Annotated in this window: 57 protein-coding genes, 2 pseudogenes and 2 other annotated features (1 of these 61 only partly in view); of the genes and pseudogenes, 42 read left to right on the forward strand and 17 right to left on the reverse strand. The window is 36.1% G+C overall.

From position 1 onward, the window contains the following. Nucleotides 1–62: 62 nt before the first annotated feature. Nucleotides 63–301, forward strand: a binding site (T-box leader). A gap of 36 nt (nucleotides 302–337) precedes the next feature. After that, nucleotides 338–576 (forward strand) — a binding site (T-box leader). Nucleotides 577–639: 63 nt separating this feature from the next. The 5 genes from RV17_RS06505 to nhaC all read left to right on the forward strand — a co-directional run bounded on the left by RV17_RS06505 (nucleotide 640) and on the right by nhaC (nucleotide 6,294). Beyond that, nucleotides 640–1,713 carry a methionine ABC transporter ATP-binding protein gene (locus RV17_RS06505; protein ID WP_067485239.1) on the forward strand — a complete coding sequence of 358 codons (1,074 nt, stop codon included), beginning with the start codon at nucleotides 640–642 and terminating at the stop codon, nucleotides 1,711–1,713. A 1-nt stretch (nucleotide 1,714) separates the two neighbouring features. Next, complete coding sequence (locus tag RV17_RS06510; RefSeq protein WP_067485236.1) at nucleotides 1,715–2,395, forward strand: methionine ABC transporter permease; 681 nt, start codon at nucleotides 1,715–1,717, stop codon at nucleotides 2,393–2,395. Between the two features lie 15 nt (nucleotides 2,396–2,410). After that, the gene (locus RV17_RS06515) at nucleotides 2,411–3,253 is read left to right on the forward strand and encodes a MetQ/NlpA family ABC transporter substrate-binding protein (RefSeq protein ID WP_067485232.1); all 843 of its coding nucleotides are present in this window, start codon (nucleotides 2,411–2,413) and stop codon (nucleotides 3,251–3,253) included. 29 nt (nucleotides 3,254–3,282) lie between these two features. Next, the gene (locus tag RV17_RS06520) at nucleotides 3,283–4,506 is read left to right on the forward strand and encodes a M20 family metallopeptidase (RefSeq protein ID WP_067485229.1); all 1,224 of its coding nucleotides are present in this window, start codon (nucleotides 3,283–3,285) and stop codon (nucleotides 4,504–4,506) included. 384 nt (nucleotides 4,507–4,890) lie between these two features. Next, a complete protein-coding gene (gene nhaC, locus RV17_RS06525; protein WP_071868791.1) occupies nucleotides 4,891–6,294 on the forward strand; it encodes a Na+/H+ antiporter NhaC in 1,404 nt (467 codons plus the stop codon). 610 nt (nucleotides 6,295–6,904) lie between these two features. Here the strand turns inward: nhaC and RV17_RS06530 are convergent. Continuing rightward, the gene (locus RV17_RS06530; protein ID WP_071868792.1) at nucleotides 6,905–8,245 is read right to left on the reverse strand and encodes an amino acid permease; all 1,341 of its coding nucleotides are present in this window, start codon (nucleotides 8,243–8,245) and stop codon (nucleotides 6,905–6,907) included. A gap of 258 nt (nucleotides 8,246–8,503) precedes the next feature. On the opposite strand from RV17_RS06530, the gene RV17_RS06535 reads away from it, so the two are divergent. Continuing rightward, nucleotides 8,504–9,415, forward strand: a complete 912-nt coding sequence (locus tag RV17_RS06535) for a WaaS/CpsH family glycosyltransferase (protein WP_071868793.1) — start codon at nucleotides 8,504–8,506, stop codon at nucleotides 9,413–9,415. 52 nt (nucleotides 9,416–9,467) lie between these two features. On the opposite strand, the gene RV17_RS06540 is transcribed toward RV17_RS06535, so the two are convergent. Further along, complete coding sequence (locus tag RV17_RS06540) at nucleotides 9,468–10,409, reverse strand: 2-dehydropantoate 2-reductase (RefSeq protein WP_071868794.1); 942 nt, start codon at nucleotides 10,407–10,409, stop codon at nucleotides 9,468–9,470. 157 nt (nucleotides 10,410–10,566) lie between these two features. On the opposite strand from RV17_RS06540, the gene RV17_RS06545 reads away from it, so the two are divergent. The 9 genes from RV17_RS06545 to RV17_RS13660 all read left to right on the forward strand — a co-directional run bounded on the left by RV17_RS06545 (nucleotide 10,567) and on the right by RV17_RS13660 (nucleotide 21,395). After that, on the forward strand, nucleotides 10,567–11,685 hold the full coding sequence (locus RV17_RS06545; RefSeq protein WP_071868795.1) for a glycerate kinase family protein: 1,119 nt from the start codon (nucleotides 10,567–10,569) through the stop codon (nucleotides 11,683–11,685). A gap of 254 nt (nucleotides 11,686–11,939) precedes the next feature. Further along, entirely contained in the window at nucleotides 11,940–13,445 is a 1,506-nt protein-coding gene (locus tag RV17_RS06550; RefSeq protein ID WP_071868796.1) for an Lsa family ABC-F type ribosomal protection protein, read from the forward strand. Between the two features lie 98 nt (nucleotides 13,446–13,543). Continuing rightward, complete coding sequence (locus RV17_RS06555) at nucleotides 13,544–14,071, forward strand: histidine phosphatase family protein (protein WP_067485209.1); 528 nt, start codon at nucleotides 13,544–13,546, stop codon at nucleotides 14,069–14,071. A 159-nt stretch (nucleotides 14,072–14,230) separates the two neighbouring features. After that, on the forward strand, nucleotides 14,231–15,307 hold the full coding sequence (locus RV17_RS06560; RefSeq protein WP_071868797.1) for a DUF871 domain-containing protein: 1,077 nt from the start codon (nucleotides 14,231–14,233) through the stop codon (nucleotides 15,305–15,307). Continuing rightward, nucleotides 15,294–16,190 (forward strand): N-acetylmuramic acid 6-phosphate etherase, encoded by an 897-nt coding sequence (murQ, locus tag RV17_RS06565; protein ID WP_067485204.1) that lies wholly within the window; start codon nucleotides 15,294–15,296, stop codon nucleotides 16,188–16,190. The genes RV17_RS06560 and murQ overlap by 14 nt, the downstream gene beginning before the upstream one ends. A 13-nt stretch (nucleotides 16,191–16,203) precedes the next feature. Beyond that, nucleotides 16,204–18,156, forward strand: coding sequence for a glucose PTS transporter subunit IIA (locus RV17_RS06570; RefSeq protein WP_071868798.1), 1,953 nt, complete (start codon nucleotides 16,204–16,206; stop codon nucleotides 18,154–18,156). A 796-nt stretch (nucleotides 18,157–18,952) separates the two neighbouring features. Further along, nucleotides 18,953–20,569, forward strand: coding sequence for a glycosyltransferase family 39 protein (locus RV17_RS06580; protein ID WP_071868800.1), 1,617 nt, complete (start codon nucleotides 18,953–18,955; stop codon nucleotides 20,567–20,569). Beyond that, nucleotides 20,550–21,092, forward strand: coding sequence for a DUF5677 domain-containing protein (locus tag RV17_RS13655; RefSeq protein WP_249024350.1), 543 nt, complete (start codon nucleotides 20,550–20,552; stop codon nucleotides 21,090–21,092). Before RV17_RS06580 ends, RV17_RS13655 begins: the two co-directional genes overlap by 20 nt. A 33-nt stretch (nucleotides 21,093–21,125) precedes the next feature. Next, the gene (locus RV17_RS13660; RefSeq protein WP_249024351.1) at nucleotides 21,126–21,395 is read left to right on the forward strand and encodes a hypothetical protein; all 270 of its coding nucleotides are present in this window, start codon (nucleotides 21,126–21,128) and stop codon (nucleotides 21,393–21,395) included. Between the two features lie 235 nt (nucleotides 21,396–21,630). Here RV17_RS13660 and RV17_RS13245 read toward each other — a convergent pair whose 3' ends face one another. Beyond that, entirely contained in the window at nucleotides 21,631–21,726 is a 96-nt protein-coding gene (locus RV17_RS13245; RefSeq protein WP_140444174.1) for a type I toxin-antitoxin system Fst family toxin, read from the reverse strand. Nucleotides 21,727–21,889: 163 nt separating this feature from the next. Here RV17_RS13245 and RV17_RS06590 point away from each other — a divergent pair, with 163 nt between their 5' ends. Continuing rightward, nucleotides 21,890–22,360 carry a hypothetical protein gene (locus RV17_RS06590; protein WP_249024352.1) on the forward strand — a complete coding sequence of 157 codons (471 nt, stop codon included), beginning with the start codon at nucleotides 21,890–21,892 and terminating at the stop codon, nucleotides 22,358–22,360. Between the two features lie 71 nt (nucleotides 22,361–22,431). Here RV17_RS06590 and RV17_RS06595 read toward each other — a convergent pair. Further along, nucleotides 22,432–22,665 (reverse strand): annotated as a pseudogene (locus RV17_RS06595) (helix-turn-helix domain-containing protein); the annotation flags it as partial. Nucleotides 22,666–22,865: 200 nt separating this feature from the next. Between RV17_RS06595 and RV17_RS13750 the strand changes: the two are divergent. After that, a complete protein-coding gene (locus RV17_RS13750; protein ID WP_256869209.1) occupies nucleotides 22,866–22,997 on the forward strand; it encodes a hypothetical protein in 132 nt (43 codons plus the stop codon). 460 nt (nucleotides 22,998–23,457) lie between these two features. Here the strand turns inward: RV17_RS13750 and RV17_RS06600 are convergent, their stop codons facing one another. Next, nucleotides 23,458–23,898 carry a helix-turn-helix domain-containing protein gene (locus tag RV17_RS06600; protein WP_071868801.1) on the reverse strand — a complete coding sequence of 147 codons (441 nt, stop codon included), beginning with the start codon at nucleotides 23,896–23,898 and terminating at the stop codon, nucleotides 23,458–23,460. A gap of 127 nt (nucleotides 23,899–24,025) precedes the next feature. Between RV17_RS06600 and RV17_RS06605 the strand changes: the two genes are divergently transcribed. Together RV17_RS06605 and RV17_RS06610 are read left to right on the forward strand one after the other, a co-directional pair. Next, on the forward strand, nucleotides 24,026–24,505 hold the full coding sequence (locus RV17_RS06605; RefSeq protein ID WP_071868802.1) for a hypothetical protein: 480 nt from the start codon (nucleotides 24,026–24,028) through the stop codon (nucleotides 24,503–24,505). Between the two features lie 341 nt (nucleotides 24,506–24,846). Beyond that, nucleotides 24,847–26,476: pseudogene (locus tag RV17_RS06610) on the forward strand (IS1182 family transposase). A 122-nt stretch (nucleotides 26,477–26,598) separates the two neighbouring features. Here RV17_RS06610 and nrdI read toward each other — a convergent pair. Beyond that, entirely contained in the window at nucleotides 26,599–27,054 is a 456-nt protein-coding gene (gene nrdI / locus RV17_RS06615; protein WP_071868803.1) for a class Ib ribonucleoside-diphosphate reductase assembly flavoprotein NrdI, read from the reverse strand. 208 nt (nucleotides 27,055–27,262) lie between these two features. Here nrdI and RV17_RS06620 point away from each other — a divergent pair, with 208 nt between their 5' ends. Beyond that, on the forward strand, nucleotides 27,263–28,690 hold the full coding sequence (locus RV17_RS06620) for a basic amino acid/polyamine antiporter (RefSeq protein ID WP_067485169.1): 1,428 nt from the start codon (nucleotides 27,263–27,265) through the stop codon (nucleotides 28,688–28,690). Between the two features lie 166 nt (nucleotides 28,691–28,856). Here the strand turns inward: RV17_RS06620 and RV17_RS06625 are convergent, their stop codons facing one another. Then, nucleotides 28,857–29,573 (reverse strand): GNAT family N-acetyltransferase, encoded by a 717-nt coding sequence (locus RV17_RS06625; RefSeq protein WP_071868804.1) that lies wholly within the window; start codon nucleotides 29,571–29,573, stop codon nucleotides 28,857–28,859. A gap of 174 nt (nucleotides 29,574–29,747) precedes the next feature. Further along, the gene (locus RV17_RS06630; RefSeq protein ID WP_067485163.1) at nucleotides 29,748–30,068 is read right to left on the reverse strand and encodes a DMT family transporter; all 321 of its coding nucleotides are present in this window, start codon (nucleotides 30,066–30,068) and stop codon (nucleotides 29,748–29,750) included. A gap of 283 nt (nucleotides 30,069–30,351) precedes the next feature. Between RV17_RS06630 and RV17_RS06635 the strand changes: the two genes are divergently transcribed. From RV17_RS06635 to RV17_RS13250, 6 genes are all read left to right on the forward strand, one after another. After that, nucleotides 30,352–31,140, forward strand: coding sequence for a TraX family protein (locus RV17_RS06635; protein WP_157729245.1), 789 nt, complete (start codon nucleotides 30,352–30,354; stop codon nucleotides 31,138–31,140). A gap of 176 nt (nucleotides 31,141–31,316) precedes the next feature. Next, the gene (locus RV17_RS06640) at nucleotides 31,317–32,006 is read left to right on the forward strand and encodes a DUF969 domain-containing protein (protein ID WP_067485156.1); all 690 of its coding nucleotides are present in this window, start codon (nucleotides 31,317–31,319) and stop codon (nucleotides 32,004–32,006) included. Between the two features lies 1 nt (nucleotide 32,007). Next, a complete protein-coding gene (locus RV17_RS06645) occupies nucleotides 32,008–32,952 on the forward strand; it encodes a DUF979 domain-containing protein (protein ID WP_067485154.1) in 945 nt (314 codons plus the stop codon). Between the two features lie 16 nt (nucleotides 32,953–32,968). Continuing rightward, nucleotides 32,969–33,613, forward strand: coding sequence for a pyroglutamyl-peptidase I (gene pcp, locus RV17_RS06650; protein WP_067485150.1), 645 nt, complete (start codon nucleotides 32,969–32,971; stop codon nucleotides 33,611–33,613). 78 nt (nucleotides 33,614–33,691) lie between these two features. Beyond that, a complete protein-coding gene (locus RV17_RS06655) occupies nucleotides 33,692–34,987 on the forward strand; it encodes a hypothetical protein (RefSeq protein ID WP_071868806.1) in 1,296 nt (431 codons plus the stop codon). A gap of 137 nt (nucleotides 34,988–35,124) precedes the next feature. Then, a complete protein-coding gene (locus tag RV17_RS13250; protein WP_143139929.1) occupies nucleotides 35,125–35,946 on the forward strand; it encodes a hypothetical protein in 822 nt (273 codons plus the stop codon). Here the strand turns inward: RV17_RS13250 and pnuC are convergent. Continuing rightward, a complete protein-coding gene (pnuC, locus tag RV17_RS06660; protein ID WP_067485144.1) occupies nucleotides 35,858–36,607 on the reverse strand; it encodes a nicotinamide riboside transporter PnuC in 750 nt (249 codons plus the stop codon). The two genes, RV17_RS13250 and pnuC, sit on opposite strands and share 89 nt — an antisense overlap. A 217-nt stretch (nucleotides 36,608–36,824) precedes the next feature. Beyond that, nucleotides 36,825–37,895, reverse strand: a complete 1,071-nt coding sequence (locus tag RV17_RS06665; protein ID WP_071868807.1) for an endonuclease/exonuclease/phosphatase family protein — start codon at nucleotides 37,893–37,895, stop codon at nucleotides 36,825–36,827. A gap of 141 nt (nucleotides 37,896–38,036) precedes the next feature. Between RV17_RS06665 and gloA2 the strand changes: the two genes are divergently transcribed. The 4 genes from gloA2 to RV17_RS06685 all read left to right on the forward strand — a co-directional run bounded on the left by gloA2 (nucleotide 38,037) and on the right by RV17_RS06685 (nucleotide 39,917). Continuing rightward, nucleotides 38,037–38,417, forward strand: a complete 381-nt coding sequence (gloA2, locus tag RV17_RS06670) for an SMU1112c/YaeR family gloxylase I-like metalloprotein (RefSeq protein ID WP_071868808.1) — start codon at nucleotides 38,037–38,039, stop codon at nucleotides 38,415–38,417. A 94-nt stretch (nucleotides 38,418–38,511) separates the two neighbouring features. Further along, a complete protein-coding gene (locus RV17_RS06675) occupies nucleotides 38,512–39,030 on the forward strand; it encodes a PepSY domain-containing protein (RefSeq protein ID WP_067485136.1) in 519 nt (172 codons plus the stop codon). An 83-nt stretch (nucleotides 39,031–39,113) separates the two neighbouring features. After that, nucleotides 39,114–39,293 (forward strand): hypothetical protein, encoded by a 180-nt coding sequence (locus tag RV17_RS06680; RefSeq protein ID WP_067485133.1) that lies wholly within the window; start codon nucleotides 39,114–39,116, stop codon nucleotides 39,291–39,293. A 60-nt stretch (nucleotides 39,294–39,353) separates the two neighbouring features. After that, nucleotides 39,354–39,917 (forward strand): GNAT family N-acetyltransferase, encoded by a 564-nt coding sequence (locus RV17_RS06685; protein WP_067485131.1) that lies wholly within the window; start codon nucleotides 39,354–39,356, stop codon nucleotides 39,915–39,917. 273 nt (nucleotides 39,918–40,190) lie between these two features. Here RV17_RS06685 and RV17_RS06690 read toward each other — a convergent pair whose 3' ends face one another. Together RV17_RS06690 and RV17_RS06695 are read right to left on the reverse strand one after the other, a co-directional pair. After that, a complete protein-coding gene (locus RV17_RS06690; RefSeq protein ID WP_071868809.1) occupies nucleotides 40,191–41,060 on the reverse strand; it encodes an SDR family oxidoreductase in 870 nt (289 codons plus the stop codon). Continuing rightward, nucleotides 41,060–41,425, reverse strand: coding sequence for a MarR family winged helix-turn-helix transcriptional regulator (locus RV17_RS06695; RefSeq protein ID WP_311801585.1), 366 nt, complete (start codon nucleotides 41,423–41,425; stop codon nucleotides 41,060–41,062). Before RV17_RS06695 ends, RV17_RS06690 begins: the two co-directional genes overlap by 1 nt. A gap of 375 nt (nucleotides 41,426–41,800) precedes the next feature. Between RV17_RS06695 and RV17_RS06700 the strand changes: the two genes are divergently transcribed. The 3 genes from RV17_RS06700 to tnpA all read left to right on the forward strand — a co-directional run bounded on the left by RV17_RS06700 (nucleotide 41,801) and on the right by tnpA (nucleotide 43,772). Continuing rightward, nucleotides 41,801–42,397, forward strand: a complete 597-nt coding sequence (locus RV17_RS06700; RefSeq protein WP_071868810.1) for a hypothetical protein — start codon at nucleotides 41,801–41,803, stop codon at nucleotides 42,395–42,397. Between the two features lie 145 nt (nucleotides 42,398–42,542). Next, nucleotides 42,543–43,070 (forward strand): DUF6568 family protein, encoded by a 528-nt coding sequence (locus RV17_RS06705; protein ID WP_143139930.1) that lies wholly within the window; start codon nucleotides 42,543–42,545, stop codon nucleotides 43,068–43,070. A 246-nt stretch (nucleotides 43,071–43,316) separates the two neighbouring features. After that, a complete protein-coding gene (gene tnpA / locus RV17_RS06710; protein WP_071868812.1) occupies nucleotides 43,317–43,772 on the forward strand; it encodes an IS200/IS605 family transposase in 456 nt (151 codons plus the stop codon). Between the two features lie 105 nt (nucleotides 43,773–43,877). On the opposite strand, the gene RV17_RS06715 is transcribed toward tnpA, so the two are convergent. Together RV17_RS06715 and RV17_RS06720 are read right to left on the reverse strand one after the other, a co-directional pair. Next, nucleotides 43,878–44,393: an LURP-one-related/scramblase family protein gene (locus RV17_RS06715; protein ID WP_067485120.1), complete on the reverse strand. Its 516-nt coding sequence runs from the start codon at nucleotides 44,391–44,393 to the stop codon at nucleotides 43,878–43,880. 26 nt (nucleotides 44,394–44,419) lie between these two features. Next, complete coding sequence (locus RV17_RS06720) at nucleotides 44,420–45,292, reverse strand: Cof-type HAD-IIB family hydrolase (RefSeq protein ID WP_067485117.1); 873 nt, start codon at nucleotides 45,290–45,292, stop codon at nucleotides 44,420–44,422. A gap of 125 nt (nucleotides 45,293–45,417) precedes the next feature. Between RV17_RS06720 and RV17_RS06725 the strand changes: the two genes are divergently transcribed. From RV17_RS06725 to RV17_RS06740, 4 genes are all read left to right on the forward strand, one after another. Next, nucleotides 45,418–46,098 carry a uracil-DNA glycosylase gene (locus RV17_RS06725; protein WP_067485113.1) on the forward strand — a complete coding sequence of 227 codons (681 nt, stop codon included), beginning with the start codon at nucleotides 45,418–45,420 and terminating at the stop codon, nucleotides 46,096–46,098. A gap of 151 nt (nucleotides 46,099–46,249) precedes the next feature. Next, nucleotides 46,250–47,230: a phosphate acetyltransferase gene (pta, locus tag RV17_RS06730; protein WP_071868813.1), complete on the forward strand. Its 981-nt coding sequence runs from the start codon at nucleotides 46,250–46,252 to the stop codon at nucleotides 47,228–47,230. 321 nt (nucleotides 47,231–47,551) lie between these two features. Continuing rightward, nucleotides 47,552–48,025 (forward strand): tRNA (adenosine(37)-N6)-threonylcarbamoyltransferase complex ATPase subunit type 1 TsaE, encoded by a 474-nt coding sequence (gene tsaE / locus RV17_RS06735; RefSeq protein WP_067485401.1) that lies wholly within the window; start codon nucleotides 47,552–47,554, stop codon nucleotides 48,023–48,025. Further along, the gene (locus RV17_RS06740) at nucleotides 48,018–48,542 is read left to right on the forward strand and encodes a GNAT family N-acetyltransferase (protein ID WP_067485403.1); all 525 of its coding nucleotides are present in this window, start codon (nucleotides 48,018–48,020) and stop codon (nucleotides 48,540–48,542) included. The genes tsaE and RV17_RS06740 overlap by 8 nt, the downstream gene beginning before the upstream one ends. A 598-nt stretch (nucleotides 48,543–49,140) precedes the next feature. On the opposite strand, the gene RV17_RS06745 is transcribed toward RV17_RS06740, so the two are convergent. Then, nucleotides 49,141–49,674 (reverse strand): 3'-5' exonuclease, encoded by a 534-nt coding sequence (locus RV17_RS06745; protein ID WP_071868831.1) that lies wholly within the window; start codon nucleotides 49,672–49,674, stop codon nucleotides 49,141–49,143. An 81-nt stretch (nucleotides 49,675–49,755) separates the two neighbouring features. Continuing rightward, on the reverse strand, nucleotides 49,756–50,511 hold the full coding sequence (locus tag RV17_RS06750; protein ID WP_071868814.1) for an exodeoxyribonuclease III: 756 nt from the start codon (nucleotides 50,509–50,511) through the stop codon (nucleotides 49,756–49,758). A 119-nt stretch (nucleotides 50,512–50,630) separates the two neighbouring features. Between RV17_RS06750 and RV17_RS06755 the strand changes: the two genes are divergently transcribed. The 3 genes from RV17_RS06755 to RV17_RS06765 all read left to right on the forward strand — a co-directional run bounded on the left by RV17_RS06755 (nucleotide 50,631) and on the right by RV17_RS06765 (nucleotide 54,461). Beyond that, the gene (locus RV17_RS06755) at nucleotides 50,631–51,551 is read left to right on the forward strand and encodes a Gfo/Idh/MocA family protein (RefSeq protein WP_067481518.1); all 921 of its coding nucleotides are present in this window, start codon (nucleotides 50,631–50,633) and stop codon (nucleotides 51,549–51,551) included. A gap of 72 nt (nucleotides 51,552–51,623) precedes the next feature. Continuing rightward, nucleotides 51,624–52,550 (forward strand): UDP-N-acetylmuramate dehydrogenase, encoded by a 927-nt coding sequence (murB, locus tag RV17_RS06760; RefSeq protein ID WP_067481519.1) that lies wholly within the window; start codon nucleotides 51,624–51,626, stop codon nucleotides 52,548–52,550. 396 nt (nucleotides 52,551–52,946) lie between these two features. Next, nucleotides 52,947–54,461, forward strand: a complete 1,515-nt coding sequence (locus RV17_RS06765) for a flavocytochrome c (protein ID WP_067481520.1) — start codon at nucleotides 52,947–52,949, stop codon at nucleotides 54,459–54,461. Nucleotides 54,462–54,999: 538 nt separating this feature from the next. Here the strand turns inward: RV17_RS06765 and RV17_RS06770 are convergent. Further along, complete coding sequence (locus tag RV17_RS06770; protein WP_071868815.1) at nucleotides 55,000–55,716, reverse strand: GntR family transcriptional regulator; 717 nt, start codon at nucleotides 55,714–55,716, stop codon at nucleotides 55,000–55,002. A gap of 158 nt (nucleotides 55,717–55,874) precedes the next feature. On the opposite strand from RV17_RS06770, the gene RV17_RS06775 reads away from it, so the two are divergent. Further along, nucleotides 55,875–57,218 (forward strand): PTS sugar transporter subunit IIC, encoded by a 1,344-nt coding sequence (locus tag RV17_RS06775; protein WP_067481531.1) that lies wholly within the window; start codon nucleotides 55,875–55,877, stop codon nucleotides 57,216–57,218. A gap of 36 nt (nucleotides 57,219–57,254) precedes the next feature. Then, on the forward strand, nucleotides 57,255–57,671 hold the start of the coding sequence (locus RV17_RS06780) for a glycoside hydrolase family 38 N-terminal domain-containing protein (RefSeq protein WP_071868816.1). The gene runs 2,220 nt beyond the window's last position; 417 of the gene's 2,637 nt are visible here — the first part of the coding sequence; its start codon is at nucleotides 57,255–57,257; its stop codon lies beyond the right edge, outside the window.

Consider the following 57,671-nt stretch of genomic DNA (forward strand, 5'->3'; position numbering starts at 1 on the left):
GAATAAATTTTATGCTTGACTTTCATTTGTTCATCCTGTAAATTAATCGTCAACAACCAAATAATTTTTCGATGAAAAGGAAAGTAAACTTGGAGACTGCGTAGAGAGACTCTGGCTGGTGAAAAGAGTTCAGTATAAGAAAAGTTGAAAATGGCCTTGGAGAAAAATTTGTCGATAAGTAGGCAAATTCGGATTCGTTCGACCGTTAAAACGAACACCAATCTCTCATTACAGATGAGACGTTGGGCTGAGGGAAGGAAACTTCCGAATAAAGGTGGTAACACGATACGTCGTCCTTTTACTAGCATTTGCTAGTAAAAGGACTTTTTTTTATATATTTTTCGCGATGAAATGGTAAGTACATTGGTAAAGTCTTTAACAGAGAGCTTCGAAATGCTGAGAAGAAGTAAGATTAAACTTTTGGAAAATGGCCATTGAGCGATTCACCCCGAGCAATTTGTAAGGCGGTGACGGCTGCGTCCGATAGCACGCTAGAGTATGTTTGTACTTGAAGAGGAATTGTGCGTGAGTACAGTTCGAACATGAGGTGGTAACACGCAAAAAGGCGTCCTCAAGTAAATGACACTAGTCGTTTGCTTGAGGATGCTTTTTTTTAGTATCGATAAGGGAGGAGAAAGAATGATTGATTTACGAAATATATCTGTCACCTTTCAACAAAAGGGGCAGGAGATTCGCGCAGTAGATTCTGTGAATCTAACGATTGATGAGGGAGATGTTTTTGGAATTGTTGGTTATTCTGGAGCCGGGAAAAGTACATTGGTTCGAGTAATCAATTTACTTCAACCACCAAGTGATGGTGAAGTTTGGATCAACGATGTGGAACTAACCAAGCTCTCACCAAAAAAGTTACGTGAAAAAAGAAGAAAGATCGGAATGATTTTTCAACATTTTAATTTGATGAACAGTCGGTCAATTTTTGATAACGTTGATTTTTCATTGAAATACACAGGGAAATCTAAACAGGAACGTCAACAAAAAGTGACTGAATTATTGGATTTGGTAGGTCTTTCAGATAAAGCTAATGCGTATCCAAATCAATTATCCGGCGGGCAAAAACAACGCGTGGCAATTGCCCGAGCTTTAGCCAATGATCCTGAAATTTTATTATGTGATGAGGCAACTAGCGCTTTGGATCCAAAAACGACGCTTCAAATTTTAGCTTTATTGAAACAACTAAATCAAAAATTAGGCTTGACCATCGTGCTGATTACTCATGAAATGCAAGTAGTCAAAGAAGTTTGCAACAAAGTAGCGGTGATGGAGGAGGGAAAAATTATTGAACAAGGAAGTAGTATTCAGATATTTAGTCGTCCGAAACAAGCATTAACAAAAGATTTTATCCGAACAGCAACACATATCGATCAGGCGCTAGAAACAATTACTGCTTATCCGGATTTTGCTGAGCAAACCAATGATAAATGGCTAGTGGAACTGTCTTACGTTGGAGAGCAAACCAATGAGCCACTAATCGCCCAACTTTACAGTAAATATCAAGTAACGACCAACATTCTTTACGGAAACATTGAATTGCTTCAAGATGTCCCGCTGGGGAGTTTGATTGTGACTTTGGCGGGTGAATTAAATCAACGACAAAAAGCTTTAGACTTTTTATTTGAACAAGGTGTGACAGTTCAAGTATTGAAGAAGAGTGAACGTAATGAACAAATAAAAGTGATTGAAGGGGGAAGATAACATGACCAAATTCCTAGAAACATATTTACCAAATGCTTCTGCGATTCCTGATGAATTTATTGAAGCAACGAAGCAGACGCTATATATGTCATTTTGGACGGCATTAATTTCTGGAATTATTGGAATTGCGCTTGGTGTGATTCTAGTTGTGACTCGCCCAAATGGATTATTAGCACATCGGTTATTCTATGAAATTTTAGATAAAGCAATCAATATTATTCGTTCGATACCGTTTATTATTTTATTGTCGCTTTTAGCACTTACTACTCGCTTTTTTGTTGGGACGACAATCGGTGCCAAAGCAGCATTAGTTCCACTGATTGTAGGCGTCGTACCATTTTTTGCTAGGCAAATTGAAAATGCATTGTTAGAAGTTGATCCTGGAGTAATCGAAGCAGCAGAATCAATGGGAACGAGCCCATTTGGAATTATCGTACGAGTTTATTTATTAGAAGGATTACCAGGAATTGTCAGAGTATCTGCTTTGACGATTATCAATGTAATTGGTTTGACCACGATGGCAGGCGCGGTCGGTGCCGGAGGATTAGGAAATTTAGCTATTTCTCGAGGGTACAATCGATTCCAAACAGATGTCACGATTGTTGCGACCTTATTGATTTTACTTTTGGTATTTTTAAGTCAATTTATTAGTAATCAAATTATAAAAAAAATTAGTCATTAATTGGGGGAAAAAGAGATGAAAAAAATTATTCGTTTAGTAGCAGTTGCACTTATTGCCGTGGTTTGGTTAGCAGGATGTAGTAAAGGATCAGCTGAAACCACTGATAAATCAAAAGAAACAACCGTTAAACTAGGTGTGATTGGTGAAGATACAGATGTTTGGGATGATGTGAAAGATCGCTTGAAAAAAGAAAATATCAATTTGGAATATATTAAATTTACCGACTACAACCAACCAAATGCGGCATTAGCAGATGGCTCAGTCGATTTGAATGCTTTTCAACATCAGTTCTTTTTAGATAACTACAATGAAGAACATGGAACAGATTTAGTTTCCATTGGAAATACAGTCAATGCGCCATTAGGTATTTACTCAAATTCACTCAAAAAAATAACAGAGCTGAAAGATGGTGCAAAGGTTGCCATTCCTAATGATGTGACTAATGGTGGCCGTGCCTTATTGTTATTACAAACGGCTGGCTTAATCAAAGTAGATGACTCAAAAGGACCAGCACCAACTGTTTCGGATATTACTGAAAACAAGAAAAATCTAGTGATTTCTGAATTGGATGCTTCACAAACAGCACGTGCATTATCTGATGTAGATATTTCCGTCATTAATAGTGGTGTCGCAGTCGATGCAGGATTTAATCCAACGAGCGATGCAATTTTCTTAGAACCTGTCGATGAAAATGCTCGTCCTTATGTCAATATCATTGTTGCAAGAAAAGAAGATGAAAAAAATAAAACATATCAAAAAATTGTCGACGCATATCAAACAGAAGATACAGCTAAAGTAATCGAAAAAACATCAAAAGGTTCAAGCGTTCCTGCATGGGAAACATTTGGACGTAAATAAATCAGCCAAAACTAAGGGAGGAATTTTTTATGAGTACAACACAAACGACAACATCTGTAAAAGAATTTATTGCTGAAAGATTGCCAGAATATCAAGAGTTAGCATTAACGATCCACGATCATCCAGAAGTCAGTAACTATGAATTTTTCTCCTCAGAGGCATTGATTAAACAGCTGGAAAAAGAAGGGTTTACTGTTGAAAAAGAAGTTGCGGGTCATCGAACAGGTTTTGACGCTCGTTATGCTTCAGGAAAACCTGGTCCAACCCTCGTTTTTTTAGCCGAGTTTGACGCATTACCGGGCATTGGGCACGCATGTGGGCACAATTTATTTGGAACGTATTCAGTATTAGCGGCTAGCGCAGTGAAGGAATGGACCAATGAATTTGGTGGGGAGATTCGAGTCTATGGTACGCCTGGTGAAGAAGGTGGTGAAAATGGCTCAGCGAAGGGAAGTTTTGTTCGCGAAGGATTTTTTGAAGACGTGGATGCAGCACTTTGCGTTCATCCAGCCTATCGTTATGGAAAAACCACAGAATCTTTAGCAAATGATCCAGTAGATATCAAATTTTATGGAGTTGCCTCCCATGCTGCAGGAGCACCGGAAAAAGGAATCAATGCACTTGAAGCATTAATTCAAGTGTTCAATGGGATTAACGGATTACGCTTGCATTTACCAAAGGATGTCAATATCCATGGTATTATTACCGACGGTGGAGTTGCTGCTAATGTCATCCCTGAATATGCGGCTGGACGTTTCTACTTGCGGGCAGCTAACCGTGAAACGTTGGACGAAGTATCTCAAAAAGTTGAAAACATTGTGAAAGGTGCGGCACTCAGTACAGGTACCTCTTATGAATTTGGGTTGTTCCAAAATGCAGTCGATGATGTGGTTGTCACCCCAGCGTTTGATGAACTCTTTTTTGAACATCTTCAAGAACTTGGTATTCCAGACGAAGAAATTGAAACTCAACAGCGTACAAGTCTAGGTTCATCTGATGTTGGAAATGTTAGTCAGGTAATCCCGACGATTCAACCAACTGTCTCCATCTCTGATACGTATATTGCAGGTCATTCGACTGAATTCAAAGCAGCAGCAAGAAGCGAAAAGGGACTAGCATCAATTGCGATTGCAGCAGAGCTTTTGGCAAAAACAGCACTTGATTTGCTTCAACAACCAGAAACATTAACCACAATCAAAAAAGAGCATCAAGAACAGCTTGCTAAGAAGAAAGAACAGGGATCTTCTTTCTAAAATGTTATCTTTTATTTTGAGCACAGAAAAATAAATCAGATTTTTTTGTTGACAAATATTTCTTGAGGATGTAAGCTTCATGAAAGTCATCTTTTCAACAGTAGTAGCAGAGGTGTTTTGTTCAGAAAGTCGGTGGTTGCTGCGAACCGATCAAGCCATGCTAACGAATTACATGAAAAGTTCAAAAAATAAAATATGTTATTTAAAGTGAAAAACAGATCTGTTTTTAATTAAGGTGGTACCGCGGAGCAATTCGTCCTTAGTTGAAAACGGGTCTTTTTATTTTTAGCCAGAGGGGGAAGCCAAAATGAATTGTGGCGGGATGATTCGATATTATTTCTTTTTTAGTACCTAATATTTTTAACTAAAAAAGGAGATATTATCATGGAGAAAAAAGCAAATCCGAGTTTTGTAGAAGCAACATTAGTATTAGCAGTCGTCGTATTGAGCATTGCAGTTGGGGTAGTGGGATTGAAAATCTCACCAAATATTGCTATTTTAGCAGCTATCGGGATGGTTATGGTTTACGCTGTTGTAAAGAAATACCCTTCTGAATGGTTGCATGAGGGAATTATTAATGGAATCAAACCAGGAATTATTCCAATTTTTATTTTTATTTTAGTTGGTTCATTGATCGCAGTTTGGATTCAAGCGGGAATTATCCCAACCTTGATGGTGATTGGGTTTGATTTGATTAGTGTCCAATGGTTTGTCCCATCTGTCTTTGTTGTTTGTGCGGTTGTAGGGAGTGCAGTTGGTAGTGCTTTTACAGTTATGTCAACAATTGGTATTGCCTTTTTCGGTATCGGAACAACGTTAGGTTTAAGTCCAGCTTTGGTAGTGGGTGCCATTGTTTCTGGTTCTGTCTTTGGAGATAAGATGTCTCCGTTGTCAGAGTCAACGAACTTGGCAGCAGCGATTGTCGATGCAGATTTATTTAAACATATCAAACATATGATGTGGTCAACTGTTCCGGCATTCGTACTTTCGTTTTTCTTATTCATGTTCTTAGGCCACACGGATAAAGGTGCAAGTCTTTCAGCTATCCGTGAAGTCACAAATACGTTAGAAGCCAATTTTACAATTTCATTTTGGTCATTGATTCCACTTGTTTTGATGTTAGTATGTGCATGGAGAAAGGTACCAGCCATCTTAACTATTTTATTGAATATTGCTGTAGCAGTCGGAATGATTTTTATTCAAAACCCGCAGACGTCTGTGAACCAATTAGCTTCTGTAATTGAATCAGGATTTGTGGCAAATACTGGAAATGAACAAATTGATGCGTTACTAAGTCGTGGAGGAATCGAAAGTATGATGCCGACCGTTGCATTGATTATCTTGACTTTATCACTAGGTGGTTTGCTAATTGAGTTTGGGTTGATTTCAACTGTGATGGATGTTGTTTCTAAGCGGATGACCAGCACACCGAAGTTAATTTTTACAACATTGTTAACAAGTATCGGGGTCAACGTTTTCATTGGTGAACAATTCTTGTCAGTCATTTTGCCAGGAAATGCATTTAAAGACACGTTCAAAAAGGCTGGACTTGATCCAACTGTTCTAGGACGAACATTGGAAGATGGTGGTACAGTTATTAACTACTTAGTTCCTTGGGGGATTGCTGGTAGTTTCGTAGCAAGTACATTTGGTGTTCCAACATTAACGTACTTACCATTTGTTTTCTTTAGTTTGTTATCACCAGTCTTTTCAATGGTGAGTGCTTTCACTGGTTTAGGTATTTCAAAAATTGAATCAGAAGATGAATCAGAATTAGTTTCTGAATAATAGCGGCGTATTTAAAAACAGGAAAAATATGCTGTAAAAATAAGATTAGAGGGTAAAATCAAACATCATTGATTTTACCCTCTAATTGTCTAGTAAGGTTGTGGCGCAAAACGTTCAGCTCCGAAAAAATAATGAGCAACTGATAAAAATAGCATTTCATATTTTAGACAGTTGTAAGTTATTTCGAGGAGTTGTTTTGGGAACACCGTGGATAAGGTTGTGGCTCCAAGCGTTCAGCTCCGAAAAAATAATGAGCAACTGATAAAAATAGCATTTCATATTTTAGACAGTTGTAAGTTATTTCGAGGAGTTGCTTTGGGAACACCGTGGATAAGGTTGTGGCTCCAAGCGTTCAGCTCCGAAAAAATAATGAGCAACTGATAAAAATAGCATTTCATATTTTAGACAGTTGTAAGTTATTTCGAGGAGTTGCTTTGGGAACACCGTGGATAAGGTTGTGACGCAAAACGCCTAGTTCCGACAAGATAGCAATCATTAAAATAGTTTTCCATGTTTTGAAATGGATGCAAGCTCTATTGAGGAATTGCTTCTTGAACACTAGTAATTAGAAAAAAGAGAGGTGACAAAATTTTGTCACCTTTCTTTTTTGCTAGGACTGATCAGATAAGGCGAAGGGTTCTTTGGGTTTTCGATAACTAAAGAAGATAATTAGGTAAAGTAAAGCAGTCAATAAAGTAACACCAAGTATATTGGTCATTAAAATACCAATGAAAATTAAAGACAATGCAATTAGCGCAAATAGGTTGAGACTTTTATCGAACAAAGTACCTTTCTTTAGTGAAAGAACAAAAGCAGCAGAAACAATCATCAACCAAATAACTAATACGGTATAAGAAAGTGAACCTGCTAGATAACCAAATAACTCATCACCGACAAAGTAAGAAAGGATGACACCAAGGTAAAGAACACTGGTGCAAAAGAAAACTGAGCGTTGAGGTACTTGATGTTTATTTAGGACTGCAAAGGTTTTTGCAGCTCCTTTCTTATCTTTCAATCGGAAAAACAGCGTGCGCGAAGCAGCATAGACACCTGAATTGATGGAAGAAAACAAAGCTAGAACAATGACAAAATTGACAATATCCGCAGCAAATGGAATATTCATTTTTTCAAAAACCATTACGAAAGGACTCACGTTACTGTTAGCCAGTGTGTTCCAAGGGAAAATAATCAAAAGTAAAAACAAAGGAATAATATAGAAGGAAACGATTCGTCCCATCACACCTTTGACTGCTTTAGGAATAGCTTTTTTAGGATCATCTGCTTCACTAACTGTAATCGCAATCAGTTCAGAACCACCGTAAGAATAAATTACGACTAACAAAGAATTAATGATTCCTTTCATTCCATGCGGTGCAAAGCCACCATGATTTGTCATTTGTTGTAAGGTGGGAAAAACGCCATGGCCAAACATCTGTTGTCCAACTAAATAAAGACCAAAAAGAATAAGTGCAATAATTACACTGATTTTAGCAAAAGCTAACCAATATTCTGTCTCAGCAAAAAGTCTCACGGAATAGAGATTAATCAGTGTTGTGAGGACTGCTAAAATCAACACGAAGATCCACGCAGGGATATTAGGAAACCAAAGCTGTAAAAAAGATGCAGCTGCTACAGCTTCTGCAATAATGTTGATCATCCATAATGACCAGTAAACCCAATCAATAAAGTCAGCAGAGTGGGCACCAAGATAAGGGCGGATCAATCCAGAAAGGCCATGCTGGTTCTCACCATCTAAAACAAGTTTTCCTAATCCAGTCATAACAATAAATAAAACGATGCCACCAATAGCAAATGCTAATAAGACGGAGGGACCTGCGATACTAATTGCTTCACCACTCCCTTTAAATAAACCTGCACCAATCGCGCCACCTAATGCTAGCATCGTAATGTGACGCGAACTCATTTGTTTTTTTAGTTTTGTATTTTCCATAAGCAACCTCTTTTCTGTACGTGTTTCATGAATAAAAAATAACGTTGCTTAATAATACCAAATATTCTGACAATTTCAACTATTCTAAAAAATTTTTTGGATACTTTAATCAAATCGTCATAAAATTGAAAGATAAAAACGAAAAGAATGGATAAAAAGAGAGACTAATTTTATTCATTCAGAGCATAATATTCGCTTTTTTATTTCTATAAGAGCTATGATTAGGAAAATTCTTTATGGGAAAGTGAGGAGAATGAAATGGCTGATACTCATGAAATTTTACTCGTCGCAAAAGATAAAAACTTATATTTTTTTCCTTTCATTGACTCATTCGAAGTGATTTCTGGAAAAGACTTATTTGATGAACAGTTTTTACGAATGAATGCTGCAAAGTTTCGCCAATATCAACTGATTATTTTTTTGGATTTTGGATTTGAAGTGGCGATGGCTGCTCAAGTTCGTTCGTTGACTCAGGCAAAAATAGTTGTTTTCTTTTGGAATCACTTTAAAAAAGAACATTATGAATTATTGGAACAAGTACAAAAGGATTCAGCGATTGATGAAGTTTATCATTTTGATGCGTTGGAAGCACATGAGTTAGGTTTGAAGCACAATAGCTCCTTCTATTCTACAAATGTCCAACTACCCAAGGAACAAATCACAACAGATTTATTTTTTGGTGCGACTGATAATGGACGAAAGAATCTTGCTGAACAGTACCGAGCAGATTTTTCAGCAAGAGGTGTAACGACTAATTATTTTATTTTACCATTGAGAGGTAACGAACAAGTTGGCTATTTAAGTTACTCGGAATATTTGAGATTAGTGGCAAAAAGCCGGGGGATTTTAGAGTTGCTTCGTGCAGGACAACAGGGCGTAACATTGCGGACATTTGAATCCATGTACTTCCAGAAGAAATTGGTGACTGGAAACGATGTGATTTTTGATTATCAATGTTACCATCCAGATAATATCTTTTTATTGTCGCAACGATCTTTGGATGAATTACCCGAATTTCTTAACCAGCCCTATCAGTCAGTTTCGCCAGAAATTCTTGATTTCTTTGATGCGCCAAACTGGGCTAAGCGCTTCTTGGCTACTGATGAACTACTTTTTGAGCGTTATGAGTACCGGGCAGCTTTGCTGGAAAGGTTGAAGAAGAGAGGGTAATTAAATAAATACACTAAAAAGAGCGTAAGCCGTTTAGGTTACGCTCTTTTTTCTATTTTGCCCCCAAAAGGCCTTCTTTTGCATGAACGAGTTGCGTTAAGAAAGCACAATAAGGTGTTTGAATACCATATTTTTGTCCTTTGCGCCAAACAGCACCATTTATATAATCAATTTCAGTCAAACGATGATTTTTGATTAAGTCTTGATACATTGAAGGGTAATGAAGACCGATATTTGCAGGATCATAAGTTGCTGCAATGTGCTCGTTGACTTCTGGTTGGTCAAGCTGAATCCCTTCTTCAGCAGCAACAGCAGCAAATTCTGCAACAATTGTTTCAACAATCTCATTTGCGACGGGTTGTTCCCCAAAGCCAGCGATGTTGCAGTCTAAAATCGTACATAAGCCATTTAGTGTACCGTTGACACAAGCTTTGCGCCAAATCGAATAACGAACATTTCGACTATAGACCGGATTTAGGTTTGCTTCGTCAAAAACACGAACGACTTCATGCGCAAAAGTTTCGCCCTCAGGTTCAAGATTTTCTAATTCGATTTCACCATTTCCCAATAAGGTTACTTTCCCTGGTCCATCCAAACCGGCAGTCCACATTGTGATACCAAATAAAATGTTTTTCTTAGGAACATATTTTTCTAACACATCTTCATGTCCTAAACCATTCAATAAACAAAGAACATGGGTCTTTTCAGTAATAATTGATTGGATTGCGTGGAACATGTCGTCTAATTGATTTGCTTTAGTTAATGCAACGATCAAATCAACTTGTGTTTGACTTTCAATCAATTCTTCAGGTGAATAAATAGGAATTTTGGCAACAACTTCTTCTCCATTGAAGTCTGCAACCAAGCCATGTTCTCGAATAGCTTCAATATGTTCGGGCCAACGATCAATCAAAATCACGTCATTCCCACTTTGATGAAGCATTAGTCCGATTCGGCTACCCATTGCGCCTGCACCAGCGATAGCAATTTTCATGTCAGTTCTCTCCTTTAAAATTCGTTTCTTAAAACCGTTCTATTCTAGTATATAGAAAAAAAGCAAAAATTAGGATTGTTTTGTTTGATAAAAACGAAGAAAAGTGTCTAACTGAAAGAAAGAGAATCTAAAAAAAGTATGTCAGGAGGCGAAGTAAATGAATATTTTGGTTGCAATTGATTCCTTTAAGGGAAGCGCGACTTCATTTGAATTAAATCAAGCGGTTGCTCGTGGCTGGCAAGCCGTTCATTCAACTGACCAGTTAATAAACGTCCCCATTGCAGATGGCGGAGAAGGGACAGCACAAGCTTTGTTCTATTCATTAGGTGGAAAATGGCAAAAATTTTCTGGGGGAGACTTGTTATTTAGAAAACATGAAAGTCGCTATTTGATTACCCAGTGGCAGGGAAAAAAAATCGCAGTGATTGAGTCTGCTGAAGTGATTGGTATTGATTTACTGGAACAAGCAACAGATCAAACAATTCGTTTAGCTTCTAGTTTTGCATTAGGAGAAATAATTAAGGATGCGTTAGCACAACGAGTTGATGAAATTATCGTTACACTAGGTGGCAGTGGTTGTTCGGATGGCGGGTTGGGCTTACTGCAATCTTTAGGTGCAAAGCTTGAAGGCGTAAAGGATGGTAACCCATTACTGACAGCGGGAAAAGTCAATCTTCAAGCAAGTAAAGCCCACTTTTCTCATACAAAATTACGAATTGCTGCGGATGTAACTAGCCCGTATACTGGCGAAAAAGGAGCAGCAAAATTATTCGGTAAACAAAAAGGAGCATCACCTGAAACAATCGATTTTTTAGAGAAACAGGCAAAAAAACTAGCGAAACAATGGTCCAAAGAATATCAAATTGACCTTGAAAAAATTCCGGGAAGTGGAGCAGCTGGTGGCATAGGTGGTGCGTTATTTTTACTTGGAGCACAGATGATTAATGGCTTTGAATTGATTAGCCAAATGATCGAACTAGAAGCAAAAGTAAAACAAGCAGACTGGATTGTGACGGGTGAAGGGAAAATCGATCAGCAAACAATCCATGGAAAGGTTCCTTATGGTGTAGCCATGTTAGCGAAAAAATACAAGAAACCGATTGTTGCTTTTTGCGGCAGTCGCCAGCCCGATTTAGGGGAATTAACCAACTATTTGCCAGCAGTTTTTAGTATTCAATTAGGACCAATTCGATTACGTGAGGCAATGGAGCATGAACGAACAATGGAAAATATTGCTATTTTGGCGGGAAATATTTGTCAACTTATCCGTCGTTAATTTTTTTGATTGACAAAAATTTTAAATCTGTGTTAACGTAATAGACAAATAAACCAAAGTGAGGGATCCGTGCATTGAAAAAATAAGTCAATTGATTGAAGCTGCATTCAGACTGTACCTTGATGAAACAAGGGAGCAGTGTGCAGATTTTCAGAATTGGCTAGTTTTTCAATGGAGGGGTCTTTTTTTGCGCCCGTACCTTTGTGACCAGTTCTGAAAATAGGACTGGTCTTTTTTTACGAGGTGAATTATTGATGTCTAAAATCGAAATAAAACAACTGACTTTTGGTTATGATAACCAAGAAACAACTATTTTTAATGAAGCAAACTTAAACTTTGATACACAATGGAAACTGGGATTGATTGGCCGAAATGGTCGTGGTAAAACAACACTCTTAACGATTTTACAAAACCAATTACCTTATCAAGGACAAATCGTCCATCAACAAGAATTTGTCTATTTTCCGCAAAAAACACAAGACACCAGTCGCTTGACTTATTATGTCTTGAATGATGTAACTGATTTTGAGATTTGGGAAATTGAACGCGAGTTGAATTTGATGGAAACAAATCCGGAAATCTTATGGCGTCCGTTTGATACTCTTTCTGGTGGCGAAAAAACAAAAGTTTTATTGGCATTGTTATTTGTGGACGAAGCCCGTTTTCCTTTGATTGATGAGCCAACCAATCATTTAGACTTAGCTGGTCGGCAACAAGTAGCAAAATACTTGAAGAAGAAACAACAAGGATTTATTGTAGTTAGCCACGATCGGGCGTTTATCGATGAAGTGGTGGATCATGTATTAGCAATTGAAAAAACACAGTTAGAACTCTATCAAGGAAACTTTACTGTTTATGAAGAACAAAAACGTCTTCGTGATGAATTTGAACTAGCGCAGAATGAAAAAATCAAAAAAGAAGTTAGTCGGTTGAAGAAAACAGCTGCAGAAAAAGCAGAATGGTCTCGTTCGCGTGAAGGCGATAAAACGAAGAAACGTGTCGGATTTGTTGATACTGAAGATCGCCGAAAAAACCTCGGAGCAATTGGTGCAGACGCTGCTCGAACGATGAAACGCTCCAAGGCCATTGTTAATCGAATGGAAACCCAGATTGGGGAGAAAGAAAAATTGTTAAAGGATATTGAATATATTGATGCGTTGACAATGAATTATCAGCCTTCTTATCATAAACGCTTGTTGAGTGTAGAAGAGTTGCAATTGAGCTATGAGTCACCATTGTTTGAAAAAATTAATTTTACGGTTGAGCAAGGAGAACGAGTTGCATTAGCTGGTCAAAATGGTGCTGGAAAATCTTCAGTAATTTACTACTTGCTAAATCAATTTCAAGGAATAGCCGAAGGAAAAGTGAGCTATCCTCAGAATCTCCGAATTAGTTATGTTCGCCAAAATTATGAAGACAATCGTGGAACGCTTAGTGATTTTGCTGAAAAAAATCAAGTAGACTATCAAGCTTTCTTGAACAATTTGCGGAAACTGGGAATGGAACGTGAAGTTTTTCATAATAAAATTGAACAAATGAGTATGGGACAACGAAAAAAAGTTGAGCTAGCTAAATCATTAGCACAACCTGCTGAATTATATATTTGGGATGAACCATTGAATTATTTGGATGTATTCAATCAAAAGCAATTAGAACAACTATTGCTTACGGTCAAGCCAGCGATGCTCTTTGTTGAACATGATCAAACTTTCTTGAAGAAAGTCGCAAATCAAGTGATTACTTTAACACCAGTCAACTAGTTTTTGCTTTCTTGAAAGGTGGACGTTGATGAAAGCTTTTGGTATGTTGTAGGTAGTTTATAAAAATCAAAGATGAAGAGCAAAGGGAGTTTTATGACATGTTATATGTAACTAGGCACGGAGAAACTACTTGGAATGTTCAAGGTCTTGTTTGCGGACGAGCAGATGTTCCTTTAACTGAGAAAGGTAGACAGCAAGCAGTCGCATTAGCAGAAAAAGTTGCGACACTCGAGGTACCAGTAACTAAAATTATTCATTCGCCATTACAACGAGCAAAAGATACTGCACAAGCTGTTGCAGATAAAGTGGAGTTACCGTTGACGGCTGACCCACGTTTGATGGAAATGGATTTTGGTGCATATGATGGCATGCCTAGCCATGAAACGATATTTCAAGAAGCACGTTTAGAATTTGGGGTACGATTTCCAGAAGGTGAGTCACTCTTTGACATGTATGCGCGTGTTGTGCCAGTTTTACAGGAATGCCTAGCAGATGAAGAAAATACTTATTTGTTGGTCTGCCACAATGCGTTGATTCGGGCAATCAATGCGTATTTTACGCCAATGCCAAACGAAACCTTTTTTGATTTTTTTGTAGAAAATACTGAACTATTATCTTATAACTAAATGATTGAAAATGGCGTGACCAGGTCAGAGTCACGCTATTTTTTTATCTATCTAAGAAATAAAATTTAATTATTTTTATAAAAGTGTTGAAATTTCATTTCTTAAGCGTTATACTCTGTTCATAGAAATGAAGACGGATACATAAAGCGAGGGATGAACATGTTTGGGTTTTCAATATTCATGAATGAGCCATTAACTCCACAAAAAAAAGCATATATTCATAAAATGGCAACTAGTGGTTTTATTGGTATCTTTACTTCGATGCATATTCCAGAAGATGATGTCAGTGCTTATCAAGGACGACTAAGAGAACTGGGCGAAGAAGCAAAAAAAAATCAGCTCGAATTAATGGTTGATATTTCAGGAGATGCGTTGAAACGAGCTGGGTTTTCGTTGACCGATTTAACGCCACTAAAAGAAATCGGTGTGACGGGCTTACGAATGGACTATGAATTGTCTAACAAACAGATTGCTGTTTGGTCACATCAGCTGAAAATTAGTTTAAATGCTAGCACGATTACATCGGAAGATATTAGTGAGTTGAAAAAATATCAAGCGGATTTTTCTAATCTTGAAGCGTGGCACAATTACTATCCACGTCCAGAAACTGGCTTAGCCAAGTCATGGTATCAAGAAAAAAATCAGTGGTTAGCGGAACAGGGCTTTACAATTCAAGGATTTGTTGCTGGTGACGCTGATTTAAGAGGCCCGTTATATCAAGGGTTACCTACTTTAGAAAAACATCGTGGTGTCCATCCATTAGCAGCAGCGCTAGAGTTAGCCGAGTGTAAAACTGATTTGATTTACATTGGTGATGCAGGTTTGTCAGAAAGAGTGCAGCAACAATTCGCAACCTATCAAAATAACCGAATGATTTCATTACAAGTAGAAGTACTTGATGAGGAATTGATTGAATTAGTCTTAGGCACGCATGTCAATCGCCAAGATGAGGCGAGAGATGTCATTCGAAGTGCTGATGCACGATTTAAAAAAATTCCACAAATTTCACCTAAGCAAACGATTGAACGAACGGTCGGGAGCATTACGATCGACAATGAAAACTATCTTCGTTATATGGGTGAGATTCAATTAACCAAAAGAAATTTACCAGCTGATGAAAAAGTGAATGTCATGGCTCAAGTGGTTACAGAAGACTTACCATTGATTCACCAAATTCATGCAGGCGTCAACTATCAACTAATTCGTAAAGAGGGAAGAAAAGATGAGCAAAATTAATTTAGATAACTTAACAACGGAACGTAGAAATCAAGAAACATTTGGACTAGACGAGATGAGTGTAACACAAGCTGTTGAGCTGATGAATCGTGAAGACCAAAAAGTCGCAGAGGCAGTTGCAAAAGAACTAGGAAGTATTGAACCAGTAATTGCGCACACGATTGACTCATTTAAAAAAGGTGGACGTTTGATTTACATGGGCGCAGGCACAAGTGGTCGTTTGGGCGTATTAGATGCAGCAGAGTGTGTACCAACATTTGGCGTTGAGCCAGAAATGGTGATTGGCTTAATCGCAGGTGGCGAGGCAGCAATGACTGTAGCTGTTGAAGGTGCGGAAGATTCATTCGAGCTTGGAGAAGAAGACTTGATTCATTTAAATTTAACAAAAAATGACATGGTCATCGGAATTGCCGCAAGCGGACGTACACCATATGTTATTGGTGGCTTAGATTATGCTCGCTCAATTGGTGCAGTGACCGCAACGATTTCTTGCAATAAAAATGCTGAAATCAGTAAACATGCTGATTTCCCAATCGAAGTTGATGCAGGCCCAGAATTTTTGACTGGTTCAACTCGCCTGAAGTCTGGTACAGCTCAAAAATTGATTTTGAATATGATTTCAACAATCAGCATGATTGGTATTGGAAAGGTCTTTAATAATTTGATGGTCGATGTTAAACCAACCAACGAAAAATTAGTGGAACGTTCAAAACGAATCATCATGCAAGCAACAGAGGTTGACTATGAAACAGCTGAGCGATACTTTAATGAAGCAGAGCAAAATGTGAAATTAGCAATTGTTATGATTTTAACAAATAGTGATAAAGAAACTGCACAGGATAAATTGGTTGAAGCAAATGGTTTTGTAAAAGGAACCTTATAAGGGGGAGCGACTGATGGCTAAAAATGAATTGACTTTAGAAGAATTAGCAAAACGCATTTATGAAGAAGCTGGTGGGATGGACAATGTTGAGAGCATTGTCCACTGCATGACACGCGTACGAATGAAAATCAAAAATGACGAACTAGTTGACACAGAAAAATTAAAAGCGATTCCAGGTGTCCTGGGTGTTGTTGAAGATGAACAACTACAAGTGATTATCGGCCCGGGGAAAGTAAACAAAGTTGCACAGCAAATGGTTGATCTTGCGGGTGTAAAACTAGGCGAAAAATTACCGGAACATGGGACAGCAGAACACTCAGCCAATTCTGGTAAGGATTTGGTAAATGAACGAGCACAAGCAATGAAAGCAGCTCAAAAATCAAAACAAAAACCATCAAAAATCAAATCAATCTTAAAAGATATTTCTAATATCTTTGTTCCGATGATTCCAGCTTTTGTTGGTACAGGGATTGTTGCGGGGATTGCCGCTGTATTAGCTAACTTAGTCACAGCAGGAAATCTTGATGCAGCAACTTGGCAACAATATATCGATGTAATGAATATCCTGAAAAACGGAATGTTCAGTTACTTAGTTATCTATACAGGGATTAACGCAGCACAAGTTTTCGGTGCTACACCAACTCTTGGTGGGGTAATTGGTGCCGTTGTGATGCTAACGGGAATGAATCCAGAAGCACCATTGAAAAATTTATTTACTGGTGAAGCTTTGGCAGCTGGTCAAGGTGGGATTCTTGGCGTAATCTTTGCTGTTTGGTTACTTTCAATAGTAGAAAAGAAATTGCACAAAGTGATACCGGATTCAATTGATATTATCGTGACACCAACGTTATCTCTAATTGCAATTGGTTTAGTGGAAATCTTCTTGATTATGCCATTAGCTGGCTTTATTTCAGACGGCATGGTTGGCGGAATCGATTGGGTGCTAAATGTCGGCGGAGCATTTGCAGGGTTTGTTTTAGGAACATTATTTTTGCCAATGGTTATGTTTGGATTGCACCAAATTTTGACACCTATTCATGTTCAAATGATTGATGAAACAGGTCGCACACTATTGCTTCCGATTCTTGCGATGGCAGGTGCAGGGCAAGTTGGTGCAGCGCTCGCTTTATGGATTCGTTGCAAAAAAGATAAAGAATTGACAGAAATGATTAAGGGCGCTTTACCAGTTGGTATTTTAGGAATCGGTGAACCATTGATTTATGGTGTGACATTACCTCTTGGCCGTCCATTTATCACCGCATGTATTGGTGGTGGTATCGGTGGGGCAGTGATCGGAATGATTGGTAATGTTGGTGCGATTGCTATTGGTCCTTCAGGTGCGGCATTGATTCCATTAATTTCAGATGGTAAATGGTGGGGCTATGTTCTAGGTTTACTTGCAGCTTACGCAGGTGGATTTGTGGCAACATTCTTCTTCGGAATTCCGAAAGAACAATTAGAAAAAGAAGCGTTAGCAGAAGAAACAAGTGACAATGTAGCAACAACCAATGAAGTTGTCTTAACAGCTGTTGCTGATGGAACAGTAATGTCATTAGAAGAAGCAAGTGATCCTGTATTTGCGCAAAAAATGATGGGTGAAGGATTTTTCGTTGAACCAACAAACGGACAAATTTATTCTCCAGTTGCTGGTACAGTTCAATCTGTCTTTCCAACAAAACATGCAATTGGTATCACGACACAAAATGGTATCGAAGTATTACTTCATATGGGGATTAATACTGTTGACCTTGGCGGTGCGCCCTTTGACGTGAAGGTGACAGAGGGACAAAAAGTTACGACTGATACATTGGTAGCAAATGCAGATCTTGATGCAATCAAGGCTGCTGGAAAAGAAACGTCAATGATGGTTCTTTTAACTAATATGGATCATGTAGAAAATTTTGTTTTGGAAAAAACAGGCGAAATGAAGGCTAAGACGGCTGTGATGGATGTGAAAACTGTGTAAAAAAGGTTGTGGCGCAAAGCGGCTAGCTCCGAAAAGATAGTGAGCAGGCACTCAAAATAGCTTTCCATAGTTTAAAGTGGATGCAAACTATCTTGAGGAGTTGCTTTGGGAACACCGTATATAAAGTTGTGAAAGAAATACTCAGCTCCAATAAATAAGAATAAATTACCAGGAATTACTTCTTAAATTTTTGAGTCATTTAGGCTTCACTCGATTCCTGGTTAGAGGACATCAAGGAGTAAAAATGAGTTAGGCTGGAATATCAAGAAATACAACAAAAAGAAGAACTTAGATTCCCACTCGCTTAAAATAGCTAACCAAAAACACGTTGCCAAAATCTTAAGAAAGATTTTGGCAACGTGTTTTTCATTTTTTGAAATAGCAATTCCCCAATAAAGAAATTTTTTAATTGCTTCTGGAATTTCTTTATCAGTTGACTCGCGATTATCAATTTTTCCTAATGCAATCATGTCACTGTAAACATGACAAAATTCTGGGCTATTAAAGCTAAAATTGATTGAAAGTTATCTGTATCCTTATTTTTTAGATAACCGTTGCATTTTTTGTATAAAATGGACAAGTCATGGCGTATTCACAATTATGCTCAAAAATAAATTTTTTTAGATTGTTTTAAATAGCACAAAGTTTTTGAGATATAATTAAAAATGATACGGAAGGTTTTTTTAGAAGTGCAAGAATAAGAAAAAAATAGATCCTTTACCTGCATTACGAGGAGTAAAAAAACTCCTCTTTTTTCTATGAATCAAGAAAGGTAGCGGGCTATGAAAGGGGAATAATGACAATACTATTCAAAATCGAGAATCATAAATTATGGGAAAGAAAATACTCTGTATTTCTGACTGTATTCAGTTTTTTAATCATGCTGATATTTTCCAAATCTTCTCCGCTCTACTTCATAAATGACTGGGTAGATGCCAATGCTTTTTTCTCGGTCGGTAAAGGAATCGCTCATGGGCAAGTGCCGTATAAAGATCTATTTGAACAAAAAGGGATACTCTTATATTTCATTCATGCGATGGCTTACAAGTTGAGTGCAACTTCTTTTTTCGGTGTTTATCTATTAGAAAGTATTTCGTTTGCCATTTCGATGATTTTATTGTTTAAAATTTGTAATTATTATTTCTCAGAGAAAATAGCCTTTGCAGTTACTTGTTTATCACCAATAATCTTGCTAAATAAGGATTATTTTCGTGCAGGAGATAGTGCAGAAGAGTTTGCTTTTCCTTTTGTGCTAGGGCTTTTATATTTAATCATATCTATCTCTAATACGGATGAAAGAATAAAAGGGAAGCAATATTTCATTCAAGGCTTACTGATGGGATGTGTATTTTGGATAAAATATACTATGATCAGTCCGTGGATTGCCTTTTTTCTCTTTTTTGGAATCTATTATCTAGTAAGGAAAGATTATCAGCAGTTACTTAAAGCAGTGATTTGTAGCTTGCTGGGATTTTTGTTAGTCAGCATTCCAATTATCATCTATTTTTTAGTCAACCATGCGTTACATGAAATGTATTTTGTTTATTTCAAATTCAATATGGTGTTGTATCCACAATTAGTTGACCAGGGAAATAATGTAAATATAGTTAGCCGCTTTTTTAATACATTAAAGATATTTTTTACTTTGATGTGGCCAAACAAAATTAGTTTAGCTGTCTTGATGATTGGGTCTGTCTACCTTTTATTTACAAAGGCAATCTTTAAGCAAACTCGTTTTAAAGTGTTGTGGCTGTTTATGTTTTTATGCACTAACTTTTTTGTTTTTTATGGTGGAATTCCATTGAACTATTATCTCTTGTTGGATTTAACCATATTATTAGTAGGATTTTTGGGTTTTTGTTTATTGTTGAAAAATTTAGTAATTCGATATAAATTGCAACGGCCTGAAGTAAGTAAATTTTTAATACCAGGGGGCATTATTTTTGCAATCCTATTGATGGTTATTTCAAATGATACTTTTAAAGATATGCGCTTTTTTACTAATCGACCAAGCATTCAAATAAAAAATGCTGCAAATACAAATCCAAATGCAAAAGTACCAGCGCAGTTAGAATTTGCTAAATACTTAAAAGGCAAGGAAGATGTGACTCTGCTAAACTATCGCTTTGTTGATTATGGATTTTCTGTAATCCCCAATATTGTTCCGAGCGTCAAGTATTTTATGAATGTCAATATCCCTTACGAAGTTTATCAAGAAAGTATGGATCAACAAAATAAATATGTAGAAGAAAAGAAGACCGACTACGTTGTTGCTGGTCTTGATTTGAATGATGATGTGAATAATTTTGGTACGCCTTGGCTTCACGAGAACTATCATCCGATTGCTGTCCATGTCCAGGAACGTGAGGGAAATATCTTGAAATATGTGCTTTATGAAAAAAATAAAAAATGAATTGATTAAAAAAGAAAAGAGGATTACTTATGGAATTGAAACCAGAAATGCTACCGATTTACAGAGAAATAACGAAAATTGTAATGAACACTATTCCCAAAGAAAAAAAGAAGTAGAGAATCATGATTTAGTGATAAGAACTTTATATTTTGACCTAGTTACTAAAGCTGAAACAATTAGTTTTCTATATGAAAATAAAAAAAGCGATGATATTGGTATGATTTTTCGATCTTTTATAGAGTTATATATGTATCTAAAATATATACTTGAAAAAAATACCGTAAATAAAGCTAGGGCTTGTTTTTATTGGCAAAAACACCAGAACATAAAAATACTAAATAATAATTTGGAATTGATGGATTCTGAAGAAAAACAGTTAGCTTTGAAGGAAATTGATGACAGTCTACGAAATAGTAATAATTCCTACTATGATGATTTGTCTACATACAAGGATTATATTGAGGCACAAATAAATTCTTGTTACACAAATAATATTTCCCTCGGAAAAAGGCGAAATTGGTAGAATGAGTCAGGTGATCAAAAAAGTATCAAATCATTGTTTGAAAATCTCAGCGAATTACAAGTTTATGTTGTAATTTATGCTAAATATCCTGCTTCTTCATACGGATTAAGTGTTCTTGGAAATATGGATGTGACTAAAAATAGCATAGAGATAACAAAACCTTCAGATAAAGATACAGGGCTTACTATTATAAATGGATATCTCTTTGATATAACGCAAATTATTGTTGACTATCATGATATTAGGCAAGAAGTTCAGCCCTCAATATTAGAAATAAAAAATATATTTGGCCAACAGAATTAAAATGAAAATCTAAGTCCAACAGAGTATGCTTGGATAATCAAAAGACAAATTTAGTGTAGATTATTAATTGTACGAGGACATTTAAGTTGAGCATTTAAATTATTGATGCTATAATGTGATTGCGAAATGAGATAAGCTATACACGAATAGCACAAAAGCCAACCCTATTGCGAGTAGGGTTGGCTTTCTTTATGTTCGTTGCGACTCCGAACATGTGGGTTAGAGACAACTTGCTTTAGTTATCGTCTTTCTCGTCTAACCAGTGAGAAACTAGTTCGATGACCAGTCCAACAAAAATTGGTGCGATAACCAATGAGATAAGCTCTTTCACGAAAAACACCCCCAATCAGGGGCAAGTTGCCAAAAAAATTATACCATTAAAAAAGCCTAGTACAAAAGAAACTCAGAGAATTACTTTTAAATTACACTTACGCTCTAGATCAGGTATAATTAATAATGGAACTGTAGTTATTAATTAGTGAGAGGAGAAAGCTTTGAGAAATTTTTCCGAGTTACTGAAAAAGTACCAAGATGCATTTATATATACTGACAAGCGAGAAAAAACAAGTGATATTTTGAAAAAAATTGTTGACGTAGAAGAAAAAAAAATTGACTTTCTTTCGCAAAAACGGATTAAGTTATTAGAAGAAAATATAGTAAATTCGATATATTTTGATGAATCGAATGAGCCTTCAGTAAAGTTGCTGTTTGTGATTAACAATGAAAGGAGTAAAAAATATTATCAACATCCATACTTTATTCAAAGTGTCACAGATCCATTATTGAAAGACGAGCGAATATATGTTTTTTATGATGAATCGGTGGGCATTCTTGAAACGAATAGTAGTCTTTTAGCTTTAGATGTTAGAATACTTACGGGTATTTCCAAAAAGAATGTTGAAAAAGAAGATATAATTTTTAAAGATTACATTTCTGCTTTTGAGCGGAAATTTGATTTAACTTAATTCATATTGATAGTTTTTTTATTATTTTTAATAAAAATCAAGTTAAAAATTCAGTGTGGTATAGATAACTATTAAATTACAATATCCTGTTTTATTCGATAAACTGTCTGTCTAGTAACATTGTAATTTTTCGCAATCTTTGAAATAGCGATACCCTCGTTTAAATCCTTAACGATGTTTTCATAAACTAAACGTCGTTGAGGATTTTTTGTGTCTGCGCTATAAAGTTTTGGACGTCCCTTGTAGACACTATTCGCTTTGGCAATTTTTATTCCTTGTGCCTGACGTCGTTTAGATTCAGTACGTTATTGGTACTCTAGAAAAAAATATTCAATGAGATCCAGTTTTGGTTATATGAAAAAGATATATACATTACTGATAAATTTACATAAATAACTGAGTAAGATTCGAAGTATCTTTGATAAAGAATTATCCTGGTTAATCAACGGCAACTAGCTCGTGAATGTTTACACGATATAGAATGTAGTTAAGGAGAAACGAAATAATGAAAAATAAATATTTTAGTTGGGGGATATTAGTGTTAGTAGTCGTAGTCGCTGGTATTTTAGCTTTATTTAAAGCCGAAGAAGGTTGGCTTGGATTTTGGGATGGAATAATAGAATCTACTATAATCTGAAAAATATTATGATAGGTTACGCTTACTTTAGATTAATCCATAGAGTAGTAACAACGCTGCTATTACTCCAACTTTCATTTTTCAATCTCCTTTTCTGATTCTATTTCTCGGATCGCTTGCTTGATGATATCCATAAGCTTCTGATATTCTAAAATTTGATCTTCTATTTTGGATCGCTCGGCAAGCATTTCTCAATAGCCAGCTGAAAGCTGGGTAGAATACCTTTTAATAACACTTGCATGATTAGCTACATCAGCTACAGGCTCAACACCTACTCCCAATACTAAGTCGCCGCCCTGAATTTCTCCAACAAACCCCTCATGAGGATTTCCGCGAAGACCATTGTTGTCAATAACAGGAACATAATTTAGGAATTTAACCAGATTATTTTTGTTTGATATCCATAATAATTTATCAGCATATCTGCTTTCACATTATGACAAGTACGGTAAAGAAAAAACTAAAAAAAAATCAAATCAACCCCGACTGCAAGAATAACCAATATATTTAAAACAGAAAGGAATACTCCTAAATATAAAAAACTGTGATATATTTTCAATTTTAGCCTCTTTTTAAACTCCAAAGTTAAATATATCAAAATAAATGCTGCTAATGGAGTAAAGAAAGAAGCAATTGCTACCAACAATAGAAAATAAAAATTTTGATTGTTTATGGCACCGTTCTCTTCCGGAGTAGATTGAAGTATCTCAACGGAATCATCTATAAAATAACTAATTGGAACTTCATAGAATTTACTAATTATCTTTAAGTTTTCTGTATCTGGAATAGAGTAACCTCTTTCCCAATTAGAAATGGTTTGTCTCGAGACATTAATTTTGGTAGCTAGTCCTTCTTGCGTATAGCCGGCTGCTTTCCTTAAATTCCTCAGTTTTTCTTCCATAAATTGCCCTCCAATATTAAATTTCAAAGGTTTGCAAAGTGATTTTGACAGATTATTTCCCGATATTACGCAATACTTATTGAATAATCCCAATTACTTTATAAAAAACGCATAAGGAGCGATACAGATGAAAAAATCAATTTTTTTAAAAACGAGCATTGTTTTAACCACTATTTTAACACTAAGCACCAGCCTAACACCATTGACAACTTTCGCTGCAGAAAATCACAGCATAGACGAACAGACAGTACCAGCGTCAACCAGTTCAGATTTAAAAGAACAATTTGGTCTCACAGACAAGGAGTTGAATTCTATTGATAAAACACAAAATTTTACACCAACCGCAGATCAATTAAAACAAATTGACAATTTATTAAACCGTAACCATAATGCCCGTATATTCGGACTTGATGATGTGTTAGAATTAATTGCAATTGTAGGAGTTGGTTATGCAGCTGGTCACTGGGCAGCAAGCGAGGCGCATAAACGCTTTGGCCTATCAGCTGCAAGCTATAAATCAAATAGATGGTGGTGGAGAGCAGGAATCGCTGCTGCTGCAGGAGTTCCAGCTGCGGTAGGATTCGATGATTATTTCTATGGAATCTAAAAGAAATACGAAAGCAAGATTAAAACGTCTTCAATATCTTTTCGTTATATTGATGATCGTAGCTTTAATTAGAGAAGTATACTTTTTAGCATTTAGCTTTGGGATTACATCAAGTATATTTTATCTATTCCAAAAGAACTACAAAGAGAATAATACATAGATCGAGTTATCTCGCTTCTACGTATAACAAAAAGAGCTTGGGACATAAGTCCTAACAAAAATCCAGATGCCAGTCAAACTGATTGGCATCTGGATTATTTGTATTAAAATAAAAACACCATTGCTAAAATAAAAGTGACTAAACAAATAAAAAAGCGAGGCGTTCTTATGTTTAAAGTTATATCACAAATCAAGTCGTTTCTCCTCTAGATTTTAGTTTTCAGTTAGAAAAAAATGATATTGCGTTCGCTATTGATGAGTTAATTGAAAGTATTACTGAAGAACGTTTCATTCCTTTTCATCCTCAAATGGGGCCGTCTTCCTATCATCAAAAAATGATGATGAAGATGATTTTATGTGCCTACACACAATCCGTGTTTTCTGGTCGAAAGATTGAAGCATTGACGAAAGACAGTATTCGCATGATGCGGCTTACGAAAAGTTATCAGCCTAGTTATCGAACAATTAATCGGTTCCGTGTGAATCCTTTGGTGAACACACTCCTTCGAGAGTACTTCGTTCAGTTCCGTAGCCAATTGGTCAAGGAACAACTGATTGATGAAAAAGTCATTTTTATCGATGGGACAAAGATTGAAGCCACTGCCGATAAATACACCTTTGTTTGGAGAAAATAAATTGATAACTTTGAGAAAAGGCTTACTGAAAAATCAGCTTTTCTTTATGATGAATTGGTAAAAAATCAAGTTATTCCTGAAATTGAGCGCGAGTCCACAAAGGAATTCAACTGATTAAGTCAGATTGAGGAACACCTTACTCCTGTTGTCGATAAATTGACAGAAAAAATCGAACAAGAAGATGGCGTGACTCGAAAACAGTTGCGTTCGGAACGAAAAATCCCCCAAAAAATCAGAAAACTATTTCATGATTTCAAAGAAAACTTGCCTATCAAAGACATAGACAAATTCTAGGAAACCGAAATAGTTATTCTAGAACTGACCTAGATGCTACGTTTATGCGCATGAAGGAGGATCACATGAAAAATGGTCAGTTGAAAGCTGGCTACAATCTTCAAATTGCCACAAACAGTCAGTATATTTTAGGCTATGAGCTTTTCTCAAATCCAACAGATACACGAACACTGCGTCCTTTTTTAACTACTTTAAAAGAGCGTTTCTTTGAACTACCAACCTACATTGTCGCAGATGCCGGTTACGGAGGAGAAGAAAACTATCAAGCCATTTTAGAAGCCCATGAGCGGACACCACTCATTACCTATTTGATGTATCATAAAGAACAAAAGAAAAAATTCAAACAAAATCCATTTCTTCCTGCAAACTGGTCGTATCAAGAATTAGATGATACGTTTCTTTGTCCTAATGGATGAAAAAGGAAGTTTCGCAATTACTCTATTCGTACAGATAAAGATGACTTTAAACGATAGTTAAAACAGTATGAATGTGAAGACTGTTCGAATTGTCTTCTTCAAAGCCAGTGTAAAAAGCAAAGAGTGACAAAAATCGTAAGATTAAAAAGAACATGAACTGGGAATATTTTAAAGCAAAGATTCAACAGCTACTTTCAGAAGAAAAAACTGGTAAAATCTATCGTCAACGAAAAATTGACGTTGAACCAGCTTTCGGACATTTGAAGGCTTGTTTAGGTTTTACTCGGTTCTCTGTTCGAGGAAAACAGCAGACAAACAATGAGATTGGCTTTGCGTTAATGGCAGTAAATTTAAGAAAATATAGATTGAACATGCCCACAATCAAGGAAGATTCTTCCAATAATTTCAAAAACAGACGGCTGAAAATCCTTTTTACGATTTTCGGTCGTCTGTTTGATGGTTCTTAGGACTTATGTCCCAAGCTCAACGTGTTTTTGATTTTGGTAGGCCATTTACTGGTTTTGTCCCAGGCCCCGATTCATTTTTATCGTTAATTGGTTAAGATTTTTATATTAACCAATGTTTTTGTTTATTGATTGTCGTTAAACACTTGAGTCAATGTTTGATAAATTTGTGCCACATCAGTTGGCGTACCACGTAATTCATAATCAGCTAAGAAAGGAAAACCAAATTGTTGCGCATATTGTTTAGCAGTTAAGCAATACTGGTTGTTGAAATTTTTATTGCCACTACCAACAACACCTAAACAAAATTGATAATTATTTTGAAAATCCAGATATTCACGCATGGTTTCAGTCAGAATTTCAGTATCACCATTATCAATTCCGTTGCCACCTTCCAAATAAGTCGGAACAAATGTGAAGAAGGGTTCAGTTTCTTGTTCAAAATCACTATTTTCATGGATTTCTTTTAGCGTGATTTCAGGTAAAGTGTTATCTGCTTGATGCTGTTCTTGGGCGTATTCCATCAGATGATGAGCAAAAGCACGCGTGTTACCAGAGATTGATATATATAAAATGTTCATTTGAGTTCCTCCTATTCGTCTGTTTAGTATAGCATGTTTTTAAGGAAACGACAGAAGGAAAAAGGCGAATGTTTATATGGTGTTTTGTGAATAATTAGAAAAAAATGTATAAAATAATAATTTTGTGAGAGTTTTAGTGAAAAGGGTAAAAGCAACAGTGGTTTGTTATAATTTGATAAAAGCGGTTTTTTATTTGGAGGATACTTGCATGAATGAGATAGAGCGACAGAAAAAAGGGATTGGGCTAATTCCACTAGCAGCCATGGTCATTGGTTCAGCTATTGGAGGTGGCGTTTTCGGTATCATGACAGACATCTCTGGTTCAGCAGGAGGTGCAGCGCTCTTTAGTTGGTTACTTGTCGGCTCGGCAATGTTGATGTTATCTTTGTCTATTAACAATTTAAACAAAAAACGTCCGGATTTAGAGGGCGGAATCTTTAGTTATGCTGAAGCGGGATTTGGTCGATTTGCAGGATTTATCAGTGGTTGGGGCTATTGGCTGACTTGTTGGTTAGGAAATGTTGCTTTTGCAACGTTGCTGATGAGTGCATTGGGGTATTTTTTCCCAGTGTTTGCTGGTGGTCAAAATATTCCTTCTGTGATAATGAGTACTCTTTTACTTTGGGGATATGCTTGGTTAGTCAATCGCGGAGTAGAAAATGCAAGTATTGTGAATGCAATCGTGACGATTTGTAAATTAGTACCACTCTTTTTATTCATTGTGGTAGCAATCAGCACATTCTCGATTCAACAATTTATTGCAAACTTTTCAAGTGATATTATTTTAACAGCCAATGGACAAGTTGTTCCATTTTCGAGTCAAATTTTAAGTTGTATTATGGTGATGCTCTGGGTATTTGTTGGAATTGAAGGCGCATCAGTTGTTGGTTCGCGTGCAAAGAAAAAATCAGATGTTGGAAAAGCAACGATTTTAGGGATTCTTGGCTTGATTTTGATTTACGTGTTAGTTTCTATGCTTCCGTATGGAACGATGCCAATGAAAGAACTTCAATCGATTCAGACACAACCGGCTATGGGGTATGTATTTGAAAAAATGGTTGGTAAATGGGGCGCAGTAGTAATTAACGGAGGTTTGATTATTTCGTTATTTGGTGTGTGGCTTTCATGGACGATTTTACCAGTAGAAACGATGCGCAATATGGCACAAGATGGTTTGTTACCAAAAAGTTGGAGTAAGGTGAATGCACAAGGCGCACCAACTTTCGCGATTATTTTAACAACGTTGTGTACAAATGTGTTCTTGTTATCACTTTTATTTACAGACAGTGCGTATAACTTTGCGTATACTTTGGGAACGGCAGCGATTTTCTTTACGTGGTTATTTCTCGGATTGTATCAAATGAAATTATCCTATCAACGTCGTGAATGGGGACAGTTTTTGATTGGCCTGTTAGCCAGTGCCTTCCAAGTTTGGGCAATGTTTGTGGTTGCCTTTAACGAAGTAATGCTTGTCTTGGTTCTTTTCTTGCCAGGTATTTACTTCTATCTGCAAGCTAGAAAAGAGCAGGAACAGCCAGTCGATCATGTGAAAATCGATCGCTTCTTATTGATTTTGGTCACTTTAGTAGGAGTCGTAGCTTTAATCCTATTTGGAACAGGAAAACTGCATGTGTAGTTGATTGCAAGTTCTTTAAAGTAAATAAAATAGTTATTAGTAAAAAAGATAGCTTTAATTTCCAAACCTTCGGAAATTGAAGCTATCTTTTTATGTATATCAAGGTTCCTATTTATAATAAATTGGCACCAACGGCCTATCAAGGTCAACTAGAAGGAACAATGGTTCATTTTTGTGCTTGATAAAATAAGCCACTAATTTTATAGCCAAGCTTTTTGTACATTTCTTTTGGCGTATCGGAATAGTCAGCAACAATAACGATAGTCGTATCTTGATAAAAATTCGCTACATATTGTTGTAATGATTTAGCAACTGTTTGATTTCTAAAGTCTGGCGCAGTATAAATATCATAAATTTCAATATTTGTTGGATGCTTAATGACCGTCGCAAAGCCAATCACCGCTTGATTTGTTGAAGCAATAAATAGATCTAAGATGTCCTCTTTAAATAAAGTTAGGAGAAAGTGTTGATTGATTTTTGCAAATTCTTCACCGTAGATAAGGTCTTGCGTAAATTTGCTATTTAAAAATTCAGTGAGTGTAGCTGTATGTACCTTTGAAATCTCAAATTTGGGGAAGCTTGTTGAGGCTAACTGATTACTTGGAATAGTAAAAATCAACATTTTTTCTGTAGAGAATCCTTGCGTCTCTAAATGAGCTAAAAAAGAATCAGAAGGGGTGAAGTTAAATTTAAACATAGGTGCATCGTTCATCCAGTTTTCCATAAAGTTCTCTTCAATAGCAGCTAATTCATCAATAGAAGGTTCTTTTTTTAACCAAATAAAATTCTGGTCATATAGGTAATTGGAATACGCACTAAAATGTTTCTGAAATAAGTCTGTTTCATAAGAAATCTTAGATCCAGTAAAAAATTGTTTATTCATAAGCTGGTGCTCTCCTTTTAGTTGATAATATTTTTTTAATAGTTGTTCTGTTTTCTTTTTAAAAAAGCCGATTTGCTCGTACATCTATTAACAGCGTAATCCAAATCAGTGAAAATGACAGCTATTTTTTGACGTAACATACGCAAATCGACCCAATTCATTTTTCATTCTTGTTTAATGGCCACTTGTCATTTTGATACCAACGATGCTAATCAACAAAAGCCCGACAAAAAGCCAAGTTGCTGTATTCAGTTTGTCATGGAATAAGACAACTCCAATGATAACGGAACCTAGGGCACCAATCCCTGTCCAGATAGGGTAAGATAAACTCATTGGTAAGTGTTTGATCGCTTTTGATAAAAAATAGAAACTGGCAATCATACCAATAATCGTATAAATCGAATAATTAACTTTTGAAAAGCCATCACTCCATTTCATCATTGTTGACCAAAATACTTCTAGAACTCCTGCTACAATTAATTCTAACCATGCCATAGCCAAATGCTCCTTTCTAAAATTTTGAACACAAAAAAGAGGAGAACCATTCCTTCAAAGACCTAACGGAATGATTATCCTCATATGCTACCCGGTGGCAGCTTTGTATTCGATTAATAGAGTCAGTATAGCACATTTTAAATAGGTTGGCATTTCTAAAGATAAAAAAACACTATCCAACAAAATTGTAAGAGGAATAGTTGCTCTTAAAATGGTTTTGTTTCTTGCGAATTAGTATACTAAAGAAATGTTATTAAATAATGAAAAAGTTGAGGGTTTAAGAGTGAATTTTAAAGGAATAAATAGTTTTCAATTAAAGTGGTTAGCGATTGCTTTTATGGTTGTGGATCATGTGAATAGTTATTTTGGGTCACAGCTAGGTTTTCCTTCATGGGTAGCATGGTTAGGGAGATTTGTTGCACCTTTATTTGTTTTTTTATTAGTAGAAGGATTTAGACACACGCGAAGTCGAGCAAAATATGCAAAGCGTTTGGGGTTGGCTGCATTCGTTACGGCAATCGGTAATGTGGTTTACCAGTTGCTGACGGGAGCCTATATCAATCCTTTGACACATCAACCTGATTACTTTTTATTTTTAGGCCCGCACAATATTTTTCTTACGCTATTTCTTTTATTTTGTATGATGTGGGTGCTAGCTACGATGAAACAAAGTAGTGTGGGACAAAAAATTATGTTGATCCTGACATTTTTGATTTTATTGGTGCTTACAGCAGCATCAGAAGGAGGCATCTATCTGATTCCAATGATGTTGCTGATGTTTGTTTTCAAAGAAGAGGGACAAAGAAACAAATTGTTAATTGGGATTTTTGTTTATACCATGATTTTACTTGCCCTAGCTATTTCTAGTTACATGCAGACGCCAGTGAATCAAAGTTTGTATGATTATTTAACTTTTGATAACGAGTTTATGATGGTGACAGTTATTCCATTAATTGCATTATACAATGGTCAATTAGGTGGGACTAATAGCAAGTGGAACAAATATTTCTTCTATCTTTTTTATCCTATTCACCTCTGGATCATTTATGTTATCTTCTATTTTGTACGTTAACGCTGTCGTAAAAAATACTGTAATCGCTGGATGACTGATTACAGTGTTTTTTTATTTTGTCGATTAATTGACAGAATTTTCGCACATTGATGTCTTTTCATTCGATTTCAACTATATTTTCATTCAAATTTGTTTTATAATTAAAAAATATCTTGTCATTTGGGGGAGGAAAACAAATGGAGAATTATCTAAGTCTTTTAGGCGTTTTAATTGTTATTATTGGTTTTGCACTAAAATTAGATTCAATTTTGATTGTGATGGTTGCTTTAGTCGTAACTGCTTTAACAGGTGGGCTAGGGATTAATGGCATGCTTGAGTTATTGGGTACCAGCTTTGTAAATAATCGAGGCATGGCTATCTTTATTATTATCATGTTAGCAACAGGAACGTTAGAAAGAAATGGATTGAAAGAGTCTGCTGCGACTTTGATTCAACGATTCAAAAAAGTTTCAGCTGGCATGATTATCGATATCTATGGCGTTTTCCGGATGATTTTTGCTGCGTTTAATGTGAGCTTTGGGGGCGTTGCAGGATTTGTTCGTCCAATTATTTTACCAATGGCATTAGGCACAGTTGAATCAAAAGGACTGAAAGTTCATCCAGAACATGAGGAAGAGCTTAAAGGAATGGCATCTGCTATGGAAAATATTTGTTGGTTCTTTGGACAAGTTTTATTTATCGGTGGTGCGGGCGCCTTGCTGGTACAGTCAACATTGAAAGACTTAGGTTATGAAGTGACCTTAGGACAGCTAGCGCTGGTTGAAGTACCAGTGGCACTGACTGCATTAGTTGTTTCTAGTATTTATTTCTATTTAAAAGAAAAGAAATTAGCAAAGAAATATTATTCTCAAGAAAAGGAGCAATAAGATGAATTTTTTTACGAATCCTGATATTTTATTAAGTGATAAATTACTTGAAATTTTATATATCATCATGGGTCTAGTCTTAGTTTATACAGGGCTACGAAATCTACTTGATAAAACGAATCCACATCGTTATGGCTCAGCCTTTTTTTGGGCAACGTTAGGTGTGGTGATTGCAGCCGGCCGATGGTTGCCACCACTAGTAAGTGGTATCTTGATTTTTGCTATGACGATTCCAGCAATTGCGAAAAGGGTGAGCAAGGGTGATAGTCGTTTGCCTTCAAAAGAATATATGGAAAAAATGTCAAGCAAACTAGGCATGAAGATTTTTATTCCAGCGTTAAGTATTGGGGTATTTGCAATTTTGTTTGCCTTATTCACCAAATTAGGTGCTTTAGTTGGAGTTGGAGTTGGTGTCTTTGCAGCGATGGCGATTTTGATGTTCTTTTCCCGCGACAATCAGCCTACAACGTTCTTAGACGACGCAGCTGATATGTTAGGAACAGTTGGTCCGTTGAGTATGTTACCAATGCTACTTGCTTCATTGGGCGCTGTGTTTACCAGTGCAGGAGTAGGAACGGTGATTTCAAATGCTGTTGGTACAATTGTTCCTGAAGGAAACGTGAATATTGGGATTATTATCTATGCAGTGGGAATGGTTGTCTTCACAGTAATTATGGGAAATGCCTTCGCAGCAATTACAGTCATGACTGTTGGGATTGGTGCACCGTTTGTCTTTAGTCAAGGAGCAAATCCAGCGCTGATTGGAATGGTTGCTTTAACTTGTGGTTTTTGTGGAACGCTCTTGACACCGATGGCTGCAAACTTTAATATTGTTCCAGTCGCTATGTTAGAAATGAAAGACAAGTATGGCGTAATCAAAAATCAATTATTTATTGCTTTATTTATGTTAGTATTCCAAATTGCTTATATGATTTTATTTAAATAATTAGGAGGAACAAAAGATGAAAGTATTAGTAACAGGTTTTGATCCATTTGGTGGCGACAAAGTAAATCCAGCTTATGAAGCTGTAAAAAAAATGCCTGCAGAAATTGCGGGAGCTGAGATTATCAAACTAGAAGTACCAACTGTTTTTGGAAAAAGTAGCCAAGTAGTCAGAGAAGCAATCAAAGAGCATCAACCGGAAATTGTCATTTGTGTTGGACAAGCAGGAGGTCGCTCAGCTGTTTCATTTGAACGAGTAGCAATCAATCTAGCAGAAGCACGTATTCCTGATAATGAAGGAAACCAACCGTTTGATACGGCATTGGAAGAAGACGGACCAGCCGCTTATTTTACTACGTTGCCAATCAAAGCAATGACTAAAAATGTTCACGATCATGGACTGCCAGCATATATTTCTTATACTGCAGGAACATTTGTCTGCAATGATATCATGTATCGTTTACTACATGTCCTTCATACAGAATTTCCAACAATTCGTGGTGGCTTTATCCATGTGCCGTTTTCACCTGATCAAGTAATCGAACGTCCAGTGGGTACAGCATCTATGTCATTAGCTGATATTGCCGATTCACTAACGTATGCGGTCGAAGCTGCAATTGAAAATGAACAAGATATTTCTGGTAATGCAGGTACAACTCACTAATAATTAGCAATCAAATAGTAGAGGCTGGCAACTAACGACTCGTTAGATCCCAGCTTCTTTTTTTAGGAGGGAAACGTTATGGAAGAATGGAAAGCAGTATTTGAAGAATGGTTTCCCAAAGAACTAAATAAGAAAAGTTATCCAATTAAAGTATCAAAACAATATACCAGCAATCAACGCTTTGAAATTTATGAACGGTTGACGAAGCCACAACGCAAATTAGTTGATAAATACCGTCGTTACTTAATCAATTCACGTTTTATGGAAGAAAATTATTTGGCTGCTACGGATTGGGTATTTGCTGACTTTAAAATCAACCCTTTTTTTCGAACTTCTCGAAGACAAGAAAAGTTGTATTGTGATTGTGGACGAGAATTAAAGGTTCAATACATCGTTAAATCCCCAAAAACAGGGAAAATTCTAAAACTAGGAATCAATCACTTTGCCGAGCATCTGCATGTATCACCAGCAATTGCAAATTCAATCCATCAAGGGATGACACAAGTTGATTTAGCATTGGATGAACTATTATGGTTAAAACAACAAAATATCGAATTTCCTGAAGTGTTATGGCAAGAATATCTTTTTTCTTTGTACCATAACCGACGATTGAAACGACCGTATTTACCAGACGTTCATTTGGCTAAACGAGTAGCAGATTTTCGACAAGCTCAGATGCCCATTTACTTAGCAGATTATCAGGCAATAGAACATGAAATCCAAAAAATCAGTGAGCAGATTGCTGATCAGCCAAAGAAAAGTCGAGCAAAGAAGGAATTATTTGAAGATTTTACAGAAGAGTTAACGAGGAACATTGAAGAATTTTTGACAAATTACCGTGCATTTTTACGAAAAGATTGGCAAGCTGTCTTGATGGATACAAAGGAAAAATTACCAAGCAGTTATTTTGACTTATTGATTGCTGAATTACGTTCGTTCAATCGAGAACAGCCGACGCATCAGTTGACTGAAGCGAAGGTGCGCGCACAACAACAACGTTTTATCCAACCGGCTATTTACATCTTGATTTGGGAAAAATATGCCTATTATGGTTTTACAGAAGGCTTTTTTGATAGTTTGCCGAGAGTTATCCGTAATGGATTTTTAAAAGCCTTACGCCGAGAAAATACGAGTGAGCAACTGTCGAGCATTGAAGTCAAATCAACTAGTAAAAAGCTGACTGAACAAGAATGGCAAAGCCTTGCTCACTCACTTCATGGCAAAAAAGTAGCCGAAGTGATTGTTGATTTTGAACAACGGCAGTATGTCTTTTCAGAAGAACAAAAAACAGCGTTAGATTATTATCAAAAATTAGAACACTCTCTTTATTTAGAAAAGCCAGAAGTTAAAGCACTATTGAAAGAATTGCTATAAAAAAACTACTGTGACGAAAAGTCACAGTAGTTTTTTGTTCGTTGCTTTAAGCTGTTCTTGATACAACCTTCGCCAATAAGAATTTCTTTTCTAAACTATTTTTAGAAAAATTTCCTTATTGGTTGAAGCTAACCATTTTGCGTCACAACCTTATTCACGGTGTTCCCAAAGCAACTCCTCAAGATAACTTGCATTCACTTCAAAATATGAAAAGCTATTTTGAGTGTTTGCTCATTATCTGTTCGGAGCTAAACGTTTTGCGCCACAACCTTATTCACGGTGTTCCCAAAGCAACTCCTCAAGATAACTTGCATTCACTTCAAAATATGAAAAGCTATTTTGAGTGTTTGCTCATTATCTGTTCGGAGCTAAACGTTTTGCGCCACAACCTTATTCACGGTGTTCCCAAAGCAACTCCTCAAGATAACTTGCATTCACTTCAAAATATGAAAAGCTATTTTGAGTGTTTGCTCATTATCTGTTCGGAGCTAAACGTTTTGCGCCACAACCTTATTCACGGTGTTCCCAAAGCAACTCCTCAAGATAACTTGCATTCACTTCAAAATATGAAAAGCTATTTTGAGTGTTTGCTCATTATCTGTTCGGAGCTAAACGTTTTGCGCCACAACCTTATTCACGGTGTTCCCAAAGCAACTCCTCAAGATAACTTGCATTCACTTCAAAATATAAAAAGCTATTTTGAGTGTTTGCTCATTATCTGTTCGGAGCTAAACGCTTTGCACCACAACCTTATTCACGGTGTTCCCAAAGCAACTCCTCAAGATAACTTGCATTCACTTCAAAATATGAAAAGCTATTTTGAGAGCCTGCTCGCTATCTTGTCGGAGCTAAACGCTTTGTGCCACAACCTTACGCGTGTTGATGTGTCTGATAATATTCTTCTTCCATTTTTTGCATTCTTTCACGTTCTTTCTGGTTGTACCAAGGAGAAACGGTGAAGGCCAATACATCGTTTAGCAAATAAACAGAGCTGTTAACAAACATTGCTAGACTCGCAGAACCATGTGTAAATGATACATACCAAAGAACCATTTGAGCCAAACCAGATGCTAACCACCAATAATATTGATTGTTGTATCGCAAGAAGCTGATGATACCAGCTGAAAGACTGATTGAAAAGGCAATCGCATCAATCCAAGGACGAGGATCATCAGTATAACGACCAATCAAGAAACCTGAAACAAAATAAACAAGAATAGTACCGATAATTGCGATGAACCAACTTTTACCAGTAAATTTACGAATTTTTGAAGCCATATTGTGATTCCATTCTTTACTTAATAAAACGGGAATATCCAAAGTTACCATATAAGCAATTTGTTCACCTATACTTAAATAATTTTTAGCTGAAAAGCCGACAATGATGAAACACATAGCAGATAAAATGCCCAAAACACCATTAACAGATTTCGCAGCGTTGATCGATAAAATACATAAAACACCTAAATTAGTCCCGATAAAAGCAACAATCGACAGCCAAGTAATGGGGCTATTTACGAGTGTCATGATTTGACAACCCAGACTAAAAAAGAAAAGATAATAATTTTGTTGAGGCCAACCTTTTAGCTGATGAGCTAGAAAATGAAAATATGATTTCATGTATAAGAACTCCTTTAGACACAAAATGTAGTGTCTCTAGATTTTTTTACCACAATCTATTGTATGCTTTTAAATGATAAAATCTAGTCTTACAATTTAAAAAAATCTGTGTTATGATATTTTTATTTCAAATTTCTGCAAAAAACAGAAAAGATTTCAAAGTGTAAATCAAACAAAAAAGCCATTAGTCAATTACCTGACTTTTGGCTTTTCTTTTTCATTGTAGAGAGAATGTCATCTGAACCGGATTATGATCTGAATAAGCAAATTTCGTATCAATTACTTGAATATCTTTAATTGAAAGATTATCAGAAACCAAAAATCCATCAATTAACGTGACGAAAGTTTTGTCTGGTTGATAAGCTTCGTTTAAATTGCGTACAGAAGGAACTGCTTTTTCTGCTAAATCTTTTCGAACGATGTGCATGCCTTTCGGTAAAAGTTCTTCAGGAAACGCATGTGTCCAACTCAAATCCTCTTTTGTTTCGCCAAAAATTTTCTCGCTATCCGGCAACAGAGTGTGATTATAATCACCACCTACAATGATATAATTTTTTTCTGCTTGATCTTTTTTGATTTGTGCGACTAATTTTTTGATTTGTGCTTTTTGAATCGCAGGATCTTTTGTATAAGCAGAGAGATGTAAATTATAAAGTGAAAGAAATCTGCCATTTGCAACAGGAATCTTACTTACCGTAAATGCACGGTCTAAGTCAAAAAACTTATTGAACCCAGTTTCGATGGGTAAAGAATAGCGTGTACTTTCAGCAATCGTTCCTTTACTAAAAGTGACCAACCCAGATTGTGATTTACCAATTGGTTGTGTGATTGGATAAAAAAGATAAGCCGAGTTATAATTTTGACCATAAACAGATGAATAGTCACTAAAATTTTGTGAAAGAGCGGCAACTTCATCAATGTTATATGAACGAGTTGCTTTCTTGTCAACTTCTTGAAAGAAGGCAAAGTCTGGTTGGTGTTCTTGGATAACACCTTGGATTTCCTGTAAGTTATGTTTAACATTTTGTTTACTAAATGCTCGTGACTCAGTGCCGCCATCCATAAAAAAACTATAATCAGGCGGATAGGCCGCATAACCAATATTATAGGTCATGATTTGATAGTCTTGAGCTGTCTGGAGATCTTTGGATGAACTACTTGACTGAATAGTAAGTGCCTGGTTGTCAGCTTCTCGGTGATAGCTTAGATACACGTAACCAACATAGCCTGCTATAATAAGTGCAAGAATTGCGAATATTGATAAAAGTATTTTTAGTAATTTTTTCATTTTCTCCTCCTTAAAATATATATATCTTAGCAGTAATTTAATTAAGAAGCGAGGAGTTTGTGTTCATGACAACCGGATTAAATCATCAGAGTTCTAAAGATTGTACCAATAAATTTTTTTGAGTTAAGAAAGGGAAAAAGAATGAATTTATCAACCATCCACCATGTAGCAATCATTGTTTCTGATTATCAAAAATCGCGAGAGTTTTATGTCGAAAAACTAGGCTTTGAAGTAATTCGTGAGAACTATCGCACAGACAGAGGTGATTACAAACTAGACTTAAGACTAGGAGAGGCTGAATTGGAGATTTTTGGCATTGCTTCTGCACCAGCAAGACCAAACTATCCAGAAGCTTGTGGGTTGCGCCACTTAGCTTTTAAAGTCGATCAGATTGAAGAAGTTGTAGCTGAACTTCAGCAAATGGGTATTGAGACAGAGCCAATTAGAAAAGATACTTTTACAGGTGAAAAAATGACTTTTTTCTTTGATCCAGATGGCTTACCACTTGAATTACATGAATAGATAACAAAACTGTCACTTCTTTTTCACTTGCTTCGATTTTTCCAAAAACAGAGTCTTGGTATACTGAAAAAAATTGGGAAAAGGGAGTAGGCAAATGAAAAAAATCGTTCTTACTTTGGCTGCTTTAGTGTTTGTTGGCGTTGCGGGTGGAATGGGCTTGTTAAATGCAACTTTTCAACCAGATGATTTGAGTGAGCAAGATTATCAAATTTCTCTGGAAGAAGCAATTTCAATTTTTGAAGAGGAAGCACACAGTCAGAAAGTGACAAGCATTGGCTTTTTTTTACCTGATGAAGTTAAGAAAACTGCTAGTTCAGCTTATAGTTATTTATTTGTAGATAAAGAGCATGAAGTTGTTGTCAATCCAACGACGGGAAAAACGACGACCAAAGCTATCAGCCAACAAAAAAAGCAAAATCAGACACAATTAGAGACGAAAAAGCTGCGTAAAGCTAAGAAACCGCAAGTTGCTATGAAAGAAGCGATTGCTGTTTCTGGAAACAAGCGGGCAAAAGTCCATGCTTGGGAAATTCTCGAAAAAGAAGGGAAACTTTACTACAATATCCATCTTTTAGCCGAGAAAAAAATCCAGCAATTTTTAATATCAGCATAGTCCAGAAAGAGAAGGTTATCACTTCTCTTTTTTTGTATATAAGAGTAATCTAAAGGTGTGAAAACCGAAAGGAAGTTGAGATTATGGAAAAGATGGTGTGCCCACATTGTGGTAAAAAATTTGCGTATCATGAAGTTAGAAATGTTGTTGAACACGTGGATAAAGAAGTACCAATTGTTTGTCCATATTGCCGTGAAGAAGCAGCAAAACGAGTCTCTCACGGTTACTTTGTTACTCAAAAAATTGAAAATTATTTAAAATAACGAATTTTGCACTTTCTTTTTCCAAATGCTACAATGGCAAGAAAAGGAGAGAGAATAAACATGATTCGTTTTGCAAGAAAAGAAGACGGACCTGAAATTGCACCGTTGATTTTGGTCATTTTAAAAGATATGGAATTACCATTTGTTCAAACCTTTGGCGAGCAAAAAACAATTGAGGTTTTAACTGATGCAATTGCTGATCCGGACTATCGTTATAGCTATACTCGTGGAATCGTTGAAGAAATAGATGGAAAAGTGGCAGGTGTTGCCTTTGGCTATACGGACGAAGAAGAACCTATGATTGATTTACCGTTAGCTGATATTTTAGAAAAACATGAACTTCCACGTGACCAATATTTATTTATAGATAAAGAAACCTTACCTAATGAATGGTATCTGGATACGATTTCTGTTTCTGAAAAATTTAGAGGAAAAGGAATTGGCTCTAAACTATTAGAAGCGTTACCGATGTTAGCAGAAAAAGCGAACCGAACAATCATCGGTTTGAGCGTCGATCAACAAAATCCACAAGCAAAAAAATTATATGAGCGTCATGGATTTGAAGTCGTTGAAGAAACGGAAATCAGCGGGCATCAATATGAGCATATGCAAAAGACAATATAAAAGTTGTTTGTAGATAGACTAAGGGTTAGCCAATAAAAAATGAAAAACAATTAAGCGCCTCAAAACAGCTGTTTTGGGGCGCTTAATGTTACGAAATGGCAAGATTTTCTGTTAAAGAATTAGTTATTCATGCATAACTTGAAATTTTGAATTGGCGAATGCCTATTTAGTCCATCATAAGGAAAAAGCAAAGTATATACCTTCACTTGAGGTCTTTTGCTTAAGTTTGGAGACTGTTTTTTTTACGATTATGTTGGTTCAACAACAACTAAATTACTCGTGGGATTCACGAATAAAATCATGTTTATAATCTCGGACATATTCTTGAATGGTTCGTGGTGGCCGATGTAATACTTGTTCAATTGTATTTGTCACCTTTTTAGCATTACCTAATTGAGTAATCAGATAAAGCATTACCATAACATTGACGTAGTCTTTTGGTATACCACGTTGGATCATCACCCGACGAAAGTTAAATAAAGTTGGCTTGCTGTAAGTAATTTTCGTGTCCAAAATCGTTGTCATCACTTCAGCTATCTCGTCATAAGTTAGTGCGCGTGCTCCAGTAAGTTCTAACTCTTGGTTCAAGTAAGCTGAATTTGTTAAACAAACAGCAGCTACCTCACCAATATCTCTGGTATCAATAAAACTTGTTTTTGAATGTCCTGCTGGAATAAACAAATCATGGTTGTTCTTGATATCATTTTGATGCGTTGTATTTAAATTTTGCATGAAGAAGCTAGGACGAATAAAAGTATAAGGGATCTTTGCTTCACGGATCATTTTTTCAATTTTATGATGAGGAGTCATCGGATTTTTTTTAACACCAATTAAAGAAACGAAAACGATTTGCTCGATAGTTTGTTGTTTGGCATATGCTAGAAAAGGTGCCATGTCTTCTTTTGGTTTAGATAACTGTGGTGGCCGAATAAAGAAGACTTTATTCACACCTTTAAAAGCTTTAGGAAAAGTTTTTGGGTCTAAAAAGTCAAATGGGACAAGTGGTAACTGTTGAAATGCTTTTTGAACCTTTGAAACAGTATGAACGCCTACTGTGAGTTTGATTTGATCATTTGTTGCTAAAATTTCAATCAAAGGGTAGCCAATATTTCCTGTACCACCAATGACAAGTATATGATCCATTACATATTCCTCTTTTCTATTCGATTATTTTCTTGATTTATTTTTGTTAGTAAAATATTCAAGGTTTCTTGTTCCTTTGTAGACAAAATTGTTAAATAGTTTGCAAGAATTTGTTCGCTAAGTGCTTGGCATTCAGATAAAATTTCATGCCCAGTATCGGTCAATGAAATCAACTGAGAGCGAAGATCTGAAGGATTCTCCGTTTTGATAACTAATCCTTTCTTTTCTAGTCGTTTGATGATTCCGGAAATAGTGGGTTTGTCCATATCCAATGCTTCTGATAATAAGACAGCAGTCCGTTCATCTTTGAGAGAGAGTTGTTGGATTACTGCCCATTGTTGAACAGTAATTCCTTTTTTATTCAGTACTTGATTTAAATTGTATTTTAATTACTTTGAAATATTCATTAATAAATAGCCAGTATCCATTTAAGTGAGGCCTCCTTCAATAAAATAATCGATAAATGATATTTAGTTAGTGTGCTAACTAAATAAGGGGAGTTGTCAACTTTTTTTGTTTTGGCTGTGGAAAACTACATGAAAATTTAAATTATGAGAGAAATTGATGATTTTTTATAGGTAATTAGTTATTTTAAATGGATTGAAAGTGGTTTTTTTGCTTATTTAAGTTATCTGTTGTTGAGATATGTGAATTAACATTTTTTATTTTTGTTATTTTATGCTAAGCTATTTTTGAAATCAGCTGAATTCAAAAAAATAATACTTACAGGGGGAACAATTATGTCAAAAAAAGTATTTGTACTATTTTCTGTACTGTTAGTTTTACTTAGTGTAGTAGTGCCTATATCGGTTTCAGCTCAAACCATTGAAAAAAATCAGCTATCAAAGGTAGAATTAAGCGGAAGTATGAATTTTCAAAAAGGAATTAAAAAATCAAAAATGGTTTTTGCTAATTTATCTAATCAGCAAAAAAAAGCAGAGATAGATAAAGTAGCCAGTGAATTAGAGTTTATGTTTACACAAGCTTTGTTAACAAATGAACAAGGAGAAATTGTTGGTATTGATTATGCGAAGCTAGAAGAAAAGTATGGGACAAAGTTAACTAGTTCTCAGGGATACTCCGAAATAAAAGATTTCAGTTTAGTACGACAAAATAATTTGGTTCGTGGTGCGTTTTTAGATTGTATGTCAAGCTCGATAAAAGATTTCATTGGTGCAACTTTATGGTCTGCAATTATTAGTGCTGGTGTTATGGGGTTCATTAAACAAATGGCATGGCGTGAAGTGGCTGCTTTAATTGTTGAATTCGCTGGTGCAGAATTTACAGTAATAGCATTGGTGGGAACATTATCCTGGATGGCAATAAACTGTGCATAAGAGTTTCTACTGCTTACCAGTCATCGTTTCGTTTGCTGTTATTTTCGGAGGTTATGGGGGATTTGATCTGATCACTTCTCATACTTATAACATCATCAGATACATAAACTTGTTTATCGCCATAAACATATTCATGACAATTTATATGCTAGCAAAATTATCGAAAGAAGAAAAACAGGAAAAAAAGTGGTTTTTATTTGGGTATCTTTTTATTCTAATTCTTTGTAGCGTATTTGCTTATGCAAAATATGACCATTCAATGGTTCCAGTAGAATCATTTACAAATCAACAGATGTTAATAAATGTAGATAAACGCGACTTGGAACTGACAAAAGAAAATAAACGATTTTATAAGAAACACACAGAGAAATTTACGAACATTTCTTCTGATTTATCTAACCTCAATAAAAAAACTGGCTATCTTTACGTTGGAAGAATCACTTGCGAGTTTTGTCGGTCCTTCATACGCTATACTGCTTATACGAACCAAAAGATAGACCAGCCTATCTTTTATATAGATACTGAGATGTTGACGTTTCAAGAAAAGCAGATAATGTATGCTAAGCTAAAGATTTCTGGCGTGCCATCTTTTTTTAAAATCGAAAAGGGGAGTTACACACGATTTCAGGGCAACACTATCGCTGATTTTAATTATTTTGTTCAGGCTAACTAATTTGTCAAGAATTCGATTTTGAAAGTAGTAGGTAAGGATACCTACTACTCAGACTGTAGACAAAGTCCCAAAAAAGGATGATGTCTGCAGTTTTTTACTCATGACTTTAGTCGGTTTCAATCGGTAAAGCGATTGAAACAAAAAAACCACGCGTACTGCGCGTGGAAGAAGTAGCTTTAGCGATAAAACTCCTTTCGATATACTAGATAAAGGCTACCAACCGTTATCAAATCGAAAGGAGTTTTTATGTCAAATGACGATAAAAGTTTAGCACATACTCGATGGAATTGTAAGTATCATATTGTGCTTACACCAAAATACAGACGAAAAGTCATTTATGGAAAGTTGAGACAAGACATTGGGAAAATATTGAGAAAACTGTGTGAAATGAAAAAGGTAGAAATTATCGAAGCCCATGTGATGCCAGATCATATTCATCTGTTAGTCAGAATCCCGCCTAAACTGAGTGTATCAAGTTTTATGGGCTATTTAAAAGGGAGAAGTGCTGTAATTATACATGAGCGTCATGGGAATCTGAAATATAATTATGGAAATCGATCGTTTTGGGCCAAAGGATATTACGTGAGTACTGTAGGATTCAATCAAAAAACAATTGCAAAATATATACGAGAACAAGAAGCGGAAGATCGAGTAAGAGATAGTATAAGTAAAAGAGAGTACAGCGATCTATTTAGCAAATAAAGACTAGAAAAAAATAGAGAGAGAGCGGTTGGCGGTCTTTTAAAAAAGCTCCCTTGAAGGGAGCAGCAAGTAGTGAGCCCTTCTAGGGCTTTTTACTGAGAGGCGTTAATTCAGATCCAATCGAAAATCAAGTGGATGTTCCTTATTTTTGTTTTTGTGGTAGAGCCAATAATCCAAAACAGCAGCAATACAAATGCAAAGTGGCGCATCTTCATCTTTGGTCACATCTAGTACATAGTAGTCACCAGTAAACAAAGTGGCTTTGTTCATCGCCATAATCGGCTGATTGAAATGATGGATGTGGTAACGGTGATTGTAAATATCCCCTTGAACTGTCCAATGAAGGTGACGAATATAATAAAAATCACCTGGCCAATTAAAAATCTTTTGCATGGTGCCAACTTTTTCAAAATCTTTGTAAAGTTCAAAGCGAGTACCAAATGTCAGGCTGATTTGCTTGATGTGCGCAACGAGTTTTCCATTCATTGAATAAAGCGAAAGTGCATCGCCTTTCGTTCCCCAACGACCAACCATTAAGAAAAGTGATTGACCATCCTCGTTTTTAACGATTGTCCGAGTCGCACGACTAAGCTGTTTTTCTTGAATGAAAAATTCTGACATCGTTATCCCTCTTTTCTAACTAAAAACTATAAGTCTTCAGCAATTGCACGTAAAATTGCCTTGCCAACGCCAGATTCTAAATTCGTCGCAGTTGTGTATTTTGCATATTCTTTCACGTCAATTTCTGCATTCCCCATAGCAAAGCTTACACCTGCTACCTGCAACATACTGACATCATTGAAATTATCTCCAATAGTCATGACGTCATCTAAAGAAATGCCACGGTCGTTTGCAACGTGTGCGACAGCAATTCCTTTTTGAGCATTTTTATGGTTGACTTCAATATTATTTTGACCAGAAGAAGTAACTGTTAGATTACCAAGTTCATCAATTTGTTTGCCGACAGGACCGAGAACACTTGGCCCTTCATTATGGAAACAAATAATTTTCAAAACTTCAATTTCCTCGTCTTGTTGCAAAAGATCACGAATACTATCAATGTAATTAATATGAAGTAATTCTAAATTTGCTGAAGCCATTGCGATGGCCATTTTGTAAGTCAAATGTGGTAAATGTGTAGCAACCATGGAGGCGAAGCTTTCTATTCTTTTTGCTTGGCTTTCAGAATACAAGCCTTTGTTGGTTGAAACTTCATAATAGATTTTATTTTGATCTAAAATATCTAGTACAAGCGCTGCTTCTTGGTGAGGGATGGCAACTGTAAAAAGAGAATTGCCTTCTTTGTCAAAAACTTGTGCACCGTTTAAAGTAATCATCGCACAATCGATACCAACTTCATCTAAAGCGGCACGCGCTTCTTGATAATTACGACCAGTAGCTACCATAAATTCGATTCCAGCTTGTGTAGCAAAGCGAATCGCTTCGGCGTTTTCCGGTGTCACGCTCATGTGTGAATCTAATAATGTACCATCCATGTCGGATGCAATTAGTTTGATCATAATTGTTTACCGTTCCTTTCTAATTCTTCTTCTTAGTTTACCATATTAAGGAGGCAACGCGAGGAAGATTGTCCCTTGTTTAAGAATAATTTGTAGGTTATCCTTTGAAAAGGAGGTGAAGGATTTTGAAAAAAATCATTCATAATAGCTGGCAAGAAATCTTAGCAGATGAATTTGAAAAACCTTATTATCAATCTTTACGTGAATTTTTAAAAACAGAATATCAAACACAAAAGATACATCCCGATATGTATCATATTTATGAAGCATTAGAATTAACGCCCTATGACAAAGTCAAAGTAGTCATTCTGGGTCAAGATCCTTATCATGGTGTGAATCAAGCACATGGCTTATCGTTTTCGGTGCAACCGGGTGTGAAGACACCACCGTCACTTGTGAACATTTATAAAGAAATGCAGTCAGATTTGGGCATCGTGCCAGTACAACATGGAAATCTGGTTTCTTGGGCAAAGCAAGGCGTTTTATTGTTAAATACTGTTTTGACTGTTCGAGAAGGACAAGCGTATTCACATCGTGGAAAAGGCTGGGAACAATTAACAGATCGAATCATTGAAAAATTAAATGAGCGGGAACAGCCAATCGTTTTTATTTTATGGGGCAAACCAGCTCAAGAAAAAATCAAAATGATTGATCGCAGTCGCCATGTCATTTTGGCTTCACCACATCCAAGTCCGCTGTCAGCACATCGTGGTTTTTTTGGCTCGAAACCATTTTCGAAAGCAAACGATGCATTGGTGGCTTTAGGCGAAACACCAATTGAATGGCAACTGCCTGAAACAGTGTAATAAAACAGCGCTTTCCTGTTATAGTGCAGATTTGCATCTATGTGAAAAACTTCATTTTTATAGCATTTATGACTAATACAGATAAAATAAACTGTTCTTTTTTTTGAGAATAGTGTATGATTGGGTATATAAAATATCTGGAGGTCATCTCGTGGAATTGTTTGATAATTTAAGATTTAAAATTGTTCGTCGTGGTATTAAAATCGTTTTTCCAGAAGCAACTGATGCAAGAATTTTGGGCGCTGCTGCTCGTTTGAAAGCAGAAGAATTGATGGAACCAATTTTGATTGGTAACCCAGAAGAAATCAAAAATGCAGCCCATGCGCGTGGGATTAAAGCTTCAGGATTTACAGTCATTGACCCTGCTAATTATGCACAATGGGATGAAATGGTTGATGCTTTTGTTGAACGTCGTAATGGAAAGGCATCCAAAGAACAAGCACAAGAAATTTTAAAAGATGTCAACTATTTTGGTACAATGTTGACTTATATGGGGATTGCTGATGGCATGGTTTCTGGTGCTATTCACTCGACTGGTGATACAGTTCGTCCAGCTTTACAAATCATCAAGACAAAACCTGGTGTGAGTCGTACAAGTGGTGCGATGATTATGGTTCGCGGAAGAGATCAAGAAAAATATGTCTTTTCTGACTGTGCAATCAATGTCAATCCAACGGCGCAAGAATTAGCTGAAATCGCTGTTGACTCAGCTAAGACAGCTGAATTATTCGACATCGAGCCAAAAGTTGCGTTGATGAGTTTTTCAACAAAAGGTTCTGCAAAAGCAGCTGAAGTAGATAAAGTTGTAGAAGCAACAAAAATTGCGAAACAATTAGCACCTCAATACATGATTGATGGTGAATTACAATTTGATGCTTCATATGTGCCAGCAGTTGCACAATTGAAAGCACCTAATTCAGATGTAGCAGGCCAAGCAACTGTTTTTGTATTCCCAGAGCTTCAATCTGGAAACATTGGCTATAAAATTGCGCAACGTTTTGGTAACTTTGAAGCAATTGGTCCAATCTTACAAGGTCTAAACAAGCCAGTTTCTGATTTGTCACGTGGGGCAAATGAAGAAGATGTTTATAAATTGTCAATTATTACGGCAGCACAAACTTTGATGGACTAATAAGGTTGTGGCGTCAAGCGTTCAGCTCTGAAAAAATAAAGAATAACTGACAAAAATAGCTGCTTATGTTTTTGGACAGTTATGAATTATTTCGAGGAGTTGCTTAGGGAACACCGTGAATAAGGTTGTGGCGCAAGGTGGTTAGCTTCAAGCGGTCATCTCAAACAAATAAACCAATAAACGTTTTATTTTTGAAAAGTTGATTTTTAGTAAGAGTGTATGGCTTCGGTCGACACTCTTATTTTTTCTTTAAAAATCGGTTGTTCCACGTTATACTTGCACATAGAAACAGGACGAATCATAGAAAGTAGTGAACCAAAAATGATTGAATTAACAGGATTAGACATGACAGAAAAACTTGCGAAGGTAATTGGGCAAGTTGCTGAAGCAGGCGACAATTTAATACTAACTGGTGATCTTGGTGCTGGAAAAACGACGATGACCAAGGGAATTGCTTTAGGATTAGGCATCGATCAAATGATTAAAAGCCCAACCTATACGATTATTCGCGAGTATGGACAAGGACGCTTACCGTTATATCACATGGATATCTACCGCGTGGCAGCAAGTGGTGCTGACTTGGGATTAGATGAGTATTTTGAAGGTGATGGGCTTTCTGTTGTTGAATGGGGAAATCTACTGGAAGAAGCTGTACCAGAAGATTATTTGGAACTGATTTTAGAAAAAAGTGATACAGATTTGGATAAACGCTATGTGAAGTTCCGCGCATATGGCAGTCAAGGAGCAGATTTTGAAAAAAGAATACGAAATGGATGGGAAGAAATCAATGGCTGAGGAAATTAGTGTGGTAATCCGTGAAGCTGCTCCAGAAGATGCCCAAGAAATTTTGACAATGAGTAAACAAGTTGGCAGCGAAACAGAATTTTTAGTGATGGATGAAGAAGGCTTGCAATTGTCACCAGAAGGACTTGCTTTAGAATTAGGTTATTTGGCTGAAAGTGCGAATAATTTGTTATTGGTTGCTTTAGTTGGGGATAAAATTGTTGGGACAGCTTCCGTAAAAGCTACTAGTGAATACCGAATCGCTCACATCGGAGAAATTGGAATTAGTTTACTAAAAGAGTATTGGGGCTTTGGTTTAGGAACATTGCTGATTGAAGAAATGATTGATTGGGCAAAGAACAGTGAAGAAATTTTTCGCTTGGAGTTACAAGTTCAAGTTCGAAATGAACGCGCAGTACATTTATATCAAAAATTGGGTTTTAAAATTGAATCAACGATGCCAAGAGGTGCGCGAAGTGATACGGGTGAATTTTTAGATGTGTATCAAATGAGTTATTTGAATTTATAAGTATAAGATGTGTTTCTAGTAAAACGATTAGGGAATTAAAAAAAGGAACGGCTCATAGTGTGCCCCAAAAGTTAGCTATTCTGGTCTAACTTTCGATGTACACTATAAACTGTGCCTCTTTTTTTGTCTTTAAGTGTTAAAAAATTGTTTGTTTTGATTGTGGTAGTTCAAAATATCAAAAGCTATTTTGAGTGACTGTTCGCTAGCTTGTTGGACTGAACGCTTGGCGCCACAACCTTTATCTACGGTGTTCCCCAAGCAACTCCTCGAAATAATTCATAACTGTCCAAAAACATAAGCAGCTATTTTTGTCAGTTATTCTTTATTTTTTCAGAGCTGAACGCTTGGCGCCACAACCTTATTCACGGTGTTCCCCAAGCAACTCCTCGAAATAATTCATAACTGTCCAAAAACATAAATAGCTATTTTTGTCAGTTATTCTTTATTTTTTCAGAGCTGAACGCTTGGCGCCACAACCTTATTCACGGTGTTCCCCAAGCAACTCCTCGAAATAATTCATAACTGTCCAAAAACATAAATAGCTATTTTTGTCAGTTATTCTTTATTTTTTCAGAGCTGAACGCTTGGCGCCACAACCTTATTTCAAAGTAGCCAATTTCTTAAGTGGCTCCGTCCCAAAATGCTTTTCTTGATAAAGCAAGATTTCAGCACAAGCTCGACTATCTTCTAGCGCATCGTGATGATGATCTAGTGAGATAGAGAGATTCTCACAAACCGTATTGAGTTTGTGGTTAGGGAATTCTGGAAATAGTTTGCGACTGCTTTTTACCGTACATAATGATAAATAATTTGGTTGAGTTAGTTGATAGTAGTCTAAACAGCCAGCTAAAACTTTAGTATCAAAAGCGGCATTATGTGCAACAACCAGCCGATTTTGTTGAAAATAATTTTGAATAGTTGACCAAACCTCTGGAAATTTTGGTGCATTTCGCACATCTTCTTGATGAATCCCATGAATTTGAACATTACGCCAGAAAAAAGGTGTTTCAGGCTGGATCAAGGTATAATATTCATCAACGATTTGACTATTTTGGACCATCACTAATGCCAACGAACAAGCACTATATGGTTGATGGTTAGCCGTTTCAAAGTCCATTGCAACGAAGTTCATTTTCATAAAACCTCCTTTTTAAAAAGTATTCTAACATAGATTATCGAAAAATAAACTGTTTCTAGTAATCAAAATAAATCTTTACATTTTTAAGTCTAATTCAACTGGGCAATGATCACTACCGAAAATTTCAGTGTGGATTTTGGCATCGATTAAGTTGCTATCCAAAGAACGACTTGTTAAAAAATAGTCAATGCGCCAACCAGCATTATTTTTCCGTGCATTAAAGCGATAGCTCCACCAAGAATAAATACCTTCTTGCGTTGGGTAAAAATGACGGAAAGTATCAGTAAATCCTGTAGCAAGTAAGTGTGAAAAGGCAGTTCGCTCTTCAATGGTAAAGCCAGCATTTTTTTGATTTGTTTTCCAATTTTTTAAGTCGATTTGTTCATGTGCCACATTTAGATCACCACAAATAATTACTGGTTTTTGTTTGTCTAACTCATTTAAGTAATTTTCAAAAGATTTTTCCCATTCAAGTCGATAAGCTAATCGCTTTAATTCGCTTTGTGAGTTGGGCGTGTAACAGGTAACTAAGAAGAAGTTTGGGTATTCCAATGTAATCAAACGACCTTCTTGATCGTGTTCATCAATGCCCATACCGTAAGAAACAGATAGAGCCTCTTCCTTAGCAAAAATGGCGGTACCTGAATAACCTTTTTTGACTGCATAATTCCAATATTGATGATAACCAGGCAAGTTTAACTCAATTTGTCCTTCTTGTAATTTAGTTTCTTGTAAACAAAAGAAATCTGCATCTAGTTCATGAAAGACCTCCATAAAATTTTTCTTCATAATCGCTCTAAGGCCGTTAACATTCCAAGAGATAAGTTTCAAAATAGACACTCCTTTTTACTTTAAGTACGTCTTTTTTTCTGTTCTCATTGTACTTCAATTTTATCGAAATGAAAAATAGTGTAAGATTGAGTTAAGAAACCGTTATTGGAGGAGAACAAATGAAGATTGGCGTAATCGGTGTTGGCAACATTGCAGAAAAAGCATATCTACCAACGTATGCAAAAAATCAAGGAACATTGACCTTTTATTTTGCAACTAGAAATGAACAAACTAAAAAAAGAATCAAAGAGATGTATGGATTTTCTCATTTGTATGAAACGATTGATGAATTGATTGCAGAAAAAATCGAAGCATGTATGATTCACGCAGCAACAAAAGTTCATTATGAACTCGCAAAAAGATGTTTAGAACAGGGAATCCATGTGTTTATTGACAAACCATTAAGTACTTCGTTGCATGAAGTAGCTGAGTTACAAGCCTTGGCAAAAAAACATCAGGTTGTGCTGATGATTGGGTTTAATCGCCGTTTTGCGCCAATGGTTGAAGAATTGAAGCAATTGCCAAATAAACGTCTGATCCAATTACAAAAAAATCGGATAGCTGCTCAAGAAACAACTGAATTTGTTGTGTATGATCTCTTTTTACATTTAGTCGATACAGCTGTTTATTTATTGGATGAACCAATTACCCAAGTGAACAGTAAAATTATTGAAAAGAATGACTACTTAGAACTTGCTATGTTGCATCTCGAAACGGCGAATCAAACGGCTATTTTAACAATGGACTTGAGAAGTGGTGCGAATACAGAACAGTATCAAGTAACAAGTGAACAAGGGACGTACGAAGTTCGTAATCTGACACAGATGACGATTCAACAGGAGGGACAAACACGCCAAAAGGAGTTTGGGGATTGGACGAACACTTTAGAAAAACGCGGATTTGAACCAATGATTATGGCATTTTTTGAACAGATCCAACACACGCAACCGAACAATCAACAGTTAAAACAAACAGGGGTTTATCAGAGTCATGAACTTTGTGAACAAATGATTCGGACACAGCTTCGTCACTTGCTTTAACATCGAGGGTAGTAACTTTGTTTTAAGCGTGATAGAATAATGTGGATGTTTTAATAGAAAGGAAAATCCTCAGTGAATAAAGAAGAAGTAATGAAGCACTTACCAGAGATAACTTTGCTCTTAGATGAACCGTTGATGAATTATACATTTACCAAGACTGGTGGACCAGCAGATGTTCTTGCTTTTCCAAAGAGAAAAGAAGAAGTCAAAGAAATCGTTGATTATTGCAGAGTAAACCAAATTCCTTGGATGGTTTTAGGAAATGCTAGTAATTTGATCGTTCGTGATGGCGGAATTCGTGGCGTAGTTATTATGTTGACTGAAATGAATGCTGTTCATGTAGAAGATATGGTTGTTGTAGCAGAAGCGGGTGCGAAACTAATTGATACAACTTACGCAGCTTTGGCAGAATCATTAACAGGTTTTGAATTTGCTTGTGGAATTCCAGGAAGTATCGGTGGCGCTGTTTATATGAACGCCGGAGCTTATGATGGTGAAATCAAGGATGTATTTGCAGAAGTAGATGTTTTGCTTGAAGATGGAACGATGCAAACATTGACTAATGAAGAAATGAATTTCTCTTACCGTCATAGCGAAATCCAAAAAATGAAGGCAATCGTGTTAGAAGCACGTTTTCAATTGAAAAAAGGGGATTACCCACAAATCAAAGCGCGAATGGATGAACTAACTGAACTGCGTCAGTCTAAACAACCACTTGAGTACCCTTCTTGTGGTAGTGTGTTTAAACGTCCTGTTGGGCATTACACTGGGCAATTAATCCAAGAAGCTGGATTGCAAGGCTTAAAATGGGGTGGCGCACAAATTTCTGAAAAGCATGCAGGATTTATTGTCAATATTGATCATGCAACAGCAACAGACTATGTGGAATTGATTGGCCATATTCAGCAAGTAATCAAAGAAACGTTTGATGTAAACTTAGAAACGGAAGTTCGAATCATTGGTGAATTGGCTCCAGAAAAAAATTTAACAAAATTTTAAAAGAAGGTTGTGGCTCCAAATGCTCAGCTTCGAAAAAATAATGAGAAACTGACAAAAATAGCTTTTCATATTTTTGGACAGTTATGAATTATTGAGAGAAGCTGCTTGGGGAACACCGTGGATAAGGTTGTGGCTTCAAGCATCCATCTTCGAGTAAATAAGAATAACCAAAAAAATAGTTTATTATCTGTTTGAGTAATTACCTGATAAAGACTTCAAAAAAAGTTGTGACGATTGTCACAACTTTTTTTGTCGATTAAAAATTATGTTATGTTTTTATTTATCAAATACTTGGTAGTGTCTGATTTTTTTAGATGACTTTTAAATTTTTCTCATAGCAGTTGTTATTGTGATTTTATTCACTTATAATGGGCTTTGGGAAAAAGGAGGAAAAAAATGAAAAAATTATTAGCGAGTTTATTTATTGTTACATCTGTTATCACGATGAGCGCCTGTTCATCAGATAATTCAGCTTCAAAAGAATCATCAAACTCAAGTACAAAAGAGACAACAGATGTGTCTTCTGGTGCATCTGAGCAAGCATATACTGATCCAAAAGAAATGAAAGATTCCTATGATCTAGTGATTGTTGGTGCTGGTGGAGCTGGAATGACTGCTGCAATTGAGGCAAAAGATGCTGGTCTAAATCCCGTGATTTTAGAAAAAATGCCAGTTGCGGGCGGAAATACTTCAAAATCTTCAAGCGGAATGAATGCCTCTGAAACAAAATTCCAAAAAGCAGATGGCATTACAGATTCAAATGATGCGTTTTATGAAGAAACATTAAAAGGTGGCGGAGGAACGAACGACAAAGAAATGTTACGCTACTTTGTTGATCATTCAGCAGACGCTATTGATTGGTTAGACACAAATGGTATTACTTTAGATAACTTAACGATTACTGGTGGAATGAGTGAAAAACGTACACATCGTCCATCTGATGGTTCTGCAATTGGTGGGTACCTAGTTGAAGGTCTTTTGAAAAACGTTCATGAACGTGAGATTCCAATTTTTGTAAACACAGACGTAACAGATATCAAGAAAAATGACGGTACAGTGAATGAAGTAACTGTTCAAGTGCAAGGCGAAAAACCAAAAGAAATCACTGGAAAAGCAATTGTCGTAACAACTGGTGGTTTTGGTGCAAGTAAAGAGTTGATTGAAGAATATCGTCCAGACCTAAAAGGCTATGTAACAACTAACCAAGAAGGTTCAACTGGTGATGGAATCAAGATGATTGAAAAACTTGGCGGACAAGCAGTGGATATGGATAAAATTCAGATTCATCCAACTGTTCAGCAAGATAAAGGTGTTTTGATTGGCGAAGTTGTCCGTGGTGAGGGTGCAATTCTTGTCAATAACGATGGTGAACGTTTTGTAAATGAAATGGATACTCGTGATAAAGTATCAGCAGCAATTACTGCTTTACCAGACAAATCAGCTTACTTAATTTTTGACCAAGGTGTACGCGACCGCGCGAAAGCAATTGATTTCTATGATGAAAAAGGCTATGTTACAGCTGGTGACAGCATTGAAGAGTTAGCCAAAGCAATCAACGTTCCTGAAGAAACATTAGCAACTACAGTTAACACTTGGAATAGTGAAGTAGCAGATAAAAATGACACACAATTTAATCGTACAACTGCAATGGATAATGACCTATCAAAACCAAAATATTATGCAATCAAAATCGCACCAGGAATCCACTATACAATGGGTGGTGTGAAAATTAATACCAATACAGAAGTATTAAATGCAGATAATGAACCAATTAAAGGTTTATATGCAGCTGGTGAAGTAACTGGTGGCTTACATGGAGATAACCGAATTGGTGGAAATTCAGTAGCAGAAATTATTATTTTTGGACGTCAAGCTGGTCAACAAGCAGCTAAATTCGTTTCTGAAAATTAAAAATGAGCTTGGGGTAGCAGTTGCCCCAAGCTTTTTTGTTTAAAATGTTTTTTTATAATCTAGTAATCAGTAGGACAAACGAGACTGGGATAAACCTAAAAGTCCAGTCGTTCTTAACACATTTTTTAATTTAAAAAACGCCTAAAATCAACGTTTTCAAAAACGAATTTTAGGCGTTTTTTCTATTTAGGCGACTTTTGCCCCAGTTCCGTTTATTTTTTACAGGTCTTATAACTAAGTATGTGTGGATAGCTATTTAGAGTAACGGCTCGCTATCTGTTCGGAGCTAACCACTTTGCGCCACAACCTTTTACGGTGTTCCCAAAGTAGCTTCTTCGGTAATAAGTCCTCTTTTCATAAAAATATAGAAAGCTATTTTTAGAAAAGATTCCTTATTACTTGAAGCTAACCACTTTGCGCCACAACCTTTTTTACGATGTTCAAGAAGTAACTCCTTCAAAATAAGTCTAAACTATTCAAAAATGTGAGCAGCAATTTCTGGTAATTTATTCTTATTTATCGGGACTGGACACTTCTTTCACAATTTTTTTAAATGTACATCCAAAACAAACTTACTTTGATTGCTAATAAAATAGGATTTTGAAAATTCAAATGCTCGTCCTTTTTGATCGTAACCAATTTGCTCAATCACCAATACAGCATCATTTTTTTTGATTTTTAAAGAGGCACTAACTTCTTCATTTGCTTGGTCTGCATAAACAATTCGACGCGCATCAACCAGCTGCAACTTGGCTTCATGCCCTAGATAATCATAGACAGATCCTTGCAGTATTTCTTCGGTGATAGGTGCGATTGCAACAGGCATAACAACATGTTCAAAACTATAATACTGACCATTCAATAAACGGACACGCTTAAATTCATAGACAGGGTCTGTTTTATTTAAAGATAAATTTTGCTGTTCTTCTTCTGTAGGCAAACGCGCGTCAAAAAATAAAATATTACTTTTGATTTCTTGATCACGATGAGAGTAAGTTACCCCAACTGGCAGATCTAAAGGGAGTAATTCACTTGTATTATTTTCAATTGTTGGACGAATATATGTACCAGATCCTTGCTTACTAAATATTAATCCCTCGTTTTCTAATAAAGATAGTGCTTTTTTTAACGTAATACGAGAAACATCATATTTTTCTGCAAAAAATTCTTGGGTAGGCAATAAAGTCCCAGCACGATAATGATTTGTTAGAATATCACGCTTGATATCTGAATAAATTTCACGGTATTTATACAATTTGTAAACCTCACTTTTTATTATTTGTATACACATTTTAATATAAAATAGATAATTTGTATATATAATTATGAAATTAAATGTTTACAAATTATCTTAGTTGTATATAATTAAATCAGAAAACGTTTTCTCTAAAAAGTAGAAAAGGGAGTATTACTATGAAATTTGATGTACAAAAACTTCAAGAACCATTGTTAAAAGTTTCAGCTTGGGTTGAAGGCAATACTATTTTACAAGCTGTAAAAAATGCGTTTGTCCGCACCATCCCGTTTACTGTTGTTGGCTCATTTTCAAATTTAATTAAAATGCAGATCGATGCGTTGATTAAAAATCAAGGAATCGATAATGCGATTTTAACAAATATCAGTAATTTATTTGGTTACTTAGGAAATGCTACATTAGGAATCGTTGCTATTATTGTTGTTTTTTCTTCAGCTTATTCTTATGCAATTGAACTAAAACATAAAGAAAAAAATGAACGTTTAAATCCGATTATTGCAACATTACTTGCGTTATCTGCTTACTTTGTAATGGTACCAAATAATGTGAATTATCTCGACTCTAAGGCGGAAATTATCGAAGGATTTGCTTCTTCTTTCTTCAGTTATGAAGGAATGTTTACTGCGTTGATTGTTGGAATGATTGCCGTTGCTTTATTTGCTCGGTTTACACGAAGCAAATTTACAATCAAGATGCCTGGAAATGTCCCACAAAATGTTTTTGATTCCTTCTTCTCATTGATTCCAATCAGTGAAGTATTATTGATTTTTGGTGTTCTTCGCATTGTAATCCAATCATTAGGATATGTTTCATTGTTACAAATGATTTCTGAAGTATTGATTAAACCACTGTTGACTGTTGGAACAGGATTGCCTGCAATCATTATTGTCATTTTATTACAACAAATTTTATGGTTCTTAGGATTACATGGTTTTAATATTGTTTGGGGAGTTGTTTCCGCATTTTGGTTACCAGTTTTCTTAGAAAATGTTGCCAAATTTGCAGAAACACAAAGTTTTGCTGGCATTTCAATTGCACCAAACACAATGACGAATGTCTATGCAATGATTGGTGGTTCAGGGGCAACCTTTGGCTTGATCATCGCCATGTTGATTTTTACGAGAAAAGGTGAGAAAGAACGAGAAGTTGCTAAATTAGCATTGATTCCTGGATGCTTTGGTATTAATGAACCAGTTATTTTTGGATTACCAATTGTTTTAAATCCATTGATGTTTATTCCGTGGATTGTTGTACCAATTGTCAATGCAGTAATTGCCTATGTGGTGACTTCACTTGGCTGGGTCGTACCATTAGTTGTTTTGAATTCAGGAAATGAACCAATTTTTATTAGCACTTGGGTCTTAGGCGCATTCCATATCAGTCCAGTAATCTTGACTTTTGTATTGGTTGTCTTAGACATCATTATGTATGCACCTTTTGTCATTTTGAATCAACGACAAGAACGAGCAGCCGATCAATTAATGGCGCATTCAGCTGAATAATAACATGAATTGTAGAAGAATAGAGGAGTGGCACGCATGAAAGACATTTACACTGTCGCACATACCCATTGGGATTTTGAATGGTATTTTACCCGTCAAGAAGCACGCGTTCAATTTATTTTCCATATGGATGAAGTTTTGGAAGCTTTAGAAACGAATCAGTTAGATTATTATACGTTAGATGGTCAAATGTCGATCATCGAAGATTATTTAGCTTTATTTCCAGAAAAAGAAGTAGAAATCAAAAAATTTGTGACAGCAGGACGTTTATTTATTGGGCCATGGTTTACACAAATTGATGAAATGACTACCTCAGGTGAATCAATTGTTCGTAATCTAAAAATCGGAATTACAGAAGCAAAAGCACTAGGTGGCGTGATGCGAGTTGGTTATCTTCCAGATTCTTTTGGACAAGGACAAGATATGCCCAAAATTTATCAAGGATTTGATATT

The sequence above is a fragment of the Enterococcus thailandicus genome (genome assembly GCF_001886265.1).
GTDB lineage: Bacteria > Bacillota > Bacilli > Lactobacillales > Enterococcaceae > Enterococcus_B > Enterococcus_B thailandicus.

What these genes read in the sequence shown, in the direction of transcription:
- RV17_RS06505 (WP_067485239.1), top strand. Translation starts at nt 640, where the DNA reads ATGATTGATTTACGAAATATATCTGTCACCTTTCAACAAAAGGGGCAG.
- RV17_RS06705 (WP_143139930.1), top strand. Translation starts at nt 42,543, where the DNA reads ATGCTAGCAAAATTATCGAAAGAAGAAAAACAGGAAAAAAAGTGGTTT.
- RV17_RS06605 (WP_071868802.1), top strand. Translation starts at nt 24,026, where the DNA reads ATGAAAAAATCAATTTTTTTAAAAACGAGCATTGTTTTAACCACTATT.
- RV17_RS06580 (WP_071868800.1), top strand. Translation starts at nt 18,953, where the DNA reads ATGACAATACTATTCAAAATCGAGAATCATAAATTATGGGAAAGAAAA.
- tnpA (WP_071868812.1), top strand. Translation starts at nt 43,317, where the DNA reads ATGTCAAATGACGATAAAAGTTTAGCACATACTCGATGGAATTGTAAG.
- RV17_RS06550 (WP_071868796.1), top strand. Translation starts at nt 11,940, where the DNA reads ATGTCTAAAATCGAAATAAAACAACTGACTTTTGGTTATGATAACCAA.
- RV17_RS06620 (WP_067485169.1), top strand. Translation starts at nt 27,263, where the DNA reads ATGAATGAGATAGAGCGACAGAAAAAAGGGATTGGGCTAATTCCACTA.
- RV17_RS06555 (WP_067485209.1), top strand. Translation starts at nt 13,544, where the DNA reads ATGTTATATGTAACTAGGCACGGAGAAACTACTTGGAATGTTCAAGGT.
- RV17_RS06685 (WP_067485131.1), top strand. Translation starts at nt 39,354, where the DNA reads ATGATTCGTTTTGCAAGAAAAGAAGACGGACCTGAAATTGCACCGTTG.
- RV17_RS13750 (WP_256869209.1), top strand. Translation starts at nt 22,866, where the DNA reads ATGAAAAATAAATATTTTAGTTGGGGGATATTAGTGTTAGTAGTCGTA.
- RV17_RS06775 (WP_067481531.1), top strand. Translation starts at nt 55,875, where the DNA reads ATGAAATTTGATGTACAAAAACTTCAAGAACCATTGTTAAAAGTTTCA.
- murQ (WP_067485204.1), top strand. Translation starts at nt 15,294, where the DNA reads ATGAGCAAAATTAATTTAGATAACTTAACAACGGAACGTAGAAATCAA.
- RV17_RS06640 (WP_067485156.1), top strand. Translation starts at nt 31,317, where the DNA reads ATGGAGAATTATCTAAGTCTTTTAGGCGTTTTAATTGTTATTATTGGT.
- RV17_RS06755 (WP_067481518.1), top strand. Translation starts at nt 50,631, where the DNA reads ATGAAGATTGGCGTAATCGGTGTTGGCAACATTGCAGAAAAAGCATAT.
- RV17_RS06690 (WP_071868809.1), bottom strand. Translation starts at nt 41,060, where the DNA reads ATGGATCATATACTTGTCATTGGTGGTACAGGAAATATTGGCTACCCT.
- RV17_RS06520 (WP_067485229.1), top strand. Translation starts at nt 3,283, where the DNA reads ATGAGTACAACACAAACGACAACATCTGTAAAAGAATTTATTGCTGAA.
- RV17_RS06720 (WP_067485117.1), bottom strand. Translation starts at nt 45,292, where the DNA reads ATGATCAAACTAATTGCATCCGACATGGATGGTACATTATTAGATTCA.
- pcp (WP_067485150.1), top strand. Translation starts at nt 32,969, where the DNA reads ATGAAAGTATTAGTAACAGGTTTTGATCCATTTGGTGGCGACAAAGTA.
- RV17_RS06530 (WP_071868792.1), bottom strand. Translation starts at nt 8,245, where the DNA reads ATGGAAAATACAAAACTAAAAAAACAAATGAGTTCGCGTCACATTACG.
- RV17_RS06645 (WP_067485154.1), top strand. Translation starts at nt 32,008, where the DNA reads ATGAATTTTTTTACGAATCCTGATATTTTATTAAGTGATAAATTACTT.
- RV17_RS13655 (WP_249024350.1), top strand. Translation starts at nt 20,550, where the DNA reads ATGAAAAAAATAAAAAATGAATTGATTAAAAAAGAAAAGAGGATTACT.
- RV17_RS06680 (WP_067485133.1), top strand. Translation starts at nt 39,114, where the DNA reads ATGGAAAAGATGGTGTGCCCACATTGTGGTAAAAAATTTGCGTATCAT.
- RV17_RS06675 (WP_067485136.1), top strand. Translation starts at nt 38,512, where the DNA reads ATGAAAAAAATCGTTCTTACTTTGGCTGCTTTAGTGTTTGTTGGCGTT.
- nhaC (WP_071868791.1), top strand. Translation starts at nt 4,891, where the DNA reads ATGGAGAAAAAAGCAAATCCGAGTTTTGTAGAAGCAACATTAGTATTA.
- gloA2 (WP_071868808.1), top strand. Translation starts at nt 38,037, where the DNA reads ATGAATTTATCAACCATCCACCATGTAGCAATCATTGTTTCTGATTAT.
- RV17_RS06745 (WP_071868831.1), bottom strand. Translation starts at nt 49,674, where the DNA reads ATGAACTTCGTTGCAATGGACTTTGAAACGGCTAACCATCAACCATAT.
- RV17_RS06700 (WP_071868810.1), top strand. Translation starts at nt 41,801, where the DNA reads ATGTCAAAAAAAGTATTTGTACTATTTTCTGTACTGTTAGTTTTACTT.
- RV17_RS06630 (WP_067485163.1), bottom strand. Translation starts at nt 30,068, where the DNA reads ATGGCATGGTTAGAATTAATTGTAGCAGGAGTTCTAGAAGTATTTTGG.
- RV17_RS06600 (WP_071868801.1), bottom strand. Translation starts at nt 23,898, where the DNA reads ATGGAAGAAAAACTGAGGAATTTAAGGAAAGCAGCCGGCTATACGCAA.
- RV17_RS06570 (WP_071868798.1), top strand. Translation starts at nt 16,204, where the DNA reads ATGGCTAAAAATGAATTGACTTTAGAAGAATTAGCAAAACGCATTTAT.
- RV17_RS06665 (WP_071868807.1), bottom strand. Translation starts at nt 37,895, where the DNA reads ATGAAAAAATTACTAAAAATACTTTTATCAATATTCGCAATTCTTGCA.
- RV17_RS06515 (WP_067485232.1), top strand. Translation starts at nt 2,411, where the DNA reads ATGAAAAAAATTATTCGTTTAGTAGCAGTTGCACTTATTGCCGTGGTT.
- RV17_RS06740 (WP_067485403.1), top strand. Translation starts at nt 48,018, where the DNA reads ATGGCTGAGGAAATTAGTGTGGTAATCCGTGAAGCTGCTCCAGAAGAT.
- RV17_RS06510 (WP_067485236.1), top strand. Translation starts at nt 1,715, where the DNA reads ATGACCAAATTCCTAGAAACATATTTACCAAATGCTTCTGCGATTCCT.
- pnuC (WP_067485144.1), bottom strand. Translation starts at nt 36,607, where the DNA reads ATGAAATCATATTTTCATTTTCTAGCTCATCAGCTAAAAGGTTGGCCT.
- RV17_RS06560 (WP_071868797.1), top strand. Translation starts at nt 14,231, where the DNA reads ATGTTTGGGTTTTCAATATTCATGAATGAGCCATTAACTCCACAAAAA.
- RV17_RS06535 (WP_071868793.1), top strand. Translation starts at nt 8,504, where the DNA reads ATGGCTGATACTCATGAAATTTTACTCGTCGCAAAAGATAAAAACTTA.
- nrdI (WP_071868803.1), bottom strand. Translation starts at nt 27,054, where the DNA reads ATGAACATTTTATATATATCAATCTCTGGTAACACGCGTGCTTTTGCT.
- tsaE (WP_067485401.1), top strand. Translation starts at nt 47,552, where the DNA reads ATGATTGAATTAACAGGATTAGACATGACAGAAAAACTTGCGAAGGTA.
- RV17_RS06540 (WP_071868794.1), bottom strand. Translation starts at nt 10,409, where the DNA reads ATGAAAATTGCTATCGCTGGTGCAGGCGCAATGGGTAGCCGAATCGGA.
- RV17_RS06545 (WP_071868795.1), top strand. Translation starts at nt 10,567, where the DNA reads ATGAATATTTTGGTTGCAATTGATTCCTTTAAGGGAAGCGCGACTTCA.
- RV17_RS06715 (WP_067485120.1), bottom strand. Translation starts at nt 44,393, where the DNA reads ATGTCAGAATTTTTCATTCAAGAAAAACAGCTTAGTCGTGCGACTCGG.
- RV17_RS06765 (WP_067481520.1), top strand. Translation starts at nt 52,947, where the DNA reads ATGAAAAAATTATTAGCGAGTTTATTTATTGTTACATCTGTTATCACG.
- RV17_RS06625 (WP_071868804.1), bottom strand. Translation starts at nt 29,573, where the DNA reads ATGAATAAACAATTTTTTACTGGATCTAAGATTTCTTATGAAACAGAC.
- RV17_RS06655 (WP_071868806.1), top strand. Translation starts at nt 33,692, where the DNA reads ATGGAAGAATGGAAAGCAGTATTTGAAGAATGGTTTCCCAAAGAACTA.